Consider the following 57,671-nt stretch of genomic DNA (forward strand, 5'->3'; position numbering starts at 1 on the left):
AGAACAAGCCCCCATCTCAGCTACAGGACAAACCTCATCTCAGCTACAGAACAAGCCCCCATCTCAGCTACAGGACAAACCTCATCTCAGCTACAGGACAAACCTCATCTCAGCTGCAGGACAAGCCTCTCCTCAGCTACAGGACAAACCTCATCTCAGCCACAGGACAAGCCCCATCTCAGCTACAGGACAAACCTCATCTCAGCCACAGGACAAGCCCCTCCTCAGCCACAGAACAAGCTCCTCCTCAGCTACAGGACAAACCTCATCTCAGCCACAGAACAAGCCCCACCTCAGCCATAGGACAAACACCCTCACCCCTCACCTCCCCCATGGCATTCAGACTTCAGAATCCCAGATCACGGTTGCCACGCCCGTGTAGGTGCTGCCGGGTTTTTTCAGCATTTGGCTGACGTGGGCCTTCTCGACTTCGAAGTGCAGGGAGGCTGGGCGGTTGTTCACATAGGACACGGGCTGGAACAGTTCGGTACCGCTGCCGTCCAGGCGCAGCGGGCGTTTGGTGACGGCCTGGCCGTATTGGTCGATCAAGCCATGGGGCAAGGTGACCCCCACTTGCAACGGCACTTCGTCACCCTGTTCATTGCGCAGACCGCAGGTGTTGCCAATCACCAGGCCGCATTCGAGCTGCATCTTGAAGCGCGAGCTGGCGTGCAGCGCGAAGGTCTGGTCGCGAAACAGTCTGGAGGGCGGTCGCCCTTGATGCAGCCAGGCTTGCCAGCCACCCTGGGGCAGCAATTCGATACGGTTGCCACCCGCGGGCAGCACGACGCGCAGGATATGCTCCACCGTCAGGCTGAAATTCAGGCTCAGGGCCGAGTCGACGGGCAGCATCACATCGCCGAAGTCGAAATCCTGCATGGGCCCGACGCCATAGGTCAGGGTTCCGGAATAGAGCCCCGCCGACATCTGCAAAGGGTTGGGGGTTCGTAACTCATACATGATGTCCAGGTAATCGTAGGTCATGAAGGGAACGCGGTACCTGGGCACCTTTACACACGCCTCTTCCACCGGTGTTTTCCACATAAACCCGTACCAATTGTCGCCGTAGAAGCCCACGCCACTGTACTGACAGGGTTTTGGCGCCGTCACCCAACTCGATCCCCAAAGCCTATTGTGCGCGGTGATGGCCGGTATTCCGCCGCCTACCAGTTCGGCAGCCGGGCGATCAAGGTGATACTCCGAACCAATGCCGCTGATGCGCATTTCCACGGTTTCTTCCTCACCGAGCGTGTTGGTGACCGTGAGCGAACGCCACTGAGCAGGCGCTTTCAGATACGCCGCCTGCCGCCGATCCGTCGGGTTGGCGGCCATCGGGCCGTTGGCCCGCATCGCGAGAGGCAAGCGGATACTGAAGCGCCCACGGCACTGATAGGGAAAGAACGAACAGTAGCCACTGACCGGCGTCGTGTTGACAAACTGATTGTGGTCCGGCCTGACCGGATCCGGCCGGAAAACCGCCGTAACTTCCTGGACCAGCGCCATCGCCGAGCCGGCCCACAGCACACAGCCCAACGCGAGCCAGTACTTACTGAAACACTTGATGGTGACGCGCATGTTCATTGCCTCTTCAAGGAGCCAGAAAGTCAAAAACAATATGGACCGTGCCGTAGTAGTCTCCGGCCGTGTAACCGTCCTCGGGCTCTATCGCGGCGATGTCCAGTTCGGCCCGGCGTCCGACGCGGGCCTCGTCGGCACTGATTACCTCGGTGCTGCTCAGGTTCAGCGGCACCTTATTGAACAGCACCTGCAAGTCGATCCGGTCCGCTCCGCTGAGCAGATAGGGCGTATCGCCCAACCGCGCGGCAACGCCGCCGTTGAGGTTTTTCACATCGAAGTCTTTGCGCAACGGGCTGAGCCGGGACTTCACCAGGTCCCACGCCAGTGTTTGCTCGCGCCCCATCCAGTCCGGCTCGGAGGGCAGCACATACGCCTCGATCTCTGGAATAGTCACCGAGACGTCGAAGGCATGACGCTCCTGAAGCGCCAGGGCCTGTGGGCTCAACAGCAGCGGTGCCAACCATGCACCGAGCAGCATCAGCGGCTTGTTCATGTCGATCACCCGTTGGTGTTGAATGTCATTGGTTTTTTGACCCGGCCTTCAATCAACTGAAAGCTGTATTGGCGGTCTGGTTTTTTCTCGAAGGTCACTTGGCGGCCCGGAAGAATGTGGTGCTTGGTGGTGGGTTCGCATTCGGTTTTTTTGTCCTTGGCGCAATTCCTGAACTCATCCAGTACCACCACGCTGTTACCCGCGTTGAGCAATTGGTACTGGGTGGGCGTGTCCTTGACCTGCGTGTCGAAGCGAGTGTCTTTCGGGCGTACGAAGAACACCGTGCCGTAGCCCGCCATCACGTTGACGCCCGCCGCCAGGGCACTTTTGTATTCGGCACGGTCTTCATCGGTGATGGCAAAATCATCTTCCTTTTCGGGAACCACCGGGATGAAGCGCACGCGAAAGTAGCGCTCCTTATCGCGCTCGCCCATGTACAACAGGCGGGTGCCCTGGCGTCCCTTGGCCGGGATGATCATGCGCGCGGGACTGGCCATCAGGCCGTCACGACGGGTAGCGCTGCCCGTTTTGTCGGTCAGCGAACCCACCGCGACTTCGCGTGAAGTGCCGTCGGCGTTGTAGAGGATTTCCAGTACGTTGATCTTCACGAACGCGGTGTTGGTGCCAGCGTTGAAAACCCGTTTCAGATAGGAGCTGCGATCACCTTCCAGGTAGTCGTACACCACGCCGACATTGATTGCCGGACCGGCCTGGGCCGTCAGCGACAAGAGGGACAAGCCGATCCATAACACTGCCTGTTTCATTTTTACCGTGCCTCAAAGGAATAAACTGGGTGGGTTTGGGTTGCGGCCGTCAACCAGCGGTTTCGTCACTGGAAGTGGTGTCGGCCAGGGTGTCTGGCGTGCAGCGCAAGTCACCGATCATCAGCACGTCGTTTTCGTTGGGCGCATTGGCTGTGTCCAGGCGGAACTGGCAGAGCAATTGGTTGCGATAGCGCACCTCCAGGGTCGGTGCGCTGGCGCTCATTTCCATCGAGAAGAAACCGTCGACCTCGCTGACTCCACGGCTGGCGTGGTTGATGAGGTGATGACCGCGCAGCGGCTCGCCCTGCTCATCGAGCAATCGACCGAGCACGGTGAGCGTCTTCATCACCGTGACTTTGCGGTAGTCCACCCCGCCTTTGTTCAGGTGGTAATTGGATCGGGCCGGCTGGATGTTCGCCGCGGGCGGGTAATTGCCCTCGAAATCGAAGCTCACGGTGCTGCTCTTGTACGCCGACAGCGGCACGTAATTGCGGCCCGGGTGTAGCAGCGTGCTGCTGCCGCCGAGGTCGTCGGCCCGCAGGGTGATGGCGTCCAGGTCGGTTTCAAGATCAACGATCATGCCCGCGCCATCGCCTTGGTATTGGCTGGTGAGGAGCATTTTGTCGGCACCGGCGACGAAGGTGCTGTTGAGGTTCAAACCGCCGGTGAGATTGCCGTTATAGGAGCTGCGCTGCACAAAGCCGTCACCGTTGACCGTGTCGGTACTGAAGTTGGCGGTGCCGGACAGGCCGACGCCGTAGGTGTCGGTAATCGCCGTCGCCGAGACGCTTTGCAGGACGTGATGACTGAGGTCCTGGCGGTACGTGACAGAGGCGTTGTTGTCGCGTCCGCCATCGCGTGCAGTACGGCTGCCGACACTGCCGGAAATCTGCCGGCCATCGCTGCCCAGCGCCAGGCTCAGGGATACATCGATGCCACGGTTGCGCTGATTCGCGGTACCGCTGGTGGCGGGTCGGTCAAAGACCGAGAAACGCCAGTTGGCGTCACTGCCGAACAGCCTGTCGCGACGGCTCCAGCTCATATCAATGCCGGCCCCTTGCACATTGCCCTCGCTGTGGAAAATCCGCGTGTTCCAGGAATTCTTCGCATCGACCCGGTGGTTGATCGACAGCGCGGTGCTGCTGTTCTGCCCGACAAAGGTATTGCGCCGCAGGCGAGTGCCGTCGGGCAGGGTTTCGTAGGTGTCGCGGGTGTCGAGCCAACTGCGGTTATGGCTGAACACCAGGTTGGTGGCACCGAAGCTGTACAAGCCTTGCAGGTCCATGCCGGTGCCGTGTTCTTTGGTTTGATAGACGTTGGCAAACACACTGGCGTTGTTCGCCACGGTCCAGTCCACCGAACCGCCGTATTGCAGTTGTTCACGAACCTGACGCGCGGACAGGCCGAGGATCACCCTGGGGTGCACCAAGTAGTTCAACGAAGCCCCGGCGGTGATTGCCCCCGAAGCCTGGTCATCCCAGTTACTGAATAGTTTGGTTTCACGCCCGGCGAACACGTTATAGCGCCACGGATCCTCGGAGTTACGCCAATTGCTGGGCTTGTACACCAACTCCTGAGTGGTGGCGACGGTCTGGCCGTCCTCCACCAGGCGCACTTCGACTTCATAGATGCCGCCCGGCAAAGGCCGCGTGTCGAGGGTCTGCAGGCCGGCCGCCACCGCCTGGGTGTTGATCAACAAACCATTGCGGTAGATCTCAACCGCTGCCTGGCGGTTGGCGGTGACATAAATCGGGTACACGCTGGGCTTGCTGTTATTGATCGCCAGGGTGTCGGAGCTGCCGTACATGACGCCCAACGCTGTATCGGGGCTGGCGCCGAAGCTGCGCAGTTGACGGGTCAGGCCATCGGAATTGGGAGTGAAATGGCCCAGGCGCAGAAATTGCCCTTCCAGTTCACGCTGGGTATACAGCTCGTGGATCGCGTGGCGCAGTTGCTCCGCATCGCCACTCTGGCGCGCCAGTTGCAAATTCAACACCTGACTCCAGTTGCCCAGGCTGGCACTGGCTTGCAGGCCGTAACGACCACCAAGATCTTCTTGCTGGCCACCATTGAGGTTGAGCTGGTTGTTGATAATCAGGCCGCGACTGCCGCCTTCGGGTAGCTCGTGGAAGCGCGGGGCATCGCCGCTGCGTTCGACGTTTTGGGTGATGATCGACAGCTGGGAGTTTTCCAGGTTGTAGAACGCCGATACCAGTTCTTCGGGACAGGACTGCGTGCAGGCACCCAGCGCCAAGCCTTTTTCCAGCAAGGCTTGCCACGTGTCGCGGGTGGCGGCGGGGACTTTGCTGTCGCCGGTATCAGTGAATTCGATCAGGGTTACGCGATCATCCCGGGACAGGACGATCAGCGCCTCCCCCAGGGGTTGTTCGTCAAGATCCACGCGTACCGCCAGCGGTACATCGAAGAAGTGATCGGTAAACCCGGCGGGCAAACCTTTGGCTTGAGCAAGCAGGTTGCTGGCGCCCGGCGCACCGGCAGTTGGCGCTGCCAGGGCACTCGTGCAAATCAACAGTGCAAGCGCAGCCGCGATGGGCGTCATCGGGAACATGAACAGATACTCTGAATGCCTAGGTACAGGGACAAAAAACAGGTCGGCGGACCTGGGGTTTAATCCGGCCGACCTGTAAACACCTGCCCGCGAACACTGGGTTCAACGGGCAATGATCACCATCAAGGCTTTAGCGGTACGGGCGGCAGGACCGCGTCGAATACCAGTGGCAGGACCGCGGTGTAGCTACCACGCTGGGTCGCAGTAGGCTTGGCGGCAGCGATGACCATCTTGGCGCCGATCCCTGGAGTGGAATCGGCTTCGTTAACCACTTCCTGCGGGGTGCCGGTCAGGGTCACGCCATTAAGGGTGGTGGTCAGCGCGATGTTTTGCGCCGCGTCACCATTGAACAACGCCGCCGGGCCGCCTTCGATGTAGGCATTGATGGAACCGTTGGTGTTTTTCATGTCGTAAATCGCGCTCAATTGGCCCAATTCACCAGAAGCCAGGTTGTAGCTCATGGTTTCATCCTGGCCCCAGTTCGGGTCACGCGGCTGAACATGGAACACCTGCGTCGGGATATTTGCCTTGAGGTTGACGGTGTGGCTGGCTTCACCGGCGGCAAATGCCATCGAGGAACTCAGCGCCATAACAGCCAGTGGTGCAACAATCGCGAACTTTTTGAACATGCTAGATACCTGTTTTTTGACGTTGAATAGAGCGTCGTAAGTTGAATCAAGAGCCTTGACTCCCGATGAATTACAACCAGACACGTTGCAGCAAGTTGTACTGCTGCAACGCCGGGAAATGATCTACCGAATCAAAAAACACGTATGCAAGTTAGTTCGCGCTGACGCGTAGCCCTTGGAATCAGGGAACCAAGGAAAAATATGGCATTTTGCCAAAACTTTTAAATCAGCTGTAAGATACGGACTACATTGCGTTAGAATAAATAGCCTAATAAGAACTGTCAGAACGGTACTACAAAGAAATAACATCTAATAGGCATAAAACGTATCAGTGTAAGTTTGAGTAACCACTCTAAATCCATTTATACCCTGCGCTTAAAAGTCCCCTCGAAAGCGTGTTTGCCGAGCGGGGTAATCGATCAACGGCAAGGCGCGAGGGTGAAGAAAATTACACAATCTCGGCCGTCAAACGTCTTTATAACGTAGACGCACAGTTACCCGTGCACTGCGGACCTGCTCAATGACTTCATCGTCCGTCCCACCTGTAAAAGGGAAACCTCATGAATACGCCAGCCATTCACCGCGTCACCCACGAGATCAAACGCCGTCGCCTGGACGTACTGCGTGTTGTCGACATCACGCCACGCATGCGCCGCATCACCTTGGGCGGTGAGCAACTGGCCGGTTTTATCAGTCTGGGCAGCGATGACCATATCAAGCTGCTATTCCCACAGAACGCTGCCGAACAGGCCGCGCTGGAGAGTCCGACATTCAGTCTCAAGGGTGACGGACCGCAGCCGGCGATGCGCGACTACACGCCGCGCCGCTTCGACCTCGACAGCGGCGAGCTGGACATCGACTTCGTGTTGCACGGCGATGGCCCTGCCGCCACCTGGGCCGAACAGGCCAAGCCCGGCCAGCACCTGTATATCGGCGGCCCACGGGGCTCGATGATCGTGCCGGACATCTTCGACAGCTACCTGCTGATCGGCGATGAAACCGCCCTGCCCGCCATCGCCCGACGCCTGGAAGAATTGCCAGCCGGCCGTAAGGTTCTGGCGGTGATTGAAGTGGCCGATGCGGCGGAGAAACAGACGCTGCCAAGCGCGGCGGATGTGGAAGTGAAGTGGGTGGTGCGCGGCGAGGCTGATCTGTTGAGCACCGTTCAGCACCTGCGCGTACCCAGCGGATCGTTATATGCGTGGGTAGCCACCGAAACCAAAGTCTCGCGCCAGGTTCGACGGCTGCTATTGGATGTGCATAAGTTGAATGAAGAATTCGTCAAGGCCGTCGGCTACTGGCGTGCCGAGGGCAGTGATACGGAGTAAAGCGGGCGATCTGAAAAGCCGTGTCGATTGTGGATTCACAGCTGAATGTCCAGGTCACCGTAAACCGCCAATATCCCCCAATCAGTCCCCTCTCCCTCCGGGAGAGGGTTAGGGTGAGGGGCGGCCCTCAAACCAAGCACTCAAAAACCATTCACCGCAAATCAAAACAGCTATTCAATCAGCTGCGTGAGCGCACTCAGCACACATCCGCCTGCGAGGCCCTGGCAACTCTATCCAACCCCACCATCGCCAAGGCAATCCCCACGAATCCCGCCAGTATTCCACCGGCATTCACCAACACCAGTGGATAACCCAACGTATCAACATCCAGGAACGGGTATTGATACTGCCCCACCACGTGCCCACGCAGCAGCACGTAGACGAAGTACAGCAATGGGTAAATCATCCACAGCCCAATATGCTTAACGCGCAAAGTGCCCTTGGGCACACACAGCCACCAGTAGCCGAAAAACAACAAGGGCATCACGTCATGAAGCAGTTCATCGGCGATGAATTGAAGCCCCTGAGGGCTCCACAAATGCCGCAGTAACAGGTTGTAGGCCACGCCCACGAGCACAATGCTCACGGCAATCCCACTGCTGACCACAGGCCGCTGGAAAAACGCTCGCCCGGCGGAAGAACGCTTCACCCACGCATAGCTCAGTACTACCGCCGCCAGGGTATTGGTGAGCACCGTGAAGAAGCTGAAAAACCCCACCAGCCCGCCCAGCAGGCTGGCGTCCACGCTCCAGCGCGAATAGAAAACCAGGTACTGCTGAATCACCAGCCCGGCCCAACCGGCCAGCGCGGCCCCCGCGATATACGCGCGCATGCGGTCAGTCCCGAGGACGTTTGGTGCGCATCAGCTTGACGTACAGCCCCTCGACTTTCTCCCGCGCCCACGGCGTCTTGCGCAAGAACGACAAGCTCGACTTGATGCTCGGATCGCTGGAAAAACAGCGGATATTGATGCGCTCGGCCAGCCCTTCCCATTGGTAGTGAGCCACCAGGGCGGTAAGCACCTGCTCCAGGGTGACGCCGTGCAGTGGATCCTGCGATTGAGTCGGGTGCTGTGGGGACATGCCAAGCCTTTTGATCAAAATGAAAATGAAGCCGCGCACCTTAGCCGAGGGATCCGGCGGGTGGAAGCAGGACCTTTACTATAACCGCACACGTGCTTTTGCAGGATCGCCACGCCCGCGTAGCGTTCACTATTACCAAATACGAAACGCTCCATCTTGCGAATGCCCCTTTCTCTTGAGAAGCCGGCGCATTATCCTTGTCGTTACACCCTGAAACGTTTCACCCCTCGGCCGGCCCGATCTAGCCGCACTCCCCTTACCGCACAGACAGCGCTGTCTTGAAAAGACCTGTGCGCGGGGATTTCTCGGGCTGCCCGTGGCCGAAGCGCTTTCGCGGAAAAACAACGGTTTTAAAGCTGAACCAAGCCCGCGCCGTATCGTCATCTACAGTGAACAACGCGGACTACATTTTTTAAACGTCACGGAGAACAACACTATGAGCACTGACAGTGCTTCGAGTCCAAGCCGCCTGCTACCAAGGCTGCTGGGGATCTTGCTGCTGATCATGGGCCTTGCCCTGTTGGCCGGGGGGGTCAAGCTGAGCATGCTCGGCGGGTCGCTGTACTACCTGCTGGCCGGTATCGGCATCACCCTCACCGGCATCCTGCTGCTGGCCACGCGCCGTGCGGCGCTGGGCTTGTACGCACTGGTGCTGTTCGCCAGTACCGCCTGGGCGCTGTGGGAAGTCGGCCTGGACTGGTGGCAACTGGTGCCACGCCTGGCGCTGCTGTTCGGCCTGGGTATCGTCATGCTGCTGCCGTGGTTCCGACGTCCGTTGCTGCGTGGTCAATCCGCGCCGCTGGGCACCGGCGCACTGAGCGTTGCCGTGGTGTTGGCCGGTGCAACCGCCGTCGCCAGCCAGTTCACCAACCCCGGTGAAATCAAGGGTCAACTGGATCGCGATGCGGTGCCCGGCATGACCAATACCGCCCCGGCCCAACCCGATGGCGACTGGAACTCCTACGGCCGTTCGGCGTTCGGTGACCGTTACTCGCCCCTGGCGCAGATCACCCCGGAAAACGCCCACCAGTTGGAGCCGGCGTGGACCTATCGCACCGGCGACATTCCAGGCCCTGGCGATCCCGGTGAAACCACCGCGGAAAACACCCCGCTGAAAGTCAACGGCATGCTTTACGTGTGCACGCCGCACAGCCAGGTGATCGCGCTTGATCCGGACACCGGCAAGGAAATCTGGCGTTTCGATCCGAAGCTCTCGACGCAAAAAGCCGAGAACTTCAAGGGTTGGGCGCACATGACGTGCCGTGGCGTGACGTATCACGATGACGCAGCCTACGCGGCCACCGAGCAAAGCCCGGCCACTGATGCTGCCGCTGCCGCTGCCGCTGCCGCCCCCGCGACCAACGTCTGCCCGCGTCGGATCTTCCTGCCGACCGCCGACACCCGCCTGATCGCGCTGAACGCCGACACCGGCAAGATGTGCGAAGACTTCGGTGACAAAGGCCAGGTCGACCTGAGCGCCAACATTGGTGCTTTCGCTCCCGGTGGTTACTACTCGACCTCGCCGCCAGCGGTCACCAAGAACCTGGTGGTCATCGGTGGTCACGTGACCGACAACGTCTCCGTCGACGAACCTAGCGGTGTGATCCGCGCGTTCGACGTGCACACCGGCAAGCTGGTGTGGAACTGGGACAGCGGCAACCCGGACGACACCACGCCGATCGCCGAAGGCGAGACCTACACCCGCAACTCGCCGAATATGTGGTCGATGTTCGCGGTGGATGAAAAGCTCGGCATGCTGTACCTGCCGATGGGCAACCAGACCCCGGACCAGTTCGGTGGCAACCGTACGCCTGAGTCGGAGCTGCACGCCGCTGGCCTGACCGCCCTGGACATCGACACCGGTAAAGTGCGCTGGCACTACCAGTTCACTCACCATGACCTGTGGGACATGGACGTGGGTGGCCAGCCAACCCTGATCGACATCAAGACCGCCGACGGCGTGAAGCAAGCGGTGATGGCGTCGACCAAGCAAGGCAGCATCTACGTGCTGGACCGTGCGACCGGCGAGCCCGTGGTACCGATCAATGAAATTCCGGTGCCACAAGGCGCGGTGGCCGGCGATCACACTTCGCCCACCCAACCGAAGTCCGACCTCAACTTCATGCCACCGCCCCTCAAGGAACGTGACATGTGGGGCGTGACGCCGTTCGACCAACTGCTGTGCCGGATCGACTTCAAGTCCCTGCGCTACGACGGCCCGTTCACGCCGCCATCGCTGCAAGGCTCGATTGTCTACCCAGGCAACTTCGGCGTGTTCGACTGGGGCGGCATTTCGGTTGACCCAGTGCGTCAGATCGCCTTCGTCAACCCAAGCTACATGGCGTTCAAATCGACCCTGATCCCGGCGGAAAAAATCGCCGAACAAGGTCCGCGCATCAGCGAAACCGAAGGCGTGCAGCCGAACAAAGGCGCACCGTATGGGGTGATCCTGGAAGCCATGCTGTCGCCAATGGGCTTGCCTTGCCAGGCACCGGCCTGGGGCTACGTCGCCGCGGTCGACCTGACCAACCACAAGACCATCTGGATGCACAAGAACGGTACGGTGCGTGACAGCTCACCGATTCCGATCCCGCTGTCGATGGGTGTGCCAAGCCTCGGTGGGCCTTTCACCACCGCCGGTGGCGTAGCGTTCATCAGCGGCACCCTCGACCAGTACCTGCGTGCCTATGATGTGAAAAACGGCAAGCAGTTGTGGGAAGGTCGCCTGCCAGCAGGCGCGCAAACCACACCAATGACCTACACCGGCAAGGACGGCAAGCAATACGTGCTGGTCATGGCGGGTGGTCATGGTTCCCTGGGGACCAAGCAGGGTGACTATGTAATGGCGTTCAAACTGCCGGACTAAGCACGCTCGGCGCAACGGTAGGAGCGAGGGGGCGCCCAGCCCTTGCTCGCTCCTATACGGGTGAACGTTCGGGCCGCTCCCGGCGCATCCACATCTCGAACGCCATGGCGCTCAACGGCCGGCTGATCAGATAGCCCTGGGCCGTATCGCAGCGCCATTGTTTGAGCAGCGCCAGGCTGGGTTCAAACTCCACGCCTTCGGCCACCACCTTCAGCCCCAGGTTGTGGCTCATTTCGATGGTCGAACGCACGATCACCCCGTCGCCGCTGGTGCTATCGAGGTTGCGCACGAAAGATTGGTCGATCTTCAACTCCTGCACCGGCAGGCGTTGCAGCTGGGCCAGGGACGAGTAGCCGGTGCCGAAATCATCCACCGACAGGCTGATGCCACAACCGCGCAGTTGTTCAAGGATGCGCAGGGCCTGTTCCGGGTTGTGCATGATCGCGCTTTCGGTGATTTCGAAAATCAACTGTTGCGCCGACACCGCGTACTGCCGAAGCAACTCGGTGACGCGCAGCGCCAGCCCCTCGTCGCTCAGATCATCCACCGAGATATTCACCGATAACTGCACCTCCAGACCTTGCCCGCGCCATGCGGCGAGTTGACGGATCGCGTCTTCGATCACCCACTGCGTCAGGCTGCTCATGCTCCCGGTACGTTCGGCCAGGGGAATGAACTCAGCGGGTGAAATCAGGCCCAGTGTCGGATGCTGCCAACGCAACAACGCTTCGGCCTGACGCACATGCCCGTGATAGAGGTCGAGTTTGGGCTGGTAACACAGGAACAACTCGCCCTCGACGGCGGCGCGGCGCAGGTCTCGGATCAGGTTGATCTGACGCTGGTGAGCCAGGTCGCGGTCCTGCTGATAAATCTGCAAATAACCGGGCAACGCCGCGGCATCGTGGCGGGCAATGGCCGCACGACTGATCAGTTCCTCGACCTGCAGGCCATCGTCGGGATAGGCGGCGATGCCGATGCTCACTTCATGCTTGAGTTCATCCTCGCCCACCTGTTGCGGTTCGGTCAGCAGGCCATACAAGCGATCCGCACGGGCCACGGCGCTGTCAATCGCGATATTTTCCAGCAGCAACAGAAACTCGCTGCCGGTGATGCGCGCCGCCGTATCACCGGGCGACAGGCTCGACAGCAAGCAACGACTGGCTTCGCGGAGCATTTGCTCCACCCCTTGGGGACCAAAACCCTCGTTGATCGCCCGGTAGTTTTCAATCCCCAGGTACAGCAACACCACCGGCCGCCGGGCACTGATGGCGCTGCCCAGGCGCTCCATCGCCAATGCGCGGTTGGGCAGGCCGGTCAACGCATCATGCAGGGCGTTATGGGCAAGTTGCCGTTCACGCACGGCAATGCCGCCCTGCATGGCGTTAAAGGCTCGGGCCAACAGGCTGAATTCATCATTGCCGCGCACCTGCACCGGGGTGCGGTAATCACCGGCGCCGATGCGCTCGGCGGCCCGCACCAATGCATCCAGCGGGCGCGAAACCCGTCGCGCCATCAGCAGGGCGCCCAGCAGCGATACGATCAATGCCGCCAGGGCAATCCCGAGAAATTGCTGGTCAAGCGGCGCGAAGGACTGCAACGCGTGGTCCAGGGGACTTTGCAACAATGCCATGACCTGTCCGCCTTCCCCGCTGTTGTCCAGCGACAAGGCCTGACTGAGAAAACGCTGGCCATGGAACTCGATCATCTGGGTGCGGGTGTCTTGCAGAGCGCGGATGATCGCCGGGCGATCGGCCATCGGCTGAGTGCTGAACAAGGTGCCGGGGCCGGCGTTGTCCACCGTCATGAACGACACTTCCAGGTTGCTCAGCGCGCGCAATTCCTCGGCGAAGGCTTCTTCCATGGAAAACCCCATGACGACCCGCGCGACCGGCAGGGGATCGAGAACCTCTTTCTGGACCAGCAGGTAAGGTTTTCCCGCCAGGGCGACGATCAGCATTTGCATGGTGTTGCGCCTGGCATGCCGCAGCGCACCGGCATAGGGAAAGGCCTGGCCCGCAGGCACACCTTTCAGGGTACTGACGATCACCTGCCCGTCCAGGCCCAGCACAAACACCTCGCTGGCGCGGATGCCCGTGCCATGGCGCTGCAGCGCCGCCTGAATCTCCGGGATGCGACCGGCCGCCACGGCCTGGCGAAAGGGCAGGTCCACGGTCAACCAATCCAATCCGTATTGCAGACGGCGCCCGCGCAGGTCGAGCAAGCGCTCGAATACCCGGCTGCCGGTTTCCAACTGCACCTTGGCCTGGTTTTCCACGGCGCGGGTGGTCGCCCCTTTCACGGCAAAATACACTGCGCCGACCACCACCAGCAGCAGCAACGCCAACACCCCGGCAAGTCGCGTCTGGAACGAGTGGCCCCAGCGCATCTGCGTGCCTTGCGGCCGCCCGGGGGCCCTGTGGCTCACACGTCCCTTCGTCATACGCGTCCCTCGCGATTGCCGACCTGGTGTCAGATAAATGTCCTTTTATCCAGAACACTTTTGAATCACCCAGATTAGCCCTCAGCGAGCAGAAGTAAACCTAATAAACACGGGTATCCGGTGTCATTAAATTGGCGACAACTGACCGTCTCCACGGCAAGGATTCAGGACCTGGCCCGCATGAAATCGCCCCAGCGCCGCACCAGATAATTGTGCTCATCCATCACCGAGTTCCACACCGCCACATGCCCCATGCGTTGCTCGTAGGAGCCGCCATCGCGTACCTCTCCAACCTCGATCAACGGCAAGCCATCGCTGCCCGGCAACACCTCGCGGGCGGGCAGGCCGGCGTACCAGTAATCCCATTCAGCGCTACTCAAGTGGTCGCGGCTGCGGGCCGGATTACCGATGTAGTACCCCTGGCGAGCCATCATCGCGCCGGGCCAGCCGGACAGCCACCAGTTGAGGTAGGCATAGGCGGCATCCAGCACCGGGCCCTTGGCGTGGCGCGACAGTGACAGGCCGCCAAACCAGGCGCGATACCCTTCGCGGGGGACCGCCAGACGGTATTTGACCCCGGCGCGATGCAGCCGCATCAAGGTCGGCGACCACAGACTCTGGATATCGATGCTGGGGCTGAGCATCAATTGCGCCGCTTCTTCATCATCCGACCAGAACGCGGCGAAGTGACCTTCCTTCTGTTTACGCACGAGGATATCGGCCAGCACATCGATCTCCTCGATGCTCATATTGCCGATGTCACTGAAGCGCGCCAAGCCGGCGCCCTGCACCGCCAGCGCAGCGTCGAGTGCGCCAATCGCGGCATCGCTTTGCAAGGCGGTGCGGGCGCTCCAGGCCGGGTCCAGCAGCCAGCCCCAGCTTTCATTGGCGCGGCAGAAACCTGCCGGCAACCGCTCGGGACGGTAGGCGAAACTGTCGGCATTGTGGGTCAGGGGCAACATGCTGATGCGCTCGGTGACGGTGCTGCCGAGGCTGCCATCGTGCTGCACGAACAAACGCTCGCTGGGCACACTGCCGCTGCCCAGGCGATCATTGGCGGACAAACGCCCGCGCTTGGGCAGGTCGTTGATTTCATGCCACAGGGCAATCCGCCGGGTGTCGATCGGCTGGATCGCCCGCGCCGGCCAGACAAAATCGACGTTGTGAAACCACTGATCGTAGAGGTCGTAGCTGTCGGGCTGCATCACCGCAATGCGCTGCGCCTGCTCGACATCGTGAACCTGATACACCAGGCGGATGCCCAGCTCTCGTTCGGCGCGCAGGCGCAAGCTTTCCAGCAAGGTCACTGAAGTGCCCAGTACACGCAAGGTGATCATGCGGCGAACCGCCGCGAGAAGACTTCAAAGGATCGACGCAGCAACGCCGGGTCGAGACCACGCAGGATAAATACCAGGCGCGATTGCCGCTCCGTGCCCGGCCAGGCGGGCAAATGGACGGGGGCATGCAGGCAATGCTGCACACCATGAATGACGATTGGGGCCGAGCTTGCGTTCACGTTGAGCAGTCCTTTGACGCGAAGAATACGTTCGCCGTGGCATCTTAACAGCATCGACAGCCAGACCCCGAAACCCACCCAGTCCAGGGGCTGATCGAAGCTCAGGCAACAGACCTGCGCCGCGCCGTGGGTGGATGGCGTCGAGGATGCCTGGTGCAGCTTCCAGCGCGTGACTTCCGCAGTCGGCGTCGCGCTGCGCAAACCCTCGCCCAACAGCAACTGCTCGCCGCTGTCGATGTCCTCGGCATGGAGGATGGGCGTACCGGCATTCAGCGCCTGCAAGTGCTCGCGCAAGGCGTCGCCGTTCTCCACCAGGTCGGTCTTGCTCAACAGCAAGCGATCAGCCGCCGCGACCTGCGCCAGCCATTCCGGGTGCAGACGTTCCTGCAAGGCCGCGTGACTGGCGTCCACCAGCGTGATCACCAGACCGATATGAAAGCGCCCACGCAGTTGCACGTCGTGGTTCACGGTGGCGAGGATCGGCGCCGGGTCGGCCAGGCCGGTGGTTTCCAGGATCACCCGTTTGAAAGGCGGAATCTCACCGCGCTCACGGCGCTGCAACAGCCCGAGCAAGGCGTCTTTCAACTCGCCGCGAATCGAACAACAGATGCAACCGCTGGGCAGTAACACCGTGTCCGGCGCCACCTCTTCCACCAGCAGATGATCGATACCGACATCGCCGAACTCATTGATCAGCAGCGCCGTGTCGCCGAGGCTTTCGCCGTGCAGCAGGCGCTTGAGCAAGGTGGTCTTGCCGCTGCCGAGGAAGCCGGTGATGACGTTGAGAGCGATGCTCATTTCTTCTACCTCCACCCGCTCCTGTAGGAGCAAGCTTGCTCGCGAAAAACCTGAGAGCGCCACATTAATCCAGGCAGTACGCGTTATCGTTGACGGTTTTCGCGGGCAAGCCCGCTCCTACAGTGGGTTGTCTTCCAAGTGGTCGAGCAGTTCAGGGGCCAGGGGATCCAACGGCCGGCCGAGCATGTCTTCGGCAGCCTGCCAGAGTTGATCCAGCCCGCTGGCCAATGCCTGTTTGCCGGTGGCGCCGAGCAGCAGATAGGACGCGCCCTGGAAGTCTTCGACCTTGAGCCGGAACACCGCCAGCACCTGGTTGATCGCGGCGATCCGGCGCAGGCGCTCGCGGCGCCGGGGCAGTTCATCGCCCAAGGGATCGCTCCAGTGCAGGTCTTCGCCCAGCAGTCCACAGAGTCCACACATGCTCAGTTCTCGCTCATGGCATGACATCGCCGGAGTTCGGGCCCAGTGTCTGGCCGACAAACAGGTTGCCGCCCGGGTCGCTGGCCAGCAACACCGCGGTGGGTGCCACCTCATCGGCCTGGCCGAAGCGCCCCAGGGGCAACTCGGCGGCCTTGGCACGCTTCCAGGTGTCACTGATGCCGCCAACCAACGGGGTTTCAATCGGGCCGGGGGCGATAGCGTTGACCAGCACATTGTCCTTGGCCACTTCCAGCGCCAGTGACTTGGTGAAACCGATCACCCCGGCCTTGGCCGCCGCGTAATGGGTGAGTTCGGCACCGCCCTTGATCCCCAGTTGCGAGGCGACGTTGATGATCCGTCCCCAGCGCTGCGCAAGCATATGCGGCAAGGCGCGCTGGCTGGCGATGAACACGCTGCTGAGGTCGACGCGCAGCATGTCGTTCCACATCTCGATACTCAGGTCGACACAGCGCGCCTGGGTCAGCATGCCGGCGTTGTTGACCAGGATGTCGATGCCGCCGTAATGCGCGACGCAGTTGTCGACACTGGCTTGCGCGCCTTCGACGGTGCCGACGTCGGCGACGCACTCGACGACTTCCGCACCGAGGTTGCGGCAGGTGATGGCGGTTTCGGCCAGGCTGGCGGCGTCACGGTCGGCGAGCAACAGGCGTGCGCCTTCCATGGCGTAGGCGCGGGCGATGGCAGCGCCGATGCCGCTGCCGGCGCCGGTGATGACGGCGCGGCGGTGGGTGAGTTGGGGCATATGCGGGGCTCCTGGGTTTTGGTGGGTATCAGGGAGATCAACCCCTCACCCCAACCCTCTCCCCAGAGGGGAGAGGGGGCCGATTGGGGGATATTGGAGGTTCACATCGACCTGGAAGATCATCTGTGAATCCATAATCGACTCCGTCTGTAAGATCGGGGTTGAATCCATAATGGACTCGAACGGATTGCTTGAACGCATAATCGACTCGGTTTTTCAGGTCGCAGATTTTTTCAGCACACTTCGGTCAGTCCCCTCTCCCCTCTGGGGCGGTCCGACGTTTCGGGAGGGTTAGGGTGAGGGGTGGCCCTCAATCCGGCCACCGAACCGTCAGGCCGCCATCAATCACAATGCTCTGCCCGGTCAGGTAGCTCGAAGCCTCACTGGTCAAGAACTGCACCAACGACGCCACCTCATCCGCCCGCCCGACCCGCCCCAGCGGAATCGCTCGCGCAGCTTTGGCCAGGCCCTCGGGCCCCAGGGAATTTTTCGCATCCAGCGACTGCGGCGTCTCGATCAACCCCGGAATCACCGCATTACAGCGAATCCCCTTTGGCGCCAATTCCACCGCCAGTGAACGGCACAACCCTGGTACTCCGGCCTTGGCCGCCGCGTAGTGCGCGTGGTCTTGCCAGCCATACACACCGCCGGCAATCGATGAGATAGCCACCAGCGCCCCGCCCTCGCCCATATGCCGGGTCGCCGCACGGAAGGTGCGCATCACCCCCGTCAGGTCGACGTTGAGCATCTCGTTCCACAGCGCGTCGGTCATCTCCAGCAGCGGCGCGCGGCGCAACAGGCCAGCGTTGGCCACCGCGTAGTCGAGGCGCCCGAAGTGCTCGACGGCCTGGGCGGCCAGGTTATCCACCGACGCGGTATCGCCCACGTCCAGCGGCAACATCAGGCACTCGCCAACAGCTTTTTGCACCAGGTCGAGAGTTTCCTGCGGATCATGCGGATCGGCCGGGTAATACCCGCCCACCACCGCCACGCCGTGATGGGCGTACGCCACGGCGAGGGCTTGGCCGATGCCGCTGGCGGCACCGGTAATCAGGGCAACTTTACGTAGCATCGAACTGACTCCTTACTGGACGGTTTCCGGACGCACATGACGCGCGGCAAACATCAGCGCGCCGGAGAGGAAGCACGGCAAAGCGCCGAAATACAGGGCGGCGGTCTGCCAGTCACTGCCGGCGGACAACACCTGGGTCGCACCAAAGCCCGCGACCACCGCGCCGAGCGGGCCCATGGCATGGATGATCGCGCCGCCGGTGGCGCGGATGCTGGTGGGGAAACTTTCACTGATGAAAAACAGCGCCGCCGAATACGGACCGATCAGGAAGAACAGGCCCAGGCTGTACAAACCGACGACCACCGGCATAGTGCTCGGCCCGTAGAGCATGCCGGCAAACGCCAGGCCACCGAGCATCCAGCCCAGGCCGATGACATTGCGCCGTCCGATTTTGTCGCCCATCCAGCCGTGGCACAGGTAACCGCAGTAGCCCACCAGGTTCGACAGTACGAGGATGATCAGCGAGTTCTCGAACGAGATGTGATGCACGCTGATGATCACTGACGTACCCAGCACGCTGAACACCTGGATGGCTGCCCAGTTGAGCAGGATCGCCGCGCCGATCACCAGTGTCGCCCGGCGCGCGGGCCCACGGAATGCGGCCTTGAGGCCGGCCTTGCTGTGTTCGTCGTAGTCCACGCCGTAGGTCTGCGCGACGTTCTGCGCCTCGCTCACCGCGCCGCTCTTGCGCAGTTGGGTGATGCGCTGGTGAATCTGGAACTGCGGGCTTTCCTTGAGTTTGCGCGCCATGACCGCGATCACGATCGCAGGAATCGCGGCGAAGATGAAGCAGCCTTGCCAACCAATGATCGGCAGCAACAGCGCGGTCAAGCCCGCGGCGATCAGCGCGCCCACCGGCCAACCGCCCTGCACCAGGCTGTAGATGAAGCCACGCCGCCTGGCGAGTTTCGGGTCATCCGAGGCGGCGTACAGCTCGCTCAAATACGTGGCATTCACCGTTTCCTCGGCATACCCCAGGCCACCCAGCGAACGGATCAGGATCAACGGTCCCTTGCCCCACGCACCGCCGATGGCGGTCAGGGCCGAACACACGGCAGAGCCGGCGACGGTGAAGATAATCCCGGTGCGCCGCCCCAGTTTGTCCACCAGCGGACCGATGGCCAGCGCCACCACTGCGGTGCCCACCGCCACCCAGGTCGCGATCTCGGCTTGCTCCACTTCCCCCCAGCCGAAATGCCGGCCGATTTCCGGCAGCAAAGTTCCGAACAGAATGAAGTCATACACCGCAAACACCCAGGCGAAAAACGCAATCCAGGTGGCGAAGCGCACTTCCCTGGGCGTCAGTTGCCGGGGTTTCCAGCCAGTCAGGTCGAGTTTGTTATAGATAGACATGGATCGCGCCTCGATGGGGGCAAAGGGTCAGGTATGCGTGTTGCCTCACCTGTAGGAGCCGACTTGCCGGCGAAAAACCTGAGAGCGCCGCGTTAAACCAGCAACGCTGCGTCATCGTTGACGATTTTCGCGGGCAAGCTCCTACAGGGTCAGGTACGGGGTTGGCGGCGGATGAAATCGTCGGCGATTTCGTCAAAGGTGACGAAGCGCACCCCGGCATGGCTCTGGATGTGTTCGATCAACCGTTCGAGCATCAACAGCACTTGCGGGCGGCCGGACACATCGGGGTGGATGGTCATGGTGAAGACCGCGTGTTCGTGTTCGCGGTAGACCCAGTCGAACTGGTCGCGCCACATTTCCTCCAGATGACGCGGGTTGACGAAGCCATGGCTGTTGGGGGCCTTCTTGATGAACATCATCGGCGGCAGATCGTCGAGGTACCAGTTGGCCGGGATCTCCACCAGATCGGTTTCTTCACCGCGCACCAGGGGTTTCATCCAGGTGTCGGGGTGCTGGCTGTAATCGATCTTGGTCCAGCTGTCGCCCTTGCGTACGTAGTAGGGATGGAAGTCGTTGTGCATCAGGCTGTGGTCGTACTTGATGCCTTTTTTCAACAGCAACTCGTTGGTCACCTTGCTGAATTCCCACCACGGCGCAACGTAGCCGGTCGGGCGTTTGCCGGTGACTTGGGTGATCAACTCGATGGACTTGTCGAGGACGATTTCTTCCTGTTCGGCGGTCATCGCGATGGGGTTTTCGTGGCTATAACCGTGCACGCCGATTTCGTGACCGGCATCGGCCACCGCCTTCATCTGCTCGGGGAAGGTTTCCATCGAATGCCCGGGGATAAACCAGGTGGTGCGCAGGCCGTAACGCTCGAACAGTTTGAGCAGACGTGGCGCGCCGATTTCACCGGCGAACAGGCCACGGGAAATATCGTCCGGCGAGTCTTCGCCGCCGTAGGAGCCGAGCCAGCCGGCGACAGCGTCAACGTCGACGCCAAATGCACAGAGAATGTCTTTAGCCATGGTGTGTCTCCTTAGTGAGTCAATGCGCTTTCAACCGACAACGCCGCCCGCAGCAAGCGTGCGTCTTCCCCCATCGGGGCGCTGAGCAGCAGCCCGGTGGGCAGGCCCAGGGCATCGCGACCGCTCGGCAAGGTGACGCCGGGCATGTCCAGCAAACTGCCGGGCATGGTCAGGCGCAGGGTGGCGAGGTTGGTGTTGACGAACAGTTCGTCGTCGGTTTCCAGTGGCGCCAGGGCTGGCGCGACATGCGCGACGGTCGGGGTGATAAGGAACGCGCCGTCGAGTTCGTCGATCAGTTGCTGCTGCAGGCGCTCGCGGGCGTCGTACAGCGCGATCAGTTGGCTGGCCGGCAAGGTGCGCGCCGCTTCGAGGCGGCGACGTACGCGTGGGTCGAGTTGCCGGGCATCGGCGCTGTCGAGCAGCACTTCGTGGAGCGCGAAGGCTTCGAAGGAACCGATCCAGCCTTGCTGCCGGATCAGCTCAAGGGTGGCCTGGAACGTCACGCTGGTGCGCGCCTCAATCAACGCCCCCGCGGCTTTCAACTGCTCCACGGCATGCAGCAGGTTATCGCGCACGGCCGGTTCGACGCGGGGGTCTTCCAGCACCGCGTGTTCCAGTACGAAGCGCTGCCCCTTGAGGCTGCGTGGAATGTGGCGCTGCGTACGAGCGTGGAGCAGGTCGTCGATGACCAGCACATCGCGCACGCTGCGGGCCAGCGGGCCGAGGCTGTCAAGGGTGTGGGCCAACGGGAATACACCGTCGCGGCTATAGCGCCGGCAACTGCCGCGGTACCCCACCAAACCATTGAACGCGGCGGGAATACGGATCGAACCGGCGGTGTCGGTGCCCATGGCGATGGGCACGATACCGGCGGCGACGGCCACCGCCGAACCGGACGAAGAGCCGCCCGGAATGCGCGGCTGATCGCTGCCGTGGGGGTTATGCGGCGTGCCGAAATGTGGATTCAGGCCCAGCCCGGAATAGGCCAGTTCGCTCAGGTTGGTCTTACCCAGATTGACCATCCCAGCCCTGCACAACCTGCCAACAACCGGCGCATCCAGCGACGCGGCCGGTGCCTGACGGCGCAACCCGGCCCCCGCGGTGGTGACACTGCCGGCCATATCAAACAGGTCTTTCCAGGCCAGCGGCACCCCATCGAACGCGCTCAAGGGTTGCCCATCCCGCCAGCGCGCGGCGGCGGCTTCGGCCTCACGACGGGCACGCGCGGCGGTCAGGCAGATAAAGACACCCGGCAGCTTGTTCGCCTGCTCGAGTGCCTGTTCGAAGGCTTGCACCGGGTCGCTGCGACCGCTGGCGAAATCCTCGGCCATGGACGTGGCATCTGACATCGGACCGCCCCCTATAAATGTATCAATTAATAAAATGTACATTTTACAAAGGCATCTTTCGTGCCAGTCATCTGCGCGGCGTCCATCACCGCACTGGGTTTTCGCCGCAGAGTGACGGACTAGATAGCGTGGGCAGGGGCGAAAAAAATCGGCAGCCCACGACAAGTCGCCGCAAATGAAATAATGTATCTTTTATGAATAAATACGTTTTGGTGCAGAAACGTAACACTCACCCTCGCGCGGCCCCAAAAAAGTGCCACCGACGTGGTGCAGAGTGACAGGCGCATCTATGAGAGAATCCACGGCCCGCTCCCATGGTCCAGAGAACCCGATGAAAGCAGCGTCCGCCTCGGCTTCCCGCTACGCGATGATCCACCAGGTACTGCGTGATGCCATTCTCCACGGCACCGCACGCCATGGCCTGGTCTTGCTGGAAGCGCCGCTGGCCGAGCTGTTTGGCACCAGCCGCGTGCCGGTGCGCAAGGCGCTGAACCTGCTGCATGCAGAAGGCCTGATCTGCCGTTTCGATGGCCGCGGCTATCTGATCAACCCCGACGGGCTCGACATGCAGCCGTTGCGCTTGCCGTTGAACCACGGGCACCTGGGCCTGAACGGCGAAGATGAACTGGTCGACACGCGGCCGCTGGGCGAGCGCGTGGTCGATGAAATCGGCGTGGCGTTGTCGACCTGCATCGCTTTCGGCCACTACCGTCTCGATGAACAGGCCGCTGCCGATCACTATGGCGTCAGCCGGGCGGTGGTGCGTGAGGCGCTAATGCGCCTGCGCGATCGCGGCCTGGTAGAAAAGGAACCCTATTCCCAGTGGTTGGCCGGGCCGCTGACCGCACGGGAGGTCACCGAAGACTACGAATTGCGCGCCTGCCTTGAACCCGAGGCCCTGCGCCAGAGTGCGCCGGGACTTGCCCGCGAGACACTGGAAGCCATGCTGCAGCGGGTGATCGACGCACAAAACAGCGCGCATTGCAGTTTCGAGGAAATCGAACAACTGGAAGAAGACCTGCACCAACGCTGCCTGGCGGGCCTGCAGAACCGCAAGATCGCCGCGCTGATCCGCCAGGGCCAGAGCCCGCTGATCATCAGCCGGATTTTTTACCGTTTGCTGGGCATCGGCGCCGATCCGGCGATGCTCGCCGAACATCGCTTGATCCTCGAATTACTCCTGCACGGGGCCTTTGATGCGGCGGCATTGAACCTGCGCGAACACCTGCAACGCGCACGCCAGCGCATGTTGCAGCGCTTGAAGGTGTTGTCGGTATTGCCCGAGCAACCGCTGCCCGCTTACCTGCACAAAATCAGCTAGTCAACTTGCTGAGTGTGGTTCAGGGCGATATTCACGTCGAGGAATACCCAGCAATTTGTTGCTAACCACGCCACCCCATTGAAACCACCGCTCACCCGCCCCATCTAACCTGCATACTTCCCTGTGCAGGTGCCCCATGAGCGACCAGCAAGAATTCCCTGATATCGATCTCAACGACTACGCCGACCCCGAAAACGCTGAAAGCAACTCGTCCCACACCGGCCTGGCCCTGCCGGGGCAAAACCTGCCGGACAAGGTTTACATCATCCCGATCCACAACCGGCCGTTTTTCCCGGCGCAAGTACTGCCGGTGATCGTCAATGAAGAACCCTGGGCGGAAACCCTGGAACTGGTGAGCAAATCCGAACACCATTCCCTGGCCTTGTTCTTCATGGACACGCCCCCCGAAGACCCACGGCACTTCGACACCTCCGCCCTGCCCCTGTACGGCACCCTGGTGAAGGTCCACCACGCCAGTCGCGAAAACGGCAAACTGCAATTCGTCGCCCAGGGCCTGACCCGCGTGCGGATTCGTACCTGGCTCAAGCATCACCGCCCACCGTACCTGGTGGAAGTCGAATACCCACACCAACCGACCGAGCCGACGGATGAGGTCAAGGCTTACGGCATGGCCCTGATCAATGCGATCAAGGAGCTGCTGCCACTCAACCCGCTGTACAGCGAAGAATTGAAGAACTACCTCAATCGCTTCAGCCCCAACGATCCGTCGCCATTGACCGACTTCGCCGCGGCGTTGACCTCGGCCACCGGCAACGAATTGCAGGAAGTGCTGGACTGCGTGCCGATGCTCAAGCGCATGGAAAAAGTCCTGCCGATGCTGCGCAAGGAAGTCGAAGTCGCGCGCCTGCAAAAAGAAATTTCCGCCGAAGTGAACCGCAAGATCGGCGAGCACCAGCGCGAGTTCTTTCTCAAGGAACAACTCAAGGTCATCCAGCAGGAACTGGGGCTGACCAAGGATGATCGTAGCGCCGACGTCGAGCAGTTCGAGCAACGCCTGGAAGGCAAGGTATTGCCGCCCCAGGCGCAGAAGCGCATCTCCGATGAAATGAACAAGCTGTCGATCCTGGAAACCGGCTCACCGGAATACGCCGTGACCCGCAACTACCTGGACTGGGCCACGTCGGTGCCGTGGGGCGTGTATGGCGAGGACAAGCTCGACCTCAAGCACGCCCGCAAGGTACTGGACCAGCATCACGCCGGCCTCGACGACATCAAGAACCGTATCCTCGAGTTTCTCGCCGTGGGCGCCTACAAGGGCGAAGTCGCCGGTTCCATCGTGCTGTTGGTGGGCCCGCCAGGCGTGGGCAAGACCAGCATCGGCAAATCGATTGCCGAATCCCTGGGCCGGCCGTTCTACCGCTTCAGTGTCGGCGGCATGCGCGACGAGGCCGAGATCAAGGGGCATCGCCGCACCTACATTGGCGCCCTGCCGGGCAAACTGGTGCAGGCGCTTAAAGATGTCGAAGTGATGAACCCGGTGATCATGCTCGACGAGATCGACAAGATGGGACAGAGCTTCCAAGGCGACCCGGCGTCGGCACTCCTGGAAACTCTCGATCCGGAACAGAACGTCGAATTCCTCGACCATTATCTGGACCTGCGCCTGGACCTGTCGAAAGTGCTGTTCGTCTGCACCGCCAACACCCTGGACTCGATCCCCGGTCCGCTGCTGGACCGCATGGAAGTGATTCGCCTGTCGGGCTACATCACCGAAGAAAAGGTCGCCATCGCCAAGCGTCACCTGTGGCCCAAACAGCTGGAAAAAGCCGGCGTGGCGAAAAGTACCCTGAGCATCAGCGACGGTGCCCTGCGCGCATTGATCGACGGTTACGCCCGGGAAGCCGGCGTACGCCAACTGGAGAAGCAACTGGGCAAACTGGTACGCAAGGCGGTGGTCAAGTTACTGGATGAGCCGAAGTCGGTCATCAAGATCGGCAACAAGGACCTGGAAAGCTCCCTGGGCATGCCGGTATTCCGTAACGAGCGCGTGCTGTCGGGCACCGGGGTGATCACGGGGCTCGCCTGGACCAGCATGGGCGGCGCGACGTTGCCGATCGAGGCGACGCGCATCCACACGCTGAATCGCGGCTTCAAGCTCACCGGGCAACTGGGCGACGTGATGAAGGAATCCGCGGAGATCGCCTACAGCTATGTCAGCTCGAACCTGAAGTCGTTTGGCGGTGATCCGAAGTTTTTCGATGAAGCCTTCGTTCACCTGCACGTGCCGGAAGGCGCCACACCCAAGGACGGCCCGAGTGCCGGGGTGACCATGGCCAGCGCGTTGCTGTCGCTGGCACGTAACCAGCCACCGAAAAAAGGTGTGGCGATGACCGGCGAGCTGACGCTGACCGGGCATGTATTGCCGATTGGCGGAGTGCGCGAAAAAGTGATCGCGGCGCGGCGCCAGAAGATTCATGAGCTGATCTTGCCGGAGCCCAATCGGGGGAGTTATGAGGAGTTGCCCGACTATCTGAAAGAAGGGATGACGGTGCACTTTGCCAAGCGCTTTGCGGATGTGGCTAAAGTGCTCTTCTGATAATGATGCAGTGCCGAGCAAGTCGAATCGTCGCACCGCCGCTCCCACATGTGACCGAGTACATCCTTTGAAATGCGGGCAAAATGTGGGAGCGGGCTTGCTCGCGAAGGGGCCCGCCCAGTCACCACCAGCGCCCTCTCGGCCCACCTTGCCTCATCTTCGGTTATGCTCGCCCTTCGTCGCCAACAAACGGAGCCTCCATGACCGCTGCCCGCCTGCTTCTCCCGTTGAGCCTCGCCGTGCTCGCCGCCTGCGCCAGTGCGCCCAAGCAAAACATCACCGTGGAAAACCAGAGCGCCTGCCCGCTCCAGCTTAAAACCGGACAAAGCCTGACCCTGACCTTGCCCAGCAATCCCACCACCGGTTACCGCTGGGCTATCCAGGACTCGGCCGGCGGCGTGCTGCGCAGTCTGAGTCCCGAGGTCTATAGCAATCCCGAGGACTCCGGCCTGGTCGGCGCGGGCGGCAAATCCACCTGGCGCTTCAAGGCCTTTGCGGCAGGCGAGGGCCGCTTGCGCCTGACCTCCCAACAGCCTTGGGCGCCGGAAGTGAACCCAGCGGAAACCTTCGACTGCGCCATCACGGTGAATTGATACGCCAAGGCCGATAACGCCGCACATACCGCTTGACCACCACCGCCAGCACGGAGCTTCTGTGGTGAAGAGCTTGGTTGTGGCTAGGGGTTTCACTGTGGCTAGGGGGCTTGTCCCCCGTTGGGCGGCGAAGCCGCCCTGAAACCGACCGCCTCGATCTACCTGACAATACACGGAGCTCTTTCTGGGGCGGCTTCGCCGCCCAACGGGGGACAAGCCCCCTCGCCACAGGGCAAGCTTCCTCGCCACAGGTGGTTGTTGTGTGTGAGTGCTTATCTTCTCAACACAGACAATCCGCGCATCCGAAGGCCAACTTGGCTAAAATGCCGGCCTTTCCCCTTTTCGTCGCCGGAACCACCGTGAGCAAAGAATCCGACCGCCTATTCGCCCAGCCCTTGCCCAAGGTGCCGGACTTCGCCTTCAACGAGGACGTGGTGCGGGTGTTCCCGGACATGATCAAGCGCTCGGTGCCGGGCTACCCGACCATTGTCGAGAACCTTGGCGTACTTGCCGCGCAGTTTGCACAGCCCAACAGCGTGCTCTACGACCTCGGTTCGTCCCTCGGCGCGGTGACGCAGGCGTTGCGCCGCCATGTGCGTACCGACGGTTGCCGGGTGATCGCGGTGGATAACTCGGCGGCGATGGTCGAGCGCTGCCGGGAGTACCTCAACGGCCAGGACTCAATGTTCCAGGAGTTGCTGCCGGTGGAGGTGATTGAGGGCGATATCCTCGCGCTGCAATTTCAGCCGGCCTCGGTGGTAGCGCTGAACTTCACCCTGCAATTCATCGCTCCCGAGGAGCGCCTGACGCTGCTCGGGCGGATTCGCCAATCGCTGCTGCCGGGTGGCGCGTTGATCCTTTCTGAAAAGCTGCGCTTCAACGACCCCGAAGAGCACGCCCTGCTCAACGACCTGCACATCGCGTTCAAGCGCGCCAACGGCTACAGCGAACTGGAAATCGCCCAGAAACGCAGCGCCATCGAAAACGTCATGAAGCCCGACAGCCTCGAAGAACACCGCGAACGCCTGCTGGCGGCCGGTTTTTCGAGCGTCGTGCCGTGGTTCCAGTGTCTTAACTTTGCCTCGTTGATTGCCCTGCCATGATTGATTTGTCTCCCCTCGCCCGGCATCTGGTCGGAACTCCCCTGGCTGTCTGGGCCCAAGGCCTGCAAGCACAACTCGATGCGAAGATGGAAAAAGGTCATGGCGACCTGGAACGCTGGCAGAGTGCGCTGGATGCCTTGCCCGCCCTCATGCCGAGCCAAATCGACCTGCTCAATGGCCTGCTGCTGGACACCGATTGCGACGACGCAACCCGCGTGCAGATGCGCAGCGCGCTGATGGGCCTGAGCCCGTGGCGCAAAGGCCCGTTCGACCTGTTCGGCGTGCATGTGGACACCGAATGGCGCTCGGACTGGAAATGGTCGCGGGTCGCGCCGCACCTGGACCTCAAGGGCAAGCGCATCCTCGATGTCGGTTGCGGCAACGGTTATTACATGTGGCGCATGCTCGGCGCCGGCGCCGACAGCGTGATCGGTGTCGACCCGAACTGGCTGTTTTTCTGCCAGTTCCAGGCGGTGCAGCGTTATCTGTCAGCACCGAATGCCTGGCACTTGCCCTTTCCATTTGAAGACCTGCCGCCCAACATGGAAGGCTTCGACACGGTGTTTTCCATGGGCGTGTTCTACCACCGTCGCTCGCCCATCGAGCATCTGCTGGCGCTCAAGGATTGTCTGGTCAAGGGCGGCGAACTGGTCCTGGAGACGCTGGTGGTCGAAGGCGATCAACAGCAAGTGTTGGTACCGGAAGACCGCTACGCGCAGATGCGTAACGTGTGGTTCCTGCCATCGGTGCCGGCGTTGATGCTGTGGCTGCGGCGCGCCGGGTTCAGTGACGTGCGTTGCGTGGACGTCAGCGTGACCACGGTCGAGGAACAGCGCGGCACGGAGTGGATGAAGTATCAGTCACTCAGCGACTTCCTCGACCCTGAAGACCACAGCAAGACCATTGAAGGGCTACCCGCGCCAATGCGCGCGGTGATTATCGCCAAGAAGTAACCTTCACGCCTCCTGCCAAATAGAGATCAAAAATGTGGGAGGGGCTTGCTCCCGATAGCTGTGTATCAGTCAGCTTATCTGTAGCTGACCCGCCGCTATCGGGAGCAAGCCCCCTCCCACATTTGCGCCTATTTAGAGTGGGGGTTTTGCTCGGCGCGCCTTGAAGAACTCACTTAGAACAGTGCCGCATTCCTCGGCCAGCACCCCGCCTTCAAACAGCACCCGATGATTGAGAAAGCCCTGGGTAAAAAACTGCCCCTGGCTTTGCACAATCCCGGCCTTGGGCTCCAGCGCACCGTAGACCACCCGGGCAATCCGCGAGTGGACGATCAACCCGGCGCACATGCTGCACGGCTCGAGGGTCACGTAAAGGGTGCTGCCCGGCAGGCGGTAATTGCTGACCGCCTGGGCCGCGGCGCGGATGGCGACCATCTCGGCATGGGCGCTCGGATCGTTGCCGCTGATCGGGCAGTTGAAGCCCCGGCCGATGATTTCACCGTCCTGCACCAGCACCGCACCGACCGGCACCTCACCCAGCGCCGCGCCTTGGGCGGCGAGCGCCAGGGCTTCGCGCATAAAGTCCTGGTCACGGCTGCGATCAATGATCGCCGTCGGGCGAATCTGGCGCATCACGCTACCTCGATGGCGGCCATCAGGCCGGTTTCCATGTGGTCGATCACATGGCAATGGAACATCCACACCCCGGGATTATCCGCCACCAGCGCCACACGGGCCCGCTCGTTCTTGCCCAACAGATAAGTGTCGGTGAAGTACGGCGTGACCTTGTGCCGGTTCGAAGCGATCACCTTGAAACTCATGCCATGCAGGTGGATCGGGTGCTGGTACTGCGTCATGTTCTTCAATTCGAAAATGTAACTCTTGCCCAGTTCGAGCTTGGCAATCGGACGGTCGGCGCAGGTCTTGTCGGTGATATCCCAGGCTTGGCCGTTGATCTGCCACAGGCTTGGCGGCTTGCCATTGTCGACGTTGACCGAGACCGCGCCCACCCACTCGAAATTGAAGTTGAGTTTCTCGGCGTTGGCCAGGTCCGGCTCGGCAATCGGGTTGGCCGGCAGCGCGGGCGGCCATTCGGTGGGTGCGTCGGTATTGGCCACCGAACGGAACGTGCCCAGGCGTACCGGACCGTTGCGGATCGAGAGTTCTTCGCCGGCCGGCGGGGCCTTGACCGCCAGGCAAATACGCATCCCCGGCCCCAGCCAGTAGTCCTTGCCCAACGGACGTGGCTGAATGGGATTGCCGTCCAGCGCATAGATCTGCGCTTCGATACCGGGAATATTCAGGCGATAGGTCAGGGTGTTGTCGAGGTTGAGCAGGCGCACCCGGGTGATTTGCCCGGCCGGCAAGTCGATCACCGCCTGGGGCACGCCGTTGATGCTCGACAAGCGCCCGGCGGTGCCGCCACGGGCCGCTTCGCGCGGGATGCTGAAATCGACAAAGGCGCCCTCTTCATCGATATGCCAGTTTTTCAGGCTCAACGTACGTTCGTATTTGAAGCCGGTGGGCTCGCGCTCTTCGACAATCAGCGGGCCGACCAGGCCACGGCCCAATTCTTCGCTGCTGCTGACGTGAGGGTGGTACCAGTAGCTGCCGGCATCCGGCACGCGGAACTTGTAGTCGAAGTATTCACCGGGCAGCACCGGCAATTGCGAGACGTAGGGCACGCCGTCCATTTCCAGCGGCAGGCGGATGCCATGCCAGTGGATGGTGGTGGCGACCGGCAAATGGTTGATGAATCGCACCCGCAGCCATTCACCCTGGCGTACGCGCAATTCAGTGCCGGGTGCCGAAGGGCCAAACGCCCAGGCTGGGGTCTTGTGTCCGGGTACCAGTTCCACGTCCAAGGGCGCAGCGATCAGTTCGTAATCGTGTCCAGCCTCGGCCTCGGCGACTTTCCCCAGCCAGTAGCGGTAGGCGCCACCAGCACCGACGCCCACTACGGCCAGGCCTGCAAGACCACCCAGGATTTGTCGACGGGAAAAGGATCGGGACACAACTACCTCACGTATCTGCCGCGGGCCAGGAGCCTGCAAAGGGCAGATACGATACACCTGCACCGCCTAAACAGTAAGGCTTCGCATTGCCGCATGGCGAAATGGTAGCGGCCAATGAAGATCAAATGTGGGAGCGGGCTTGCTCGCGATCGCGGAGTGTCAGTCACCGAATACATCGACTGATTCACCGCGATCGCGAGCAAGCCCGCTCCCACATTTTTGATCTTCAGTGTTTTTAGGCTGTGTTTAGCCTCTGGCGGCGGCCTGGATCAACGCCTTCATCTCGGCAACCGCACCCTTGAAGCCGACGAACAGCGCGTGGGCCACCAGGGCGTGGCCGATGTTCAGCTCGTTGATGCCCTTGATCGCAGCCACGGCTTCGACGTTGTGGTAATGCAGGCCGTGTCCGGCGTTGACGATCAAGCCTTCGCGCAAACCGCAGGCCACGCCGTCGACGATGCGCTGCAACTCATCGGCAACGTCGGTTGGCGTGGTCGCGTCGGCGTAGCGGCCGGTATGCAATTCAATGGCCGGCGCACCGACACGACGGGAAGCTTCGATCTGCCGCTCATCGGCGTCGATAAACAGCGATACCTCACTGCCGAGCTGCGACAGGCGTTGCACCGCGGCTTTGATCCGCGCTTCCTGCCCGGCCACATCCAGGCCGCCTTCGGTAGTCAGTTCCTGACGGGTTTCCGGCACCAGGCAGATATGCGCCGGGCGAATGCGCTCGGCAAACGCCATCATTGCTTCGGTGACGCCCATTTCGAAGTTCATGCGGGTCTGCAGCACATCCTTGAGCAGCAGCACATCGCGCTCCTGGATGTGCCGGCGGTCTTCGCGCAGGTGCACGGTGATGCCGTCGGCGCCCGCTTCTTCGGCGTCCAGCGCGGCCTTGACCGGATCAGGGTAACGGGTGCCCCGGGCCTGACGCAGGGTAGCGACGTGGTCGATGTTGACGCCGAGAAGAATGCGATTGCTGGTGGTCACGGAAGCGCTCCTGAATAGGGAAAGAAACGCTGCACAGCATACACGGGGATGTCAGGGCTTTCGAAACAACTCGCGACTGACCAGCGGCCGACCGCCCAAGTGTACGGCCAGCGCTTGGCGCATCAGGCGCTTGGCGGCGGACAAGGCGCCGGGAGCGCTCCAGTCGGCCTCACTCATGGCCAGCAACTCGGCGCCCTGGAACAACCCCGGTTGCAGCAGGTAAACCCGTTCCAGACCCGCGTCCACTTGCAGACGGTACATGCCGTCGGCGGCGATGGGCTCGCCGTGCAGATCATTGCTGAGTTCAAAACCGTAGCCCAGGTCGTCCAGCAGGCGCCACTCGAAAGCACGCAGCAGCGGTTCCAGCGCACGGCCTTCAGCGAGGGCTAGCAGGGTCGCGGCGTAGTGATCGAAAACCGCCGGGTGCGGGTCTTCGGCGGGCAGCAGGCGGATCAGCAATTCATTGAGGTAGAGGCCACTGAACAGCGCCTCGCCGTTAAGCCAGCTGGAAGTGCCGACACTTTCCAGGCGGCCAACATTTTTCAGTTCGCCCTTGCCCCGAAACTCCACATCCAGCGCTACAAAGGGCCGCGCCAGCGTCCCCGCCTTGCCCCGCGCACTGCGCAATACCGCGCGCAGACGGCCTTGGGGCGTGAGGAAATCCACCAACGCGCTGCTCTCGCGATAGGCGCGGCTGTGCAGGACGTAGGCGGGTTGGCTGGGGGGCGGGGATGGGGACATAGAGAGCTCGCTGAGGGAACAGGGTCTTCAAAGCGACGTGATTACTGTAGGAGCGAGCTTGCTCGCGAAGAACGTTAACGATGACGCGATTATTCTGATTAAACGCGTCGTTCTCAGGTTCTTCGCGAGCAAGCTCGCTCCTACAGGGGGGGGGCGGCGCTTCAGAGGTCGCCGTAGCCCAGGGAGCGCAATGCACGCTCATCGTCGGACCAGCCGCCCTTGACCTTGACCCACAGGTTGAGCATGACCTTGGAGTCGAACAACACTTCCATGTCCTTGCGCGCTTCGGTGCCGATACGCTTGATGCGCTCGCCCTTGTCGCCAATGATGATTTTCTTCTGGCCGTCACGTTCGACGAGAATCAGCGCATGGATGTGCAGGGTTTTCCCCTGTTGCTTGAACTCTTCGATTTCGACAGTGATCTGGTACGGCAGCTCGGCCCCCATCTGGCGCATGATTTTCTCGCGCACCAGTTCGGCGGCCAGGAAACGGCTGCTGCGATCGGTGATCTGGTCTTCGGGGAAGAAGTGCTCGTTCTCCGGCAGGTAATCGGCGATCACCCGCTCCAGCGCATCCAGGTTGTGCCCGTGCTGCGCCGAGATCGGCATGATCTGCGCGTTCGGCAACTGCGCCTGCAACCAGCTCAGGTGCGGCATCAGCTCGGCTTTGTCTTCAATCCGGTCGGTCTTGTTCAGCGCCACGATCAACGGGCCGGTGACGTACTGCACACGCTCGAGGACCATCTGGTCTTCGTCGGTCCACTTGGTGCGGTCGACCACAAAAATCACCACGTCGACGTCTTTCAACGCTGCCGAAGCGGTCTTGTTCATGTAGCGGTTCAGGGCTTTCTCGCCGTCCTTGTGCATGCCCGGGGTATCCACATAGACCGCCTGGACGTGGCCTTCGGTCTTGATTCCCAGCATGTTGTGACGGGTGGTCTGTGGCTTGCGCGAGGTGATCGCCAGCTTCTGCCCCAGGATATGGTTCAGCAGCGTGGACTTGCCCACGTTGGGACGGCCGACGATGGCAACATAGCCACAGCGAGTTGCGGTTGAATCAGTCATGGCCATTCTCCACGCCCAGGGCAATCAGTGCTGCGGCGGCCGCTACCTGTTCGGCAATACGACGGCTCACACCCTGACCTCGGCTTTTTTCATTCAATAAGGTGATTTCACATTCGACGAAGAACACTCGGCAATGCGGCTCACCCTGGATATCCACCACTTCGTAACGTGGCAGGTCACACCCACGGGACTGCAGGAATTCCTGCAGGCGGGTCTTGGGGTCTTTATTGGTGTCCACCAGCGTCAGGCCTTCGAACTCCGAGGCCAGCCAGGCCAGCACGCGCTCCTTGGCCACGTCCATCCCGGCATCGAGGTAAATGGCGCCGATCAGCGCTTCAAGGGCGTCCGCCAGAATCGATTCGCGGCGAAAGCCCCCGCTTTTCAGTTCACCCGATCCCAGGCGCAGGTATTCACCCAGGCCGAAACCGCGAGCCAGTACCGCCAGGGTCTCGCCTTTCACCAGCCGCGCGCGCAGGCGCGACAACTGGCCTTCACGGGCCAGCGGGAAGCGATCGAACAGGGCTTCACCGGCGACAAAGTTGAGGATGGCATCACCGAGAAACTCCAGACGCTCATTGTTGCGCCCGGCAAAACTGCGGTGTGTCAGGGCAAGGACCATCAATTCCTGGTCCTTGAAGGTGTATCCGAGCTGACGCTCTAGACGACTTAAAGAAACGCTCACGGTTTACCCACTTTCAGTACGTGGCGCCAAAGGCCATCGACGATTAACGCTGTGTTCAAATTCAAATCCTGGCAATGCTGCGTATTGCTCGAGACCGGACAATTGTCCGGGTCCCAGAAAAGCATTCGGCGCTGTGTTCACAGCGCCGCATGGATTACTTGATCAACCCGACCCGCGAGAAGTTCGGCAGGTGGCTGAGCTTGGGTTCCGGCCAGCTCATCCAGACCGCGAAGGCCTTGCCGACGATATTTTTGTCGGGGACCATGCCCAGCAGTTCCTTGGGAATGTTCGGATCATCCCAGTAGCGGCTGTCATTGGAGTTGTCGCGGTTGTCGCCCATCATGAAGTAATGCCCGGCGGGCACCGTCCACTGGTTATCGGGCGGCGAACGGTAGCGGCTCATTTCCTTGCGGATTTCATGCTCCACCGCTCCGAGTTTCTCCTGATACAGCTCGGCGCTGCCCAGGGTGTTGGGTTCGGAACCCAGCAGTTTTTCCGCCACTGATTCGCCGTTGACGAACAGCCGCTTGTCGCTGGTGTAACGAATCACGTCACCCGGCAGGCCGACTACACGCTTGATGTAGTTGACGCTCGGATCGCTCGGGTAGCGGAACACCATCACATCGCCGCGCTGCGGATCACCGACTTCGATGATTTTCTTGTCGATCACCGGCAAGCGAATCCCGTAGGAAAACTTGTTCACCAGGATGAAGTCGCCCACATCCAGGGTCGGCTTCATCGATCCCGAAGGAATCTGGAACGGCTCTACCAGGAACGAACGCAGCACCAGCACGATAAACAGAACCGGGAAAAACGACTTGCCGTATTCAACCAGCAGCGGTTCCTTGTTCAGTTTCTCGATCACGGCCACATCAGGCTGGCTGACGCTGCCCTGATAGGACGCAATCGCCGTGCGTCGACGCGGAGCGAAGAACACCAGATCAAGCAACGCCAGAAAACCGCAGACGGCAACGGCGATGACCAGCAACAGCGGGAAATTTAGTGACATAGGACCTAACTATCCAACCTGAGCACCGCAAGGAAGGCTTCTTGTGGAATTTCCACGTTGCCCACTTGCTTCATGCGTTTTTTACCGGCCTTTTGCTTCTCAAGCAGCTTGCGCTTACGGCTGACGTCGCCACCGTAGCATTTGGCCAGTACGTTCTTTCTGAGTGCCTTGACGGAGGTCCGCGCAATGATCTGCCCGCCAATGGCGGCCTGGATCGCGACGTCGAACATCTGGCGCGGAATCAGTTCCTTCATTTTCTCGGTCAACTGGCGACCTTTGTAGTGCGCGTTGTCCTTGTGCACGATCAGCGCCAGAGCGTCGACCTTGTCACCGTTGATCAACACATCCAACTTCACCAGATTGGCCGATTGATAACGGTCGAAATGGTAGTCCAGCGAAGCATAGCCGCGACTGGTGGATTTGAGACGGTCGAAGAAGTCCAGGACCACCTCGTTCATCGGCAAATCGTAGGTCACTTGCACCTGGGTACCGAGGAACAGCATGTCGTGCTGCACGCCACGCTTTTCGATACACAGGGTAATGACGTTACCCAAGTGCTCTTGCGGCACAAGAATATTGGCCCGCACGATCGGTTCGCGCATGTCTTCGATGGAAGACAGGTCCGGAAGCTTGGACGGGTTGTCGACGTAAATCGTTTCACCGGTTTTCAGCGCCAGCTCGAAAATAACCGTTGGCGCGGTGGTGATCAGGTCCAGGTCGTATTCGCGCTCGAGGCGCTCCTGGATGATCTCCATGTGCAGCATGCCGAGGAACCCGCAACGGAAGCCGAAGCCCAGCGCGTCGGAACTTTCCGGGGTGTACTGCAACGACGAGTCATTGAGGGTGAGCTTTTGCAGGGCTTCGCGGAAGTCTTCGAAGTCGTCGGAGCTGACCGGGAACAGGCCGGCATACACCTGCGGCTGGATGCGCTTGAAGCCCGGCAGCACGTCGACGTCAGGCGTCGAACTCAACGTCAGGGTGTCGCCCACCGGAGCACCGTGAATGTCCTTGATACCGGCGATGATGAAGCCTACTTCGCCGGCTTTCAGGTCGGTGGTGGCGGTGTGCTTGGGGTTGAACACGCCAACGCTGTCCACCAGGTGAATCTTGCCGGTGGACTTGACCAGGATCTTGTCGCCCTTTTTCACCCGGCCATGGCGCACGCGGACCAGGGACACAACGCCCAGGTAGTTGTCGAACCAGGAGTCGATGATCAACGCTTGCAGCGGATCTTCGATATTGCCGGTGGGCGCGGGAATGGTTTTCACCAGGCGCTCGAGGACTTCGTCGACGCCCAGGCCGGTCTTGGCGCTGCACTCGACGGCGTCGGTGGCGTCAATCCCGATGATTTTCTCGATTTCTTCTTTGACACGGTCCGGATCGGCCTGCGGCAGGTCGATCTTGTTCAGCACCGGCATGACCTCCAGGCCTTGCTCGATCGCGGTGTAGCAGTTGGCCACGGACTGGGCTTCAACGCCCTGCCCCGCGTCCACCACCAGCAACGCACCTTCACAGGCCGCCAACGAGCGGCTGACTTCGTAGGTGAAGTCAACGTGGCCGGGGGTGTCAATGAAGTTCAGTTGGTACTTGATACCGTCTTTGGCGGTGTAGTACAGGGTAACGCTGTGGGCCTTGATGGTGATCCCGCGTTCGCGCTCGAGGTCCATGGAGTCCAGCACCTGGGCTTCCATTTCACGCGCGGCAAGGCCGCCGCACATCTGGATGAACCGATCGGCCAGCGTCGACTTGCCATGGTCAATGTGGGCGATGATGGAGAAATTGCGGATATGACTCAAATCACTCACGGGTCAACACTCAAAAAGGCTGCAGGCAGACTGCCCGCTGAAAAATAGCCGGGAATTGTACCTGATGCTCGGGCCAGACGTCATCCTTGCCGACCAATAACAAAAATGCCCCGATCTGGCGAACGGGGCACTTTTTGTTCACAGGCTGCGGCTCAACCGGCTCGACGCAACAGCCAGAACCCGGCCAGCGCGCAGATAGCGGTCGGCACCAGCACGGCAAACAGCGGCGAGAAACCGAACACCAGGCTCGACGGTCCCAGCAGGTCCTGAGCGATGCGGAAGGTGAACCCCACCAACACGCCGGTAAATACCCGCTGTCCCAGGGTCACCGAACGCAACGGTCCGAAAATGAACGAAATCGCCATCAGCACCAGCGCGGCCGTCACCACCGGCTGCAACAACTTGACCCAGAAGGCCAGCCAATAGCGACCGTTGTTCAGGCCCTGGTCCTTGAGATAGTGGATGTAGCTCCACAAACCGGAGATCGGCAGGCTTTCCGGGATCATCACCACGGTGTTCAGCAGCTCGGGCTTGAGGGCAATGTCCCAGGTTTGCGTGGGCTCATTGATCACCTCGGTGCTCGCCTCGGTGCCTTTGCCCGGGTTGTGGAAGTGCGTGGTGGTGACCTCGCTCAACTGCCACTGATTGTCCGTAAACTGCGCACGCTTGGCGAAGCTGGAAGACAACATGTGCCGCTCTTTATCGAAACGATAACGGGTGACACCGATCAACAGGCCGCCCGGTTGCACCGCGTTGATGTGGATAAACTCATCGCCCTGGCGGTGCCACAGGCCATGCCGCGAACTCTGCGCGTCGCCGGAACCCTGGGCCAGCGCACGATTGGCCTGGGCCGTGGTTTCGGCCGGTGGCGCCACGTACTCACCGATCAGCACACTGGCGGCCATCAGCAGCAGCATGGGCTTCATCACCGCCCAGACGATGCGGCCAATGGAAACACCCGCCGCGCGCATGATGGTCAGCTCGCTGTTGCTGGCCAGGCTTCCCAGACCGATCAGGCAACCGATCAGCGCCGCCATCGGCATCATGTCGTAGAGGCGACGCGGCGCCGTCAGCGCCACATAACTCAGGACGTCGGTCACCGTGTAGGTGTTGCTGACGTTGCCCACCTCATCAATAAACGCAAACAACGAGGCCAGGCCCAGGATAATGCCCAACACCGCCAGAATGGCGATCAGTACGCTGCTACCGATGTAGCGATCCAACTTACCCACGAGCCAGCTCCTTCGTGCCGCGACGGCTCTGCATTTTCAAGCGAATCGGTTCCCAGTAAAGCAGGCCCAGGCCAATCATCAGGAAGATAGCGTGAACCCACCACAACCCCAGGATTGGCGAGATCTTGCCTTTTTCGAGGGAGCCCCGCGCCGAAATCAGGATGGTCAGGTAGGCCATATACAGCAGGATCGCCGGCAGCAACTTGAGGAACCGCCCTTGGCGCGGATTGACGCGGGACAGCGGAACCGCCATCAGCGTGACGATAAATACCAGCAGCGGCAGCGAGAGTCGCCACTGCAGTTCGGCGATGGAGCGTAATTCCTTGCTGCCGAACAGGTCCATGGTCGGAATGGCGTCACGGTCGGTGACTTCATTGCTGACCTCCGGGCGCTGCAGCATCACCCCATAGGTGTCGTATTTGATGGCTCGATAGTCTGCCTGGCCGGGACTGCCGTCGTAGCGATAGCCGTTTTCCAGGATCAGGTAACGCGTACCGTCCGCGCGCACCTCCTGACGACCACCGTCGGCCACCAGCACCGAAATGCCTCGGTCTTTCTTGTCCTGGCCCAGGCGTTTCTCGGAAATGAACACGCCGCTCAGGTTGGCCCGGTCATCCGACAGCTGTTCGGTGTACGTCACCCGCGTGCCGTCGTTGAGCGCCTGGAAGCGGCCCGGCTCGAGGGTATCGAACTCGGTCATCGCGTCCTGTTTGTTGAGCACCAGTTGAAACTGCATGGCGCCCTGGGGCGCCAGGCCCAAGCTCAACCACGCCACCAGCAAGGCGACGCCCGCGGCCGGAATCATGGTCATGCCCAGCAATCGTTGCTGGCTCATGCCGGTGGCCGACAGCACGGTCATCTCGCTTTCAAGGTACAGCCGCCCATACGCCAGCAAAATCCCGAGAAACAGGCCCAGCGGCAGGATCAGTTGCAGGAATCCCGGCAGGCGGAAACCCATGATCAGGAACAGCGATCCCGGATCCAGGGCACCGGAGGCGGCCTGGGCGAGGTATTTGACGAAACGACCACTCATGATGATGACCAGCAATACCGCGCTCACGGCACTCAGGGTCAGCAGGACTTCGCGGGACAGATAACGGAAGACAATCAAACCAGACACTCCAGGGTTGTCAGGCTAAAGTGGCCAAACAAGCAAGCAGATCAAGCCGAACCTATTGCAGGGGTCGACTAAAAAGATGGCGCATTATCCTGTGATTGGGCGCGCCTGTCACGGAGCTTGCTCATACGCGTGTACAAAGCTGCCGGCAAGGGTTGTCAGGCTCGGGCGGCGGGGTTCAAACTGCGGCCTTTGTCGCGGGCTGCCCACAGGTGGCTTTGCTTACAAGCCGGCGTACAGACGCCCGGCTCTTTGACCTTATATAAGGGACCCGAAAATGGAATTGGTTGTAAAAAGCGTTAGCCCCGAAACGTTGAAAACCGCCACCCTCGTGGTCGCTGTCGGCGAAGGCCGCAAGCTCGGTACCGCCGCCAGACAAGTCGACGAACTGAGCGGTGGCGCCCTCAGCGCGGTGCTCAAGCGTGGCGACCTGGCCGGCAAGGTCGGCCAAAGCCTGCTGCTGCACAGCCTGCCCAACCTCAAGGCCGACCGCGTATTGCTGGTGGGCGTGGGCAAGGACGCCGAATTGGGCGACCGGCCGTTCCGCAAGATCATCAGCGGCATCCTCAGCACCCTCAAGGGCCTGGGTGGCAGCGATGCGACGCTGGCACTCGATGAAATCGTGGTCAAGGGCCGTGACAGCTACAGCAAGACGCGCCTGCTGGCGGAAACCCTGGCCGATGGCGAATACACCTTCGACCAGTTCAAGAGCCAGAAAGCCGAACCCCGCGCCCTGAAGAAAGTCACCCTGCTGACCATCAAGGCCGCCCAGGCGGAAGTCGAGCGCGCCGTGACCCACGCCCAGGCAATCGCCGGCGGCATGGCGTTCACCCGCGACTTGGGCAACCTGCCACCGAATATCTGCCACCCGACCTTCCTCGGCGAACAAGCCAAGGCGCTGGGCAAGGAATTCAAGGGTCTGAAAGTCGAAGTCCTGGATGAGAAAAAGATCAAGGAACTGGGCATGGGCTCGTTCTATGCCGTGGGCCAGGGCAGCGACCAGCCGCCCCGTTTGATCGTGATGCAGTACAACGGCGGCAAGAAGTCCGAGAAACCCTTTGCCCTGGTGGGTAAAGGCATCACGTTCGACACCGGCGGCATCAGCCTCAAGCCGGGCGCCGGCATGGATGAGATGAAATACGACATGGGTGGCGCCGCCAGCGTCTTCGGTACCCTGCGCGCCGTGCTCGAACTCAAGTTGCCGATCAACCTGGTGTGCATCCTGGCCTGCGCCGAGAACATGCCAAGCGGCGGCGCTGCGCGTCCGGGCGACATCGTGACGACAATGAGCGGGCAGACCGTGGAAATCCTCAACACCGACGCCGAAGGCCGCCTGGTGCTGTGCGACGCCCTGACTTACGCCGAACGCTTCAAGCCGCAGGCCGTGATCGACATCGCGACCCTGACCGGTGCCTGCATCGTGGCACTGGGCTCCCACACCTCGGGCCTGCTGGGTAACAACGACGAGTTGATCGGGCAACTGCTCAGCGCCGGCCAGCAAGCCGACGACCGCGCCTGGCAACTGCCGCTGTTCGACGAGTACCAGGAACAGCTGGACAGCCCGTTCGCCGACATCGCCAACATCGGCGGCCCGAAAGCCGGCACCATCACGGCGGCCTGCTTCCTGTCGCGCTTTGCCAAGAACTTCAACTGGGCCCACCTGGATATCGCCGGCACGGCCTGGACCAGCGGTGGTAAAGACAAAGGCGCAACCGGCCGTCCGGTGCCCCTGCTGACCCAGTACCTGCTGGATCGCGCCAACGCTTAAATAGCGCCCATTGCTCACCGCCCATCACCCACTACTGTAGGAGCGGGCTTGCTCGCGAAAAACCCGAGAACGCCGCGTTCATCCAGAATGAACGCGCCCTCGTTGACGATTTTCGCGAGCAAGCTCGCGCCTACACCTAATGGGCGGCGGGCAGGCCGGGCTCAGGAACCGTCATGACCCAAGTCGACTTTTATATCCTGCCCAGCGCCGATCCGTCGGCACGCCTGGACTTTGCCTGCAAACTCAGTGAAAAAGCCTGGCGCATGGGCCATCGCATCTATCTGCATTGCAGCGATGCCGCCCAGCGTGACGACCTTGACGCCCGCCTGTGGCGCTTCAAGGGTGAAAGCTTCGTGCCCCACGGCCCTGCCGAATCGGAACCTGACGGCCTGGTGGTACTGGGCCTGGGTGACAGTTGTGGCGACCATCACGACCTGCTGGTCAACCTCGACCTGAAAGTGCCGCCCTTCGCCAAGGGTTTCGCCCGCGTGGCCGAAGTGGTGGTGGAGGATCCGGCTATTCGTCAGGCCGCGCGGGAGAGTTTCCGTTTCTACCGCGAACAGGGCTATTCTTTGCAAGATCACCGATTACAGCGACTTTGAGCACACGATGGACACTCCAAACCCGATCAAAACGTCTGATCACCTGCTGGATGACCTTGAGTCGATCCGCCAGTTGCTGGGCGATGAAAACCTGCAACCGCCACTGTTGACCGATACCGTCACCGGCGACGAACAGATTCCTCTGCTATTCGATAAGGTGGCTGACACGCCCGTCGAACCGCCTGCGGCACCGGCCGCCGAAAAAAGCGCCGACGCGCTGTTGTTGCACTTGGACAACGAGCTGCGCGCCGCCGCGCAATTGATCATGCAAGACGTGATCGACGACTTTGCCCCGCATATCGAAACCGAAATCAAACGCCGGTTGGATGCGCGGATGGAACGGTTGCTCAGTCAATACCAATCGTAGACGCCCCCTCTGTAGGAGCGAGCTTGCTCGCGAAAAATCGTCAACGATGGCGCGTTCATTCTGGATAAACGCGGCGCCCTCAGGCTCTTCGCGAGCAAGCTCGCTCCTACCCCTCGGCCCTATCCCTCGCTATACTTGCCGGCTTTCCTGAATTAATGCCAACTAGGGTCCCGCCGCGCATGGATAAGACCTACCAGCCGCACGCCATTGAAACTTCCTGGTACCAGACCTGGGAGTCCGAGAACTATTTTGCTCCGCAAGGTGCGGGCGACTCCTACACCATCATGATCCCGCCGCCGAACGTCACCGGCAGCCTGCACATGGGTCACGGTTTCAACAACGCGATCATGGACGCCCTGATCCGTTTCCGTCGCATGCAGGGTCGCGACACCTTGTGGCAACCGGGCACCGATCACGCCGGTATTGCCACCCAGATGCTGGTCGAGCGCCAACTCGAAGCCTCCGGCCAGAGCCGTCATGACCTGGGTCGCGAGAAATTCCTGGAGAAGATCTGGGAATGGAAGGACCAGTCCGGCGGTAACATCAGCCGTCAGATCCGCCGCCTCGGCTCGTCCGTCGACTGGAGCCGCGAGCGCTTCACCATGGACGACGGCCTGTCGGAAGCGGTGAAAGAAGCCTTCGTGCGCCTGCATGAAGACGGCCTGATCTACCGCGGCAAACGCCTGGTCAACTGGGACACCAAGTTGCACACGGCGATTTCCGACCTCGAAGTGGAGAACCACGACGAGAAAGGTTTCCTGTGGAACCTCAAGTACCCGCTGGCTGACGGCGCCAAGACCGCTGAAGGCAAGGACTACCTGATCGTCGCTACCACGCGCCCGGAAACCATGCTCGGCGACTCGGCCGTTGCGGTGAACCCGCAAGACGAACGCTACAAGGCGCTGATCGGCAAGTTCGTCGAATTGCCGCTGGTCGGCCGTCGCATCCCGATCATCGCCGATGACTACTGCGATCCTGAATTCGGCACCGGTTGCGTGAAAATCACGCCGGCCCACGATTTCAACGACTATGAAGTCGGCAAGCGCCATAACCTGCCGCTGTTGAATATCTTCGACAAGAACGCCGCGGTGTTGCCGGCCTGCCAGGTGTTCAACCTCGACGGTACGCTGAACGACAGCGTCGACGGCAAGATCCCGGCTGAGTTCGCCGGCCTCGACCGTTTTGCAGCGCGCAAGCAGATCGTCGCCGCGTTCGACGCCGCCGGCCTGCTGGTCAGCGTCGACGACCATAACCTGAAAGTGCCGAAAGGCGACCGTTCCGGCACCGTGATCGAGCCTTGGCTGACCGACCAGTGGTACGTTTCCACCAAGCCCCTGGCCGAGCCGGCGATTGCCGCCGTGGAAGACGGACGCATCCAGTTCGTGCCAAAGCAGTACGAAAACATGTATTTCTCGTGGATGCGCGACATCCAGGATTGGTGCATCAGCCGTCAGCTGTGGTGGGGCCATCGGATTCCGGCCTGGTACGACGAGTCGGGCAAGGTCTACGTCGGTCGCGACGAAGCCGAAGTGCGCGCCAAGCACAACCTCGGCCCGGACGTCGCGCTGCAACAGGACAACGACGTACTGGACACCTGGTTCAGTTCGGGCCTGTGGACCTTCTCGACCCTGGGCTGGCCGCAACAGACCGAATTCCTGAAGAAATTCCACTCCACCGACGTGCTGGTGACCGGCTTCGACATCATTTTCTTCTGGGTCGCCCGGATGATTATGCTGACGATGCACCTGGTGAAGAACGAGGACGGCACGCCACAGGTGCCGTTCAAGACCGTGTACGTGCACGGCCTGGTGCGTGATGGCCAGGGCCAGAAGATGTCCAAATCCAAGGGCAACGTCCTGGATCCGCTGGATATCATCGACGGCATCGACCTCGAAACCCTGGTGCAGAAACGCACCTCGGGCCTGATGCAGCCAAAACTGGCGAAAAAGATCGAGAAACAGACCCGCGACGAGTTCGCCGACGGCATCGCCAGCTACGGCACAGACGCCCTGCGTTTCACGTTCTGCTCGCTGGCGTCCACCGGTCGCGACATCAAGTTCGACATGGGCCGCGTCGAAGGCTATCGCAACTTCTGCAACAAGATCTGGAACGCTGCGCGCTACGTCCTGGATAAAGGCGAAGACTGCGGTCAGAACGGCGAAGCCGTCGAGCTGTCGCTGGCCGATCGCTGGATCATCTCCCAGTTGCAACGCACCGAAGCCGAAGTCACCCGCCAACTCGAGCAGTTCCGTTTCGACCTGGCGGCGCAGGCCTTGTACGAGTTCATCTGGAACCAGTATTGCGACTGGTACCTGGAACTGTCCAAGCCGGTGCTGTGGGACGAAAACGCACCGATCGAGCGTCAGCGTGGCACCCGTCGCACCCTGGTGCGGGTGCTGGAAGTCGCGTTGCGCCTGGCGCATCCGTTCATGCCGTTCATCACCGAAGAAATCTGGCAGCGCCTGGCGCCGCTGGCCGGTATCCAAGGCAAGACCATCATGCTGCAACCTTGGCCGGTGGCCAACGAAGCGCGCATCGATGAGGCGGCCGAGAGCGATATCGAATGGCTCAAGACGCTGATGCTCGGCACGCGTAACATCCGCGCCGAAATGAACATCGGGCCGGGCAAGCCGCTGGCGGTGTTCGTGAAAAATGCCAGTGCCGAAGACCAGCGTCGCCTCAGCGAGAACGACGCGCTGCTGAAGAAGCTGGCCAAGCTGGAATCGATCACCGTGTTGGCGACCGATGCCGAAGCACCGCTGTCCGCGACCGCGCTGGTCGGCGAGATGGAAGTGCTGGTGCCGATGGCCGGGCTGATCGACAAGGCTGCCGAGCTGGCGCGCCTGGACAAGGAAATCCTGCGCCTGCAAGGCGAAGTCCAGCGGGTCGGTGGCAAGCTGTCCAACGCCGCGTTCGTGGACAAGGCCCCGGCCGAAGTCATCGACAAGGAGCGCGCCAAACTGGCCGAGGCCGAACAGGCCTTGGGCAAGCTGGCGGAGCAACATGCGCGGATTTCCAGCCTGTAAGGCTGATCCGTGTAAAAAAAGAGACCTGCGGGTCTCTTTTTTTGGCCTGCAAACCACACTGAGCCTGTTGACAATAATCCGTGTGGGAGCGGGCTTGCTCGCGATGGCGGTGGGTCAGCCAATACATTGCTCTTTGACCCACCGCCATCGCGAGCAAGCCCGCTCCCACATTTGACCGAGTTGTCCTCGGGAATGTGTGACAATGGTCGCCACTTTGAGCCAACACCAGAATCATCATGACCGCCCCCAGCACACCTAAACCGCCCCGCAAGAAGCCCGCGACCCCGGCCAAAGCCGTCGTCCCCCGCAAAGAGGCCAGCCTGCACCCGCGCAATCGCCATCAGGGCCGCTACGACTTCCCGGCGCTGATCAAAATCACCCCGGAACTGGCGCAGTTCGTGATCGTCAACCCGTATGGCAAGGAAAGCATCGACTTCGCCAACCCCGATGCGGTGCGGGTGTTCAATCGCGCGTTGCTCAAGACGTTCTATGGCGTCCAGCATTGGGATATCCCGGCGGATTACCTGTGCCCGCCGGTTCCGGGTCGCGCCGATTATGTGCACTTCCTCGCGGACCTGCTGGCCAGCGTCAACGACGGCAAGATCCCGCGGGGTTCGGTGGTCAAGGTGCTGGACATCGGCATGGGCGCCAACTGCGTTTACCCGCTGATTGGCTACATGGACTACCGCTGGAATTTCCTCGGTTCCGAGATTGACCCTACCGCCGTGGCCGCCGCCAGGGCCATCGTGCAGTCCAACGGGCTGAACAAGGTCATCCAACTGCGCCAGCAGAACAACCCCAAGCACATCCTGCTGGGCCTGCTGGAGCCGGGCGAACGGTTTGACCTGACGATGTGTAACCCGCCATTCCATGCCTCCATGGATGAAGCGACCAAAGGCAGCGAGCGTAAGTGGCGCGCCCTGGGCAAAGCCGATCCCAAGCGCAAGTTGCCGGTGCTGAACTTCGGGGGCCAGTCGGCTGAGTTGTGGTGCGAAGGTGGCGAAGCGCGGTTTGTCACGCAACTGATCGCCGAAAGCGCGCACTTTCAACACAAGGTGCTGTGGTTCAGCACCCTGGTGTCCAAGGCCTCGAACCTGCCCGCGATCCAGACCGCGTTGAAAAAGGCCGGCGTGCTGGAGAGCCAGGTGGTCGAGATGTCCCAGGGCCAAAAGCAGAGCCGCTTCGTTGCTTGGACGTTCCAGACCAAGAACGAGCAACAGATGTGGCGCCAGCGCTGGGTCCACAAGGCCTGAACAACCCGCCCACCCCCACAAACCCGAACAACCCGCCCACCTACTGTAGGAGCGGGCTTGCCCGCGAAAAACCCGAGAACACCGCGCTTATCCAGGAGGCCCGCGTCTTCGTTGACGATTTTCGCGGGCAAGCCCGCTCCTACAAAATCGCAGGCAATAAAAAACCGTGCCCGGATCGCTCCGAAGCACGGTTTTTTTTGCTGCGTCTTACTTGTTGATCGAGTCGGTCAGGCCTTTGGCCACAACCAGCTTGATCACTTTCTTGGCAGCGATTTCGATGGCAGCGCCAGTCGAAGGGTTACGGCCAGTACGGGCAGGACGCTCGGTCACTTTCAGCTTGCCAACGCCTGGCAGAGTGATTTCGCCGCCATTTTCCAGCTGATCAGCAACGATCTGGCCCAGTTGGTCCAGCAGAGCACGCACGGTGGTCTTAGGTGCGTCTACAGCTTCAGCCAAGTCAGCGATCAGTTGGTCTTTAGTAATAGCCATTGTGGTGTTCCTTCCCTATCAAATTCATTTGGATTGCAGAGTGCAGTGTCAGCCGTCGAGCCCGACCGTCATGGTCTGGCACCCCCGACTATAACCACGGGAGATCGGGGTTATAGATACCTGAAACGGGGTTTGGTTCGACCTGACAAATGCTGAATGCACGCTTAACGCTGAGACTTAGCGTAAGACCGGGCAAAACTAGCACAGAGACGGGGAAATATCCGCCTCTAGCTACCCATTTGGTCAGCTTTATCGCTCTAAACCGTGAAAAAACTTCTCATGCAGCGTCGGAAGGCCTCAAAAATGCCCTTCAGACCCTCCGCGCCCAGCGGGTGCGGTACACTGGCGACTTTTTCCGGGGAGCTGTCCCGCTCCCATTCAACCAGCCGAGAAGCCCATGCCGATCCGTCATTGCATCGTCCACCTGATCGACAAAAAACCCGACGGCACACCCGCAGTTCTGCATGCCCGCGACTCCGAACTTGCCGAGTCGGCCGCCATCGAGAACATGCTTGCCGACCTCAACGAGAGCTACAACGCCAAACAAGGCAAGGCCTGGGGTTTTTTCCATGCCGAGTCCGGCGCGCACCCGTTCAGCGGCTGGTTGAAGGAATATTTCGACGGTGGCAAGGATTTCACGGCGTTCAGCCGGATTGCCGTGGAGCATCTGCAAAAGCTGATGGAAGAATCCAACCTCTCCGTCGGCGGCCACGTGCTGTTTGCGCATTATCAGCAAGGCATGACCGATTATCTGGCGATCGCCTTGCTGCACCACAGTGAAGGCGTGGCGGTCACCGATCAACTGGACGTGACGCCCTCGCGCCACCTGGACCTGGGCCAACTGCACCTGGCGGCGCGGATCAACGTTTCCGAGTGGCAGAACAACCAACAATCGAAACAGTACATCTCGTTTATCAAGGGCAAGAACGGCAAGAAAGTCTCGGAGTACTTCCGCGACTTTATCGGCTGCCAGGAAGGCGTCGATGGCCCGGGCGAGACGCGCACCCTGCTCAAGGCCTTCAGTGACTTCGTGGAAAGCGAAGACCTGCCGGACGAATCGGCCCGCGAGAAAACCAAAACCCTGGTCGACTACGCCAGCAGCCAGGCCAAGCTGGGCGAACCCATGGGTCTCGAAGAGCTGTCGGGACTGATTGACGAAGAACGGCCGAAAGCCTTCTACGATCATATCCGCAACAAGGATTACGGCCTGTCGCCGGAAATCCCGGCGGACAAGCGCACCCTCAACCAGTTCCGGCGCTTCACCGGGCGCGCCGAAGGTCTGTCGATCAGCTTTGAAGCGCACTTGCTGGGCGACAAGATCGAATACGACGAAGCCGCCGGGACGTTGATCATCAAGGGCCTGCCGACGCAACTGACCGATCAGCTCAAGCGGCGCAACTGATGCTCGGCGGGGCGTTGAAGAAAGTCCTGCTGGTGCTGCTGGTGGTGCTGCTGTTCCAGAACTGGGGCAAACTCGAACGCTTGTTCAATCCCGCCGGCATGGCGACCGAGCAGGTCCGGGCGAATGCCCGCGTGACGTTGTACACCACCGACTGGTGCGCGTACTGCAAACAGATCCAGCGGTTTCTCGACCAGCAAGGCGTGCCCTACACCACCGTCGATATCGAAAAGGATGCCGTGGGCCGCAAGGCTTACACGGCATTGGGCGGTGGAGGGATTCCGTTCGTGGACGTGAACGGCACGCTGCTGCGCGATTACAACCCGGACGCCATCAACAAAGCCCTAACCCCGTAGGAGCGAGCTCGCTCGCGAAAAACCTCAACGATGACACGCCCCTCCTGACCCACCGCAATGTCATTGCGTCTCTCGCGAGCGCTCGCATCACTCGATACGAAACCCCAGCCGCGGAAAATGCACATGCAGCGTGCCGCCACGCTCATCGCTACGACGCAGGATCAGCTCTTCGCGACCGGCAAACAGCAATTCGCCCGTGACCGCATCGGTGCCGTAGTCAATCGCGGCAATCGTCACCTGCTGCCCCACCTTGAAGCCATTCGGGTCTTCGAAAACCTCCTCGGGCAACGCCGCTGGCGTAGCGTTGCGCGCCACCTCCAGCGCTTCCTCGGCGCTCATTTCACTGGCATCGCCGTGGCCGAAGTCGAGCACCCGAGCCAACCAGGCCGTCACCCCAGGATAAGCATCCACCAACGGCGCCGTCACGGGCGTGGCCTTGAGGAACCACAGGGAATGTGCCAGGGCAACGTCGGCAATCGACGCTTCGCCAAACAGAAAACCGCCCACCTGCGCCTGCACCTGTTGCTCCAGGCGCGCCATGATCGTCGGCCATTGGTGCTGTGCCACTTCCAGCGGCACACGTGTCGCACTGCCACCGCTGAACAGCCCTGCACGGTCGGCGATAAACGCCTTCAGCACGTCCGGAGGCAACTTGGCAAAACGCACCGCCACCGATTCGGGTTGAAACACCAGGCTGACCGCATGACTGAACACCACCGAATCGGCCCAAGCGGCGAATGCCTGCGTGGTCATCGCCTGCTGCGCGGGAAACAAGGTCGGCGTGGGTTTGTGCTGTTCCAGGCGCCGCGCGATCAACGCGGTGTCGCAATAGATGTCGGCGCCAATCTGCAATACCGGCGTCTTGCGGTAACCGCCGGTCAGGGCAGTCAGGTCCGGCTTTGGCATCATCGGCGGGATATGCACCGAACGCCAGGACAAGCCTTTGAAGCCCAGCAGCAGACGGGCCTTTTCCGCGAACGGTGAGGCAGGGTAATGGTGAAGAATCAGCTCTGACATGCTGGAGTCCGTCGCATAAGAAGGAGCGACCAGCTTAACGCGCCACGCATAAACGGCCTACCCGATTGGATGGATGAATGCCTGATCATCTACCAGCAATGCATGAACGCACTCAGGGCTAGATAGCTGATTTAGTCATTATTTTAATTCCTTCTTAGACTAAAAAACTGTCAGTTCTCACAGGTTCCACCACGCTTCATCCGTCCTAACCTTCCCCATGCCCGACCCAATCGTGAATCAGCAACGCTATTAACGTAGAGGTATGGAATCATGGAAAGCGAAAGCAAAGCCTATCAGTTGTTCGACACACAAAGCCCTGCCATACATGGCGTGGATCCTCGCACAGGGAAATTTCACACTTATGTACCTATTGCCTCACTGGTGGGCAATGAGGGACGCGGGCCTTCCCTGGATCTCAATCTGTTTTATTCACCAGAATTGTACGATGCCAACTTTAAAAACTGGGCTCTGCGCTTTACCAATCTAAACTTTAACTTCGATGACCTTGAAAGCACATCTGTATACCTTGCAAACGGCGAAGCATGGAAAATATGGGGAGGTAAATCAACGCCTCCGAGCTTCAAATTGAAAGGGGGACCAGGCACGCCTATAGTCGTCCGAAAAGACGGTACGACTGAAATATTAGGGACCTACGAAAACTATGCTCCCCCCAAGCTCGGCCTCGGCGACGGCAACGGCCTCATGATAGTTTGCAAAATTCCCGAGAAAATCATTTCCGCCTCAGGTCTATCTCTAACGATAGAATGGGAGACTCAGTCAGAAAATACACAACCTCGCCTGAAGTGCATCAAAGATGAAAAAACAACATTATTAAACGTTACATACTCTGATAAGCTTATTACTTTCGAAGTTTATCCAGACTCAAAAGACAAATACACCTATCAATTTGAAATCGATCGCTACGAAACAAGCGTAATAGCAGCGAGCAACCTCGACACGCTTACTAAGACAAGCTTTCAATATAACGACACCTTCGACAAACTGACGTCAGTAGAGCACTCAACAGGCCTGAAAGATGAAATCACTTATATCGATGACAAAGTATCCAGCCATATATCCAGTGTTAACGGCACCCCGGTAAGCGAAAGCACCTACACTTACAGCGCCACGCCCGAGGAAAAAATCACCACAGTCACTAATATGATCGAGGGCAATCCGCTTACCACCGTCTTTCATTACACCGCTGACGGTGTGCAAACCAAGGAAGTCCATACCCAGGGCGATTGCATACACACTGTCCAGACAAGCAGCGAATTGGTCTCGAAGCAGTTGGTCAGTACGGCTCAACATATCTACCAGCAGGGCGACGCCAGTAGAACCGAGGAGTCCAAGTCCACGCTGGACATGTTTGCCAATCTGACCAGCACGACAGAAAACGGTATCACCACCGAGTGGACCTACTATCGAGGCGCGCCTAAGGAAGAAGACACCATCACCACCGTCAGGCGCACCGAGACTGACCTCGATGTGACAACGCCCGTGGGGTGGATTGGGGATTATCTCACCTTAGCGGGTCTACTTAATCAGCTACTTGGCAAGAACGGGCTGACCTGGGGAACGGTTGAGGAGCACACCGTTACTCATGATCGCTGGGTCACTGACACAGGAAAATCCACCTACAACCTACCAATCCCCATTCTCTGCCCCGGAGATCCAAACTATTTCAGGACCTACGTTGAATCCGAAAAAGTCTATACACAGCGCGATGGCAAGCGCGTCGACCTACAGTGGACTTTTTATGGCTACACCGACATACCGACAAAGGATTCGGCACTTGCCGGCCCGGCGGTTAAACCGCGTATAAAACTGACGATTCTCGACCCTGTCAGCGATGATTTCATCCAATTGAAATCCTGGCAGGACAGAGCAATGACATTGGAGACTACCGAATATTACGATGATATCAACGACCCCGTCACCTTCGGTCGAATGAAGACCCTCACTCAGATGATTCTCGACAGCAACGGCGAGGGCGTGCCGCTTTCCAAACAGACTACCGAGCTGCAGTATCAACTTGAAAACGAACTGTTGACCATCACCAGCACCCTGACAAATGCCGAACAGTCGCCAGTTATCACTAGCCAGACCCTTTCAGCGCTCACGGGAGAGGTGTTTTCAACCGTCGATAGCCTCGGCAACAAAACCTCTTATCAGTATGACAAAAGTCACCGTATGACCCGTTATATCGAATTTGATCAAAGCGAGGAACTGCGCAGTGAAACGCGTTTTTCTTACGAGACCATAGACGGTCTTCAGTGCGTCACTACAGAGTTTCCTACCGGAGATCTCTATCGGGAAGAACGTGATGCCTTGGGACGAATCGTCAAGACCAAAAGTTACCACGCACTCACCTCAAGCTGGCTGACCTTGTCTGAAACCACCTATGACGAACTGGGTCGCGAAAAGCTCACCACTGAATATGACTACAACCCCGACGGGACTGTCCTGCTCAACAGGCAAATGCAAACCTCCTACGATGATTGGGGCCAAGCTTCAAAAATCCAGCTCATCGGGGGGCAATCCAGACATTCCGAATACGACCCGATCTCCCGTCAGTCGTCGCAATGGCGCCAATCGGGGAGTGACTCCAGCGGCACACGCGTCATCATCAGCGACGATCCCAACGGCGGGCAAAAACATGAAGAACAGGCTTTCGTCAATGACCGGGTGACGCATTCAACCACGGCCACTTACGACGCCTGGGGGCGTGTCAGTGAAGAAGTGCCGTCCACTGGCCCTTCTCGTCAATATGCTTACGATCAGTATGGCCGCACGACCAGCATGACCTGCGCAGGCGTGGTGACTCGCTATGCTTATCCCATCCACTCCCCGGCAACGACGATTCTCAGCGCGGAGTTACAGGCACCCGAAGCTTATACATTCGGTTCGCGTAAAGTGGATAGTCTAGGACGTATCAACGAAACGCTGGTCGGTGGCAGGCAACAGACTTATACCTATGCCGGTAATAGCCCGTTAGGGATAGGCAGTCTTACAGCCTCCAACCTCTACCAGCCAACAGAGACTACCGACTTCGAGTCGAGTTACGACAAACAGACCAGCCGAGACAATGAAAAAGCCATCGGTTACCCAGACAAAACCCCAGCCCTGACGTATTCGACTTATTCGTTGCGCGGTTTATTGCTTGATAGCCAGGATGCTTTTGGCAATACCACCCACTATCAGTACGACGCGCTGGGACGCCTCATTGGATCATCGAGCGATAAGGTGCAAGCCAGCTTCAGCTACGGCGACAATGGTGGCTTGAATCAGGAGACCATTACCGACACCAACAGCGGAAGCTGTATGACTATCGCCTACACCTACGACGAGCAACTGCGCGAAAGCGAACGTCGCTTTAGCGTTGAAGGTTTTGCAGACCTGACCATCAAACGAACCTATAAAGACGACTGGTTAGCCAGCACAGAGATGCTCAAGGATGATGAACAACTGCGCCTGGAGCAATTCACCTATACACCACAAGGGCAACTAGAGAGTTATCAATGCACGGGCAGCCAACTGCCGATCGACCCCCAGGGACACTCCCTGGTTGCACAAAAGTTCACGTACGATGCACTGGGCAATATCAGTCAATGCATCAGTACGTGGGCCGATGGTGAAAATACCACTGACTATGAATATGACCCGACTGATCGCACCCAGCTCAAGTCCGTCAGTCACTCCGCGGAAGAATATCCGGATACAACCTTCACCTACGATGAAAAAGGGCGTCTATATGAAGACAGTCTGGGACGCTCTTTCGCCTACGACCAAGGATCAAGATTAAGCAATCTGCAAACAAAAACACCTTACACGTTTTATGAATATCTCTATGATCCTTTGGGCAGACAGACAGCCTGCTTTGGAACCGACTATTTTGAACAGTTTTATTACAAGGGTGAATACCAATATGCGCGTAAAGGTGAAGTCAAGATTGACGATAAACACTACTATCGGACCTCGCTACTCCTGAACGACAGCAAAGCCTGCGCCCTGCAACTACAAACACTGAAGCAGAGCGGTGGCGAGGACGAGGCCAGCGTTTCCAGCAGCTTCCAAATCAAGGATGCCCACGGCAGCCTGGTGGCCAGCTATGAGCTGTCTGACAACTCCCAAACGTTTTTTGCCTACACGCCTTTTGGTTACCGTCCCGATGACTGGACAAAATCCACGTGGCTGGGTTTCAACGGTCAACCGATCGATCGGGTCACGGGCACCTATCCACTGGGCAATGGTTATCGGGTCTACGACCCGCTGAATCAGCGCTTTCAAGCGCCCGACAGTTTAAGTCCTTTCGACAGTGGCGGCCTGAACGGGTATAGCTACTGCGGCAATAATCCCATCAACTTCAGCGACCCCAGCGGTCATTCGCAAGTCGTCCATCAGTACGGTGTGGCCTATCAACCGGTTCTTGATAGTCCTGTGGCGCGGGCGATAGTGATGGGCGGCATTGGCATCGCCCTGGCTCCTTTCACTGGCGGTGCTTCAACCGGCTGGACCGTGGCGGCCGTAGGGCTGGCCACGGCGTCGGCAGGATTCGGAATTGCATCGGCAGCCTTGGCGGAAAGCGATCCACAGCTGTCAAGAGCATTGGGCTGGGCCTCCATGGGCACAGGAATCGCCAGTTTCGGGGCCGGGGCCTTCGGCGCCAAAGTGGCTGCCCGTAGCGCGACGTTGGCCGCCAGTGCTGAACGGACAGGGATTTCCGGCGCGGGAACGGCAGTTGCTGGCGGTGGGCGCGTGGTAAGAAGAATGGGCAAGAGCAAGGGCAACATGCAGTCCGTCAGGCAGTTAGACGACGAGCTCTTTACGTTCGTAGACACTCATAAAGGTCTACAACGCCTCAACATTGATGTACATGGTAAGGATCTGACGCTGATGGAACAAATGATGAATAGCAGTTCCACGATGGTACTGCACAACGCGGAGCATTCTGCCAGTGACTTGCTTGCCATATTGAACCACAGAGGAATAGATCCAAATGCCTACGGTTACGTCCGGCTATTGATGTGTTATTCGGCCAACGGAGGCTCTGCCTCCTTTGCCGCCCAGTTCAGAGGACTCATAAAACCTCCCGTTAAAGGCTATGTCGGCTCGGTTTTTGTCAACTACGGCGCTTCAAACCTGCCGCGACTGTTTAGAACCGCCTCGGCGATCGGTCCGGAAGGGGAACAGGCCCTGGTCGATATGTTTGCCAACGACCTGACGCATAAGGTGTATAAAATCAATCCCTATTTGGAGGAGACGCAGCCTAAACTGTTCCATGATTTTAGACATGAGTCGCTTCGCTTCCATTGAGGAGAAAAACGCAGTATCCGTGCTCATCGCATTTCGATGAAATGAGATGAATAAGCACCAAATCCACCCTCTCGCCCAAGCAGGCCAGCTAACCCCTGGCCTGCGCCTTACTCGCCACCAAACACTCCTTCGCACTCTTCCTCAACCTCTTGATCAACCGCTCCTGCCGCAACGCCTCGCCCTTGTCGCGGCAGGCTTCGGTGTAGACCAGCGCGACCGCCGGGCTGGAGAGAAAGAAACGTGCGCCCTTCCCGCTCTGATGCTTGGCGAAACGCCGCACCGGGTCATCGCTGATGCCGCAGTACAGCGAGCCGTTGGCGGCGCGCACCAGGTAGACGAACCAGGGCTTGGCTGGTTCGGGCGTGGCGGGGGCGGCGAGGCCGGGGGATGATTCGACGGTGGTCACGGAAATATTCAACAGCCGCAATGGGAACAAGCCGTGATTTTATCAGCGACCGGCCTGGAACGCTCGCAGCCCCTTGAGCGCCTGGGCGCGGACGGCGTTGCGTACCAGCGGTGTCCAGCCCAGCAGCAAACCTTTGGTACCCAAGGCCTGGCGCGACCAGCGCCACAGGTCGAAGCGATCGTGGTGTTCGCAGATCTTGCCGTCACGAAAAACGAAGCGCGCCTGGATGTCGTTGACCACGGTATTGCCGGTCTGGCTGAACAGATAAGTCGCCACCCAATGGGCACCGCCGGTGCGTTCGTCGCTGCGCACGTTATCGAACGTCAGGGAAAAATCCTTGGCCCGCGTGGTGAGCATGCGCCACATGTCGCCGGCGTCGCGCCCGCGCAACTCACCGAAGGCCGGGTCGCTGAACAGCACATCGTCGGTATAGCAGGCGCTCATGGCCTCGGCATCCAGGCGCTGAAAGGCCTCGTAGAACCGGGTGATCAGGGCGCTGTGGGCATCACTCATGGGCAGACTCCGAAAATCGCTTGAATAGACCTGCACAATAATCCGCCCTTGCTGCGAAGACTATCGTCATTCGCCTTGCAAATGACATCAGCGAAGCTCAGTGACCCTTTCGCTGCTGACCTCGACATACAACGCCCTGCCCGCACCGAGGCCGGCAATGATTGCGCCCAGGCCCAGCACCGCGAAGATCCAGCCGATTGCGTTCCAGCCACCGGTCCAGTCATGCACCAGGCCGACCGCGAGGGGGCCCAGCGATGCCAGGGTGTAACCGACCCCCTGGGCCATGCTCGACAGATTGGCCGCGACATGCGAATCCCGCGAGCGCAGCACAATCAAGGTCAGCGCGAGGCTGAACGTGCCGCCCTGTCCCAGCCCCAGGAGAATCGCCCAACCCCACAAGCCGTCCAGCGGTGCATACAGGCAGCCGAACAGGCCGCCAAGGGTCAACAGCATCACGATCACAATCGCCAGGCGCTGGTCCTTGCCGCGCGTCGCCAGCCAAGGCGCGGCAAGGGAGCTGGCGAGTTGCACCAGCACCGAACCGGACAACACCAGCCCCGCCTGAGTCGCCGTCAATCCACGGCCGATAAGGATCGACGGCAGCCAGCCGAAGACGATATAGGCCAGGGAGGATTGCAGGCCCATGTACAAGGTCACTTGCCAGGCCAGGCGATCCCGCAACAACCCGCGCACGCGATAGGCCACTTGATGCGCAGCGTGCCTGCGTCCGAGTTGCGGCAGCCAGCACAGGCCTGCCAGCAAGGCCGGCAGCACCCAGAACCCCAGGCCGATAGTCCAGCTGTCGCTGAAATAGTCGCTCAAGGGCACGGTAGAACCCGCTGCGAGCGCCGCGCCCAGGCACAGTGCCATGGTGTAGACGCCGGTCATGGTGCCAGCGTGTTGGGCGAAGTCACGCTTGACGATACCGGGCAGCAGTACGCCGATAATGCCGATACTGGCGCCGGCCAGCAGGCTGCCGGCGAATAGCCCGACTTCACCGAAGGAACTGCGCAGGATGATGCCGCAGGCTAAGGTCAGCAAGATCCCCAGCACCACCCGTTCAGCACCTAAGCGCCGGGCCAGGATCGGCGCCAGCGGCGCGAACAGGCCCAGGCACAACACTGGCAACGTCGTCAGCAGACCCGCCCGGGCAGCCGACAGTCCGAGGCTGGCAGAGACCTCGCTGAGCAACGGCGCCATGCTCGACAGCGCCGGACGCAAGTTCAGCGCGACCAGCACCAGGCCCAGCAGCAACAGCCACGGACGGTTCACCTGCGGCGGACTGTGCTGGACCTGATCGTCATCCGCCTCGGCGTCGATCAGCAGCTCTTCAAGGGCACTTTGTGCCTGGGGTGATGGTTTACGCAGCATGCGATGCTCGGGTTCAAGGTTCATTGATCAACTGCCGACAAAGGCGCTTGGCGCGTTCCGGGTCCTGCCGCTCGACGGCATCCAGCAGCGCGCCATGCAGGTCGAACACGGCTTGGCGACGTGGTTGGACATTCAGGGTTTGACGCAATTGGGCAGCGACGATGCTCGAAAAATAATGGTACAGCTCGCTCAAGGCCGGATTATGCGCAGCATCCACCAGGCGTTGATGGAAGATCAGGTCGGCGCGGATATAGCGTTCCAACTCGCCATGAAAACGCTGGGCGCTCTCGGCGAGGGCCTCGCGCAAGGTCTGCAAATCCTCTTCAGTACGGCGCAACGCGGCCAGGCCAATGGCTTCGACTTCGAGAATCTGTCGGGTCTCCTGGGCCTGCCCCAGGGAACATTGGGACATGGCTTTCATCGCCCCCAGCGGATCAGTCATCGAACGCAGGTAACTGCCGTCGCCCTGGCGAATCTCGATCAACCCGGAAAACGCCAGTACGCGCATGGCTTCGCGCACGGTGTTGCGGCTGATGCCCAGTTCGGCAGACAGTTCGGGCT

At 60.3% G+C, this 57,671-nt stretch carries 47 protein-coding genes (1 of these 47 running past the window's edge); 15 read left to right on the forward strand and 32 right to left on the reverse strand.

Annotation, left to right across the window (positions count from 1 at the left end):
• Positions 1-339: 339 nt before the first annotated feature.
• From AC6CIA_RS02170 to AC6CIA_RS02190, 5 genes are all read right to left on the reverse strand, one after another.
• Positions 340-1,575 (reverse strand): hypothetical protein, encoded by a 1,236-nt coding sequence (locus AC6CIA_RS02170; RefSeq protein ID WP_498310428.1) that lies wholly within the window; start codon positions 1,573-1,575, stop codon positions 340-342.
• A gap of 13 nt (positions 1,576-1,588) precedes the next feature.
• Positions 1,589-2,071, reverse strand: a complete 483-nt coding sequence (locus tag AC6CIA_RS02175; protein ID WP_498310429.1) for a CS1 type fimbrial major subunit — start codon at positions 2,069-2,071, stop codon at positions 1,589-1,591.
• Between the two features lie 5 nt (positions 2,072-2,076).
• Entirely contained in the window at positions 2,077-2,835 is a 759-nt protein-coding gene (locus AC6CIA_RS02180; protein ID WP_498310430.1) for a molecular chaperone, read from the reverse strand.
• A 49-nt stretch (positions 2,836-2,884) separates the two neighbouring features.
• The gene (locus AC6CIA_RS02185) at positions 2,885-5,404 is read right to left on the reverse strand and encodes a TcfC E-set like domain-containing protein (RefSeq protein ID WP_498310431.1); all 2,520 of its coding nucleotides are present in this window, start codon (positions 5,402-5,404) and stop codon (positions 2,885-2,887) included.
• Positions 5,405-5,526: 122 nt separating this feature from the next.
• Positions 5,527-6,033 carry a CS1 type fimbrial major subunit gene (locus AC6CIA_RS02190; protein WP_498310432.1) on the reverse strand — a complete coding sequence of 169 codons (507 nt, stop codon included), beginning with the start codon at positions 6,031-6,033 and terminating at the stop codon, positions 5,527-5,529.
• A 560-nt stretch (positions 6,034-6,593) separates the two neighbouring features.
• Here AC6CIA_RS02190 and AC6CIA_RS02195 point away from each other — a divergent pair.
• Positions 6,594-7,361, forward strand: a complete 768-nt coding sequence (locus AC6CIA_RS02195) for a siderophore-interacting protein (RefSeq protein WP_498310433.1) — start codon at positions 6,594-6,596, stop codon at positions 7,359-7,361.
• A 196-nt stretch (positions 7,362-7,557) separates the two neighbouring features.
• Here AC6CIA_RS02195 and AC6CIA_RS02200 read toward each other — a convergent pair whose 3' ends face one another.
• Positions 7,558-8,193, reverse strand: coding sequence for a Pr6Pr family membrane protein (locus AC6CIA_RS02200; RefSeq protein ID WP_498310434.1), 636 nt, complete (start codon positions 8,191-8,193; stop codon positions 7,558-7,560).
• Between the two features lie 4 nt (positions 8,194-8,197).
• Positions 8,198-8,443: a VF530 family protein gene (locus AC6CIA_RS02205; RefSeq protein ID WP_084376161.1), complete on the reverse strand. Its 246-nt coding sequence runs from the start codon at positions 8,441-8,443 to the stop codon at positions 8,198-8,200.
• 436 nt (positions 8,444-8,879) lie between these two features.
• On the opposite strand from AC6CIA_RS02205, the gene AC6CIA_RS02210 reads away from it, so the two are divergent.
• Entirely contained in the window at positions 8,880-11,309 is a 2,430-nt protein-coding gene (locus AC6CIA_RS02210) for a glucose/quinate/shikimate family membrane-bound PQQ-dependent dehydrogenase (RefSeq protein WP_498310436.1), read from the forward strand.
• Positions 11,310-11,361: 52 nt separating this feature from the next.
• Here the strand turns inward: AC6CIA_RS02210 and AC6CIA_RS02215 are convergent, their stop codons facing one another.
• The 9 genes from AC6CIA_RS02215 to AC6CIA_RS02255 all read right to left on the reverse strand — a co-directional run bounded on the left by AC6CIA_RS02215 (position 11,362) and on the right by AC6CIA_RS02255 (position 22,048).
• The gene (locus AC6CIA_RS02215) at positions 11,362-13,695 is read right to left on the reverse strand and encodes a putative bifunctional diguanylate cyclase/phosphodiesterase (RefSeq protein WP_498310834.1); all 2,334 of its coding nucleotides are present in this window, start codon (positions 13,693-13,695) and stop codon (positions 11,362-11,364) included.
• Positions 13,696-13,913: 218 nt separating this feature from the next.
• Entirely contained in the window at positions 13,914-15,086 is a 1,173-nt protein-coding gene (locus AC6CIA_RS02220) for an ABC transporter substrate-binding protein (protein ID WP_498310437.1), read from the reverse strand.
• Complete coding sequence (locus tag AC6CIA_RS02225; protein WP_498310438.1) at positions 15,083-16,063, reverse strand: CobW family GTP-binding protein; 981 nt, start codon at positions 16,061-16,063, stop codon at positions 15,083-15,085. The genes AC6CIA_RS02220 and AC6CIA_RS02225 overlap by 4 nt, the downstream gene beginning before the upstream one ends.
• A gap of 117 nt (positions 16,064-16,180) precedes the next feature.
• Entirely contained in the window at positions 16,181-16,483 is a 303-nt protein-coding gene (locus AC6CIA_RS02230; RefSeq protein ID WP_498310439.1) for a hypothetical protein, read from the reverse strand.
• A gap of 13 nt (positions 16,484-16,496) precedes the next feature.
• Complete coding sequence (locus tag AC6CIA_RS02235; protein WP_339528792.1) at positions 16,497-17,246, reverse strand: SDR family NAD(P)-dependent oxidoreductase; 750 nt, start codon at positions 17,244-17,246, stop codon at positions 16,497-16,499.
• A 310-nt stretch (positions 17,247-17,556) separates the two neighbouring features.
• Positions 17,557-18,318, reverse strand: a complete 762-nt coding sequence (locus tag AC6CIA_RS02240) for an SDR family NAD(P)-dependent oxidoreductase (protein WP_498310441.1) — start codon at positions 18,316-18,318, stop codon at positions 17,557-17,559.
• A 12-nt stretch (positions 18,319-18,330) separates the two neighbouring features.
• A complete protein-coding gene (locus AC6CIA_RS02245; RefSeq protein WP_498310442.1) occupies positions 18,331-19,671 on the reverse strand; it encodes an MFS transporter in 1,341 nt (446 codons plus the stop codon).
• 149 nt (positions 19,672-19,820) lie between these two features.
• Positions 19,821-20,699 (reverse strand): polysaccharide deacetylase family protein, encoded by an 879-nt coding sequence (locus tag AC6CIA_RS02250; RefSeq protein ID WP_003234086.1) that lies wholly within the window; start codon positions 20,697-20,699, stop codon positions 19,821-19,823.
• An 11-nt stretch (positions 20,700-20,710) separates the two neighbouring features.
• Positions 20,711-22,048 carry an amidase gene (locus tag AC6CIA_RS02255; protein ID WP_498310443.1) on the reverse strand — a complete coding sequence of 446 codons (1,338 nt, stop codon included), beginning with the start codon at positions 22,046-22,048 and terminating at the stop codon, positions 20,711-20,713.
• Positions 22,049-22,379: 331 nt separating this feature from the next.
• On the opposite strand from AC6CIA_RS02255, the gene AC6CIA_RS02260 reads away from it, so the two are divergent.
• From AC6CIA_RS02260 to cmoB, 5 genes are all read left to right on the forward strand, one after another.
• A complete protein-coding gene (locus AC6CIA_RS02260; RefSeq protein WP_339528797.1) occupies positions 22,380-23,369 on the forward strand; it encodes a GntR family transcriptional regulator in 990 nt (329 codons plus the stop codon).
• A 136-nt stretch (positions 23,370-23,505) separates the two neighbouring features.
• A complete protein-coding gene (gene lon, locus AC6CIA_RS02265) occupies positions 23,506-25,926 on the forward strand; it encodes an endopeptidase La (RefSeq protein WP_498310445.1) in 2,421 nt (806 codons plus the stop codon).
• 200 nt (positions 25,927-26,126) lie between these two features.
• Positions 26,127-26,519: a protease inhibitor I42 family protein gene (locus AC6CIA_RS02270; RefSeq protein WP_498310446.1), complete on the forward strand. Its 393-nt coding sequence runs from the start codon at positions 26,127-26,129 to the stop codon at positions 26,517-26,519.
• A gap of 323 nt (positions 26,520-26,842) precedes the next feature.
• The gene (gene cmoA, locus AC6CIA_RS02275) at positions 26,843-27,622 is read left to right on the forward strand and encodes a carboxy-S-adenosyl-L-methionine synthase CmoA (protein WP_498310835.1); all 780 of its coding nucleotides are present in this window, start codon (positions 26,843-26,845) and stop codon (positions 27,620-27,622) included.
• A complete protein-coding gene (cmoB, locus tag AC6CIA_RS02280) occupies positions 27,619-28,575 on the forward strand; it encodes a tRNA 5-methoxyuridine(34)/uridine 5-oxyacetic acid(34) synthase CmoB (RefSeq protein ID WP_498310447.1) in 957 nt (318 codons plus the stop codon). Before cmoA ends, cmoB begins: the two co-directional genes overlap by 4 nt.
• Before the next feature lie 132 nt (positions 28,576-28,707).
• Here cmoB and tadA read toward each other — a convergent pair whose 3' ends face one another.
• The 10 genes from tadA to lptF all read right to left on the reverse strand — a co-directional run bounded on the left by tadA (position 28,708) and on the right by lptF (position 39,221).
• Positions 28,708-29,205 carry a tRNA adenosine(34) deaminase TadA gene (gene tadA / locus AC6CIA_RS02285; protein WP_498310448.1) on the reverse strand — a complete coding sequence of 166 codons (498 nt, stop codon included), beginning with the start codon at positions 29,203-29,205 and terminating at the stop codon, positions 28,708-28,710.
• Complete coding sequence (locus AC6CIA_RS02290; protein WP_498310450.1) at positions 29,205-30,587, reverse strand: multicopper oxidase family protein; 1,383 nt, start codon at positions 30,585-30,587, stop codon at positions 29,205-29,207. Before AC6CIA_RS02290 ends, tadA begins: the two co-directional genes overlap by 1 nt.
• Before the next feature lie 246 nt (positions 30,588-30,833).
• A complete protein-coding gene (gene pdxJ / locus AC6CIA_RS02295; protein ID WP_498310451.1) occupies positions 30,834-31,577 on the reverse strand; it encodes a pyridoxine 5'-phosphate synthase in 744 nt (247 codons plus the stop codon).
• A 51-nt stretch (positions 31,578-31,628) separates the two neighbouring features.
• Positions 31,629-32,318 (reverse strand): DNA repair protein RecO, encoded by a 690-nt coding sequence (recO, locus tag AC6CIA_RS02300; protein WP_498310452.1) that lies wholly within the window; start codon positions 32,316-32,318, stop codon positions 31,629-31,631.
• A 161-nt stretch (positions 32,319-32,479) separates the two neighbouring features.
• Positions 32,480-33,382 (reverse strand): GTPase Era, encoded by a 903-nt coding sequence (era, locus tag AC6CIA_RS02305; RefSeq protein ID WP_084376177.1) that lies wholly within the window; start codon positions 33,380-33,382, stop codon positions 32,480-32,482.
• Entirely contained in the window at positions 33,375-34,064 is a 690-nt protein-coding gene (gene rnc, locus AC6CIA_RS02310; protein WP_084376178.1) for a ribonuclease III, read from the reverse strand. Before rnc ends, era begins: the two co-directional genes overlap by 8 nt.
• Positions 34,065-34,218: 154 nt before the next feature.
• On the reverse strand, positions 34,219-35,073 hold the full coding sequence (gene lepB, locus AC6CIA_RS02315; RefSeq protein WP_339528805.1) for a signal peptidase I: 855 nt from the start codon (positions 35,071-35,073) through the stop codon (positions 34,219-34,221).
• Positions 35,074-35,078: 5 nt separating this feature from the next.
• Entirely contained in the window at positions 35,079-36,878 is a 1,800-nt protein-coding gene (gene lepA, locus AC6CIA_RS02320; protein WP_498310453.1) for a translation elongation factor 4, read from the reverse strand.
• A gap of 152 nt (positions 36,879-37,030) precedes the next feature.
• On the reverse strand, positions 37,031-38,110 hold the full coding sequence (gene lptG, locus AC6CIA_RS02325) for an LPS export ABC transporter permease LptG (protein WP_498310454.1): 1,080 nt from the start codon (positions 38,108-38,110) through the stop codon (positions 37,031-37,033).
• Positions 38,103-39,221 carry an LPS export ABC transporter permease LptF gene (gene lptF, locus AC6CIA_RS02330; protein WP_339528808.1) on the reverse strand — a complete coding sequence of 373 codons (1,119 nt, stop codon included), beginning with the start codon at positions 39,219-39,221 and terminating at the stop codon, positions 38,103-38,105. The genes lptG and lptF overlap by 8 nt, the downstream gene beginning before the upstream one ends.
• A gap of 283 nt (positions 39,222-39,504) precedes the next feature.
• On the opposite strand from lptF, the gene AC6CIA_RS02335 reads away from it, so the two are divergent.
• The 5 genes from AC6CIA_RS02335 to rlmF all read left to right on the forward strand — a co-directional run bounded on the left by AC6CIA_RS02335 (position 39,505) and on the right by rlmF (position 46,243).
• Complete coding sequence (locus AC6CIA_RS02335; protein WP_498310456.1) at positions 39,505-40,995, forward strand: leucyl aminopeptidase; 1,491 nt, start codon at positions 39,505-39,507, stop codon at positions 40,993-40,995.
• 173 nt (positions 40,996-41,168) lie between these two features.
• On the forward strand, positions 41,169-41,597 hold the full coding sequence (locus AC6CIA_RS02340) for a DNA polymerase III subunit chi (RefSeq protein ID WP_084376184.1): 429 nt from the start codon (positions 41,169-41,171) through the stop codon (positions 41,595-41,597).
• Between the two features lie 7 nt (positions 41,598-41,604).
• Positions 41,605-41,964: a DNA polymerase III subunit chi gene (locus tag AC6CIA_RS02345; RefSeq protein ID WP_498310457.1), complete on the forward strand. Its 360-nt coding sequence runs from the start codon at positions 41,605-41,607 to the stop codon at positions 41,962-41,964.
• A gap of 179 nt (positions 41,965-42,143) precedes the next feature.
• Positions 42,144-44,990 carry a valine--tRNA ligase gene (locus AC6CIA_RS02350; RefSeq protein WP_498310458.1) on the forward strand — a complete coding sequence of 949 codons (2,847 nt, stop codon included), beginning with the start codon at positions 42,144-42,146 and terminating at the stop codon, positions 44,988-44,990.
• A 236-nt stretch (positions 44,991-45,226) separates the two neighbouring features.
• On the forward strand, positions 45,227-46,243 hold the full coding sequence (rlmF, locus tag AC6CIA_RS02355) for a 23S rRNA (adenine(1618)-N(6))-methyltransferase RlmF (protein ID WP_498310459.1): 1,017 nt from the start codon (positions 45,227-45,229) through the stop codon (positions 46,241-46,243).
• A gap of 207 nt (positions 46,244-46,450) precedes the next feature.
• Here rlmF and AC6CIA_RS02360 read toward each other — a convergent pair whose 3' ends face one another.
• Positions 46,451-46,732 carry an HU family DNA-binding protein gene (locus AC6CIA_RS02360; protein ID WP_084376189.1) on the reverse strand — a complete coding sequence of 94 codons (282 nt, stop codon included), beginning with the start codon at positions 46,730-46,732 and terminating at the stop codon, positions 46,451-46,453.
• A 397-nt stretch (positions 46,733-47,129) separates the two neighbouring features.
• Here AC6CIA_RS02360 and yejK point away from each other — a divergent pair, with 397 nt between their 5' ends.
• Both yejK and AC6CIA_RS02370 read left to right on the forward strand, forming a co-directional pair.
• On the forward strand, positions 47,130-48,134 hold the full coding sequence (yejK, locus tag AC6CIA_RS02365; RefSeq protein WP_084376190.1) for a nucleoid-associated protein YejK: 1,005 nt from the start codon (positions 47,130-47,132) through the stop codon (positions 48,132-48,134).
• Positions 48,134-48,487, forward strand: a complete 354-nt coding sequence (locus AC6CIA_RS02370) for a glutaredoxin family protein (protein WP_498310461.1) — start codon at positions 48,134-48,136, stop codon at positions 48,485-48,487. The genes yejK and AC6CIA_RS02370 overlap by 1 nt, the downstream gene beginning before the upstream one ends.
• An 87-nt stretch (positions 48,488-48,574) precedes the next feature.
• On the opposite strand, the gene AC6CIA_RS02375 is transcribed toward AC6CIA_RS02370, so the two are convergent.
• Positions 48,575-49,504 (reverse strand): glutathione S-transferase family protein, encoded by a 930-nt coding sequence (locus tag AC6CIA_RS02375; RefSeq protein WP_498310462.1) that lies wholly within the window; start codon positions 49,502-49,504, stop codon positions 48,575-48,577.
• Between the two features lie 270 nt (positions 49,505-49,774).
• Between AC6CIA_RS02375 and AC6CIA_RS02380 the strand changes: the two genes are divergently transcribed.
• Complete coding sequence (locus AC6CIA_RS02380) at positions 49,775-54,820, forward strand: RHS repeat-associated core domain-containing protein (RefSeq protein ID WP_498310463.1); 5,046 nt, start codon at positions 49,775-49,777, stop codon at positions 54,818-54,820.
• Between the two features lie 88 nt (positions 54,821-54,908).
• Here the strand turns inward: AC6CIA_RS02380 and AC6CIA_RS02385 are convergent, their stop codons facing one another.
• From AC6CIA_RS02385 to AC6CIA_RS02400, 4 genes are all read right to left on the reverse strand, one after another.
• Positions 54,909-55,226 carry a GIY-YIG nuclease family protein gene (locus AC6CIA_RS02385; protein WP_498310464.1) on the reverse strand — a complete coding sequence of 106 codons (318 nt, stop codon included), beginning with the start codon at positions 55,224-55,226 and terminating at the stop codon, positions 54,909-54,911.
• 42 nt (positions 55,227-55,268) lie between these two features.
• Positions 55,269-55,739 carry a nuclear transport factor 2 family protein gene (locus AC6CIA_RS02390; protein ID WP_498310465.1) on the reverse strand — a complete coding sequence of 157 codons (471 nt, stop codon included), beginning with the start codon at positions 55,737-55,739 and terminating at the stop codon, positions 55,269-55,271.
• A gap of 87 nt (positions 55,740-55,826) precedes the next feature.
• Positions 55,827-57,134, reverse strand: coding sequence for a CynX/NimT family MFS transporter (locus AC6CIA_RS02395; RefSeq protein ID WP_498310466.1), 1,308 nt, complete (start codon positions 57,132-57,134; stop codon positions 55,827-55,829).
• Positions 57,124-57,671 carry the 3' portion of a FadR/GntR family transcriptional regulator gene (locus tag AC6CIA_RS02400; protein ID WP_498310467.1) on the reverse strand. The gene runs 112 nt beyond the window's last position, so 548 of the gene's 660 nt are visible here — the last part of the coding sequence; the start codon falls outside the window, past its right edge; the stop codon is at positions 57,124-57,126. Before AC6CIA_RS02400 ends, AC6CIA_RS02395 begins: the two co-directional genes overlap by 11 nt.

It is taken from the genome of Pseudomonas sp. GQ91 (assembly GCF_059758795.1).

Excerpts from the sequence above, each read along its gene's own strand:
- AC6CIA_RS02170 (WP_498310428.1), bottom strand. The coding sequence starts at position 1,575 with ATGCGCGTCACCATCAAGTGTTTCAGTAAGTACTGGCTCGCGTTGGGC.
- AC6CIA_RS02175 (WP_498310429.1), bottom strand. The coding sequence starts at position 2,071 with ATGAACAAGCCGCTGATGCTGCTCGGTGCATGGTTGGCACCGCTGCTG.
- AC6CIA_RS02180 (WP_498310430.1), bottom strand. The coding sequence starts at position 2,835 with ATGAAACAGGCAGTGTTATGGATCGGCTTGTCCCTCTTGTCGCTGACG.
- AC6CIA_RS02185 (WP_498310431.1), bottom strand. The coding sequence starts at position 5,404 with ATGTTCCCGATGACGCCCATCGCGGCTGCGCTTGCACTGTTGATTTGC.
- AC6CIA_RS02190 (WP_498310432.1), bottom strand. The coding sequence starts at position 6,033 with ATGTTCAAAAAGTTCGCGATTGTTGCACCACTGGCTGTTATGGCGCTG.
- AC6CIA_RS02195 (WP_498310433.1), top strand. The coding sequence starts at position 6,594 with ATGAATACGCCAGCCATTCACCGCGTCACCCACGAGATCAAACGCCGT.
- AC6CIA_RS02200 (WP_498310434.1), bottom strand. The coding sequence starts at position 8,193 with ATGCGCGCGTATATCGCGGGGGCCGCGCTGGCCGGTTGGGCCGGGCTG.
- AC6CIA_RS02205 (WP_084376161.1), bottom strand. The coding sequence starts at position 8,443 with ATGTCCCCACAGCACCCGACTCAATCGCAGGATCCACTGCACGGCGTC.
- AC6CIA_RS02210 (WP_498310436.1), top strand. The coding sequence starts at position 8,880 with ATGAGCACTGACAGTGCTTCGAGTCCAAGCCGCCTGCTACCAAGGCTG.
- AC6CIA_RS02215 (WP_498310834.1), bottom strand. The coding sequence starts at position 13,695 with ATGCGCTGGGGCCACTCGTTCCAGACGCGACTTGCCGGGGTGTTGGCG.
- AC6CIA_RS02220 (WP_498310437.1), bottom strand. The coding sequence starts at position 15,086 with ATGATCACCTTGCGTGTACTGGGCACTTCAGTGACCTTGCTGGAAAGC.
- AC6CIA_RS02225 (WP_498310438.1), bottom strand. The coding sequence starts at position 16,063 with ATGAGCATCGCTCTCAACGTCATCACCGGCTTCCTCGGCAGCGGCAAG.
- AC6CIA_RS02230 (WP_498310439.1), bottom strand. The coding sequence starts at position 16,483 with ATGTGTGGACTCTGTGGACTGCTGGGCGAAGACCTGCACTGGAGCGAT.
- AC6CIA_RS02235 (WP_339528792.1), bottom strand. The coding sequence starts at position 17,246 with ATGCCCCAACTCACCCACCGCCGCGCCGTCATCACCGGCGCCGGCAGC.
- AC6CIA_RS02240 (WP_498310441.1), bottom strand. The coding sequence starts at position 18,318 with ATGCTACGTAAAGTTGCCCTGATTACCGGTGCCGCCAGCGGCATCGGC.
- AC6CIA_RS02245 (WP_498310442.1), bottom strand. The coding sequence starts at position 19,671 with ATGTCTATCTATAACAAACTCGACCTGACTGGCTGGAAACCCCGGCAA.
- AC6CIA_RS02250 (WP_003234086.1), bottom strand. The coding sequence starts at position 20,699 with ATGGCTAAAGACATTCTCTGTGCATTTGGCGTCGACGTTGACGCTGTC.
- AC6CIA_RS02255 (WP_498310443.1), bottom strand. The coding sequence starts at position 22,048 with ATGTCAGATGCCACGTCCATGGCCGAGGATTTCGCCAGCGGTCGCAGC.
- AC6CIA_RS02260 (WP_339528797.1), top strand. The coding sequence starts at position 22,380 with ATGAAAGCAGCGTCCGCCTCGGCTTCCCGCTACGCGATGATCCACCAG.
- lon (WP_498310445.1), top strand. The coding sequence starts at position 23,506 with ATGAGCGACCAGCAAGAATTCCCTGATATCGATCTCAACGACTACGCC.
- AC6CIA_RS02270 (WP_498310446.1), top strand. The coding sequence starts at position 26,127 with ATGACCGCTGCCCGCCTGCTTCTCCCGTTGAGCCTCGCCGTGCTCGCC.
- cmoA (WP_498310835.1), top strand. The coding sequence starts at position 26,843 with ATGCCGGCCTTTCCCCTTTTCGTCGCCGGAACCACCGTGAGCAAAGAA.
- cmoB (WP_498310447.1), top strand. The coding sequence starts at position 27,619 with ATGATTGATTTGTCTCCCCTCGCCCGGCATCTGGTCGGAACTCCCCTG.
- tadA (WP_498310448.1), bottom strand. The coding sequence starts at position 29,205 with ATGCGCCAGATTCGCCCGACGGCGATCATTGATCGCAGCCGTGACCAG.
- recO (WP_498310452.1), bottom strand. The coding sequence starts at position 32,318 with ATGTCCCCATCCCCGCCCCCCAGCCAACCCGCCTACGTCCTGCACAGC.
- era (WP_084376177.1), bottom strand. The coding sequence starts at position 33,382 with ATGACTGATTCAACCGCAACTCGCTGTGGCTATGTTGCCATCGTCGGC.
- lepB (WP_339528805.1), bottom strand. The coding sequence starts at position 35,073 with ATGTCACTAAATTTCCCGCTGTTGCTGGTCATCGCCGTTGCCGTCTGC.
- AC6CIA_RS02335 (WP_498310456.1), top strand. The coding sequence starts at position 39,505 with ATGGAATTGGTTGTAAAAAGCGTTAGCCCCGAAACGTTGAAAACCGCC.
- AC6CIA_RS02340 (WP_084376184.1), top strand. The coding sequence starts at position 41,169 with ATGACCCAAGTCGACTTTTATATCCTGCCCAGCGCCGATCCGTCGGCA.
- AC6CIA_RS02345 (WP_498310457.1), top strand. The coding sequence starts at position 41,605 with ATGGACACTCCAAACCCGATCAAAACGTCTGATCACCTGCTGGATGAC.
- AC6CIA_RS02350 (WP_498310458.1), top strand. The coding sequence starts at position 42,144 with ATGGATAAGACCTACCAGCCGCACGCCATTGAAACTTCCTGGTACCAG.
- rlmF (WP_498310459.1), top strand. The coding sequence starts at position 45,227 with ATGACCGCCCCCAGCACACCTAAACCGCCCCGCAAGAAGCCCGCGACC.
- AC6CIA_RS02360 (WP_084376189.1), bottom strand. The coding sequence starts at position 46,732 with ATGGCTATTACTAAAGACCAACTGATCGCTGACTTGGCTGAAGCTGTA.
- yejK (WP_084376190.1), top strand. The coding sequence starts at position 47,130 with ATGCCGATCCGTCATTGCATCGTCCACCTGATCGACAAAAAACCCGAC.
- AC6CIA_RS02370 (WP_498310461.1), top strand. The coding sequence starts at position 48,134 with ATGCTCGGCGGGGCGTTGAAGAAAGTCCTGCTGGTGCTGCTGGTGGTG.
- AC6CIA_RS02375 (WP_498310462.1), bottom strand. The coding sequence starts at position 49,504 with ATGTCAGAGCTGATTCTTCACCATTACCCTGCCTCACCGTTCGCGGAA.
- AC6CIA_RS02380 (WP_498310463.1), top strand. The coding sequence starts at position 49,775 with ATGGAAAGCGAAAGCAAAGCCTATCAGTTGTTCGACACACAAAGCCCT.
- AC6CIA_RS02390 (WP_498310465.1), bottom strand. The coding sequence starts at position 55,739 with ATGAGTGATGCCCACAGCGCCCTGATCACCCGGTTCTACGAGGCCTTT.
- AC6CIA_RS02395 (WP_498310466.1), bottom strand. The coding sequence starts at position 57,134 with ATGAACCTTGAACCCGAGCATCGCATGCTGCGTAAACCATCACCCCAG.